The following is a 56,205-nucleotide window of genomic DNA, read 5'->3' as shown; positions in this document are numbered from 1 at the left end:
GACTGATAGTCGCGCAGGAAGCGGACGCTCGACAGCACCGCCTGTTTGATCCGCAGCCGCGGCGCGTCGATGCTGGCGACCGCGACGATCGCCGGCTGCGGCCCGGCGACACCGGCGGCCGAGGCGGCGCGCGGCGGTTGTTCGAGCCGCCATGTCGCGGGACGGGCGAGCGGCTCGAACCACAATCCGACGCCGCTGTTGCCCGCCGGGAAAGCGACGAGGATGCGTGGGTCGCTGCCGTTGCGGAGCAGCAGATGCGCCGCGACCGGACCATCGCGCAGGAACGCGTTGAGGTTCTGCCCCTCGGTGACCTGATAGGCGAGTTCGGGCGCGGACCGTTGCTGCGCCCCCGCCCATGTCGCGCCGCCGATCGCCGCGCCGGCGAGCAGCGCCAATATCAGGGTCTTCATCTCACCACTCCTCGATGGGGCCGACGCCATCGTTCGAACCGATCGTTGGCCAGGCCCGCTTTCGTGATCCCGCATGGACTATCGTCTATGAGCGCAAACGGGGTCGATCTCCTTTGACGCCCACTTCGTCACACCCGACCCGTTCGAGACCGTGGGCAGACATCTTGTGTACCCCAGCGAAGGCCGGGACCCAGTTGGGAAGGCCTTTGTAATTCACTACAAACCTTCGCCCAACTGGGCCCCGGCCTCCGCCGGGGTACATGCTTGGTGGGTCAGGGACCGGGTCTCGCAAAGGTCTTCAACCCGTCCGGGGTGACGGATCTTCTGGAGAAGCCGGTCGCACCTTATCATCCCGGCGATAGGCGTCCGCCCGGTCAGAAGCGGAACGTCACCGATCCGCCATAGGTCGGGCCGACGATGCCGCGGGCGTAGAAATAGCCGTCGGTGATCGCCTGCGTCTGCCCCTGGCGCGGATTGCCCTCGGTCAGGCCGACGACGTTGAAGATGTTCTCCGCATTCACCGCCACCTGCAGCTTCTCGGTGACGTTGAGCGTCACCCCGGCGCTGGTCACGCCATAACTCGGCAGCGCGACGCCGTTGCCGGCATCGGCGAAGATCTTGCCGATATATTTATAGCGGCCGAAGATCTCCCCGAGACCGTTGGGCAATTGGATCGCCGGGGTGACGGTCCACAGCGACGCGGGCGTCCGTTCGGGACGATTGCCGGCATAGCCCGGGTCGGTGACACCATCGAGCTGGAGGTTGACCAGTTTCGGGTCCTGGAACACGCCCTGGAAATCGACCGAGAACCAGCGGATCGGCCGCACCAGCACGTCGACCTCGACCCCCTTGGTGCGCAGATCGGCGTTGATGTTCTGCTGCACCGCCGGATTGGCAGGATTGGCGAAATTGTAATTCTGGTCGTCGAAATTGGTGCGGAACACCGTCACCGATCCGGTGAACAGACGGCCGTATTGATACCGCAGCCCCGCTTCGTAGAGCTTGATCGTCGTGATCGGATCGATGTTGTTGGTCTGGAAGCCGTCGGCATAGCGGGCGTAGATCGAGAAGTTCGGCGTGAAGAGATAGTTGGCGCCGACCGTCCAGGCGATCTTCGACTGGCTGAGCTTGCCGTCGGTGCCCGTCCGGCTGACGTTGGTCGGGGCATATTGGCCGTTGAAGGTCGGCCCGACGGTGCGGATCACGCCGCCCTGGCTGGCCGGCACCGCCTGGTTGGTCGCCGCCGATACACCGTCGAACGCGGTCGCGGTGTCGCGTTCCCAGCGGATGCCGCCGTCGATGCGCAGATGATCGCCGAGCGCGATCTCGTCATTCGCATAGAGCGAGACGGTCTCGTCCTTGCGCTCGCGGATGCCGTTGCCCCAATCGCCGTAGGAGACGAGGCCGCTGTCGGTCAGCGTACCGATCACCGCATTGGCGCCGTTCAGCGCGACGATGTCGTAGATGTCGCTGTTGTTCTTGACGTCGTTGACGACGCTGGCGGTCGCCGACTGATCCTGGCTGCGTTTGACGTTGTAATACATGCCGCCGACGGTCAGCGAGTTCTTGATCGCGCCGAATTGCGTTTCCCAGCGCGCGCCGATGTTGCTGCCGAAATCCTTGCCGTGGACGGCATCGTGGTTGAGCGTCGTGCGCTGGAGGAAGCCGTTGCCGTTGAGCGCGTTGAGCGCCGCGGTCTGGTCCGAGCCGAGCACCACGCCGGTGCGCAGGTTGCGGATGCCGAAACGGGTGGTGGCGGGGAAAGCGGCGAAGCCGGCACGCAGCACGTCGATGATCGGCGAGCGTGCCGGATCGGGGGTCAGATAGTCGACCGCGCTGGCGAGGCCCGCGTTGCCCGTCCCCGACCCCGGGAACAGGCCGTTAAAATCGTATTTGTAATCGATGTAGCGCGAGCGCGCGAACAGGCTGATCGTCTCCGACACCGGCACGTCGATATCGAGCCGCGCCTGGTTGTAGAGCGAGCGGATGCCGTCGCGATAGCGGAACGGCCGGTAGCCGCTGGGATGCGCGAAGGTCGATACCGGCACGTTGATCGAGGTGAAGGCGTCGCCGCCGATATTGTCCTTCTGGATGTTGAAGCCGGGAATGCTGGCGGGGTCGCCATTGTCGTAGCGATACGGCGCCGACGCGTAATAAGCGGTCTCGATGTCGCCGCGGCGGCCGGACAGGCGAATCGATCCGCCACCGGGCAGCCGGTATTCGAGTGCGCCCTTGATCCGATAGCCGGCATAGTCGAACGGGTTGCGGCGCACGCCGGGGCTGCTTTGCACATAGCCGCCGAAGTTGAACGCCAGATTGTCGGCGAGCGGCGCCGAATAATAGAAATCCGCGCGCTTGAGCCCGTAGTTGAAGCCGGTGAGACGGACCGCGCCCTCGAATTCCTTGAAATTCGGGCGCTTGGAAATGAAATTGATCGTCGCGCCGGCGCCGTTGACGGTCAGCACGCCCGACGAACCGCCCTTGACCGCCTCTAGCCGATCGATCGTCAGATCCTGCTGGAAGAAGAAGTCGGCACCGCCGCCGCCATAGAGGATCGGCATGCCGTCTTCCTCGAGCTGGACGAAGCGCTGGCCGCCGCCCTGCAGGCCGCGGACGGAATAATTGTTCGACGATTCGCCCGCGGTCGCCTCGACGAAAATGCCCGGGACTAGTTCGAGCATATCCGCGGTCGAGCGCGGCGCGCGCCGGTCGATCGCCTCACGCGTCGCATAGGTGATGTCGGCGGACGAGGTGATCAGCGGGCGGTCGCGGGTGGTCTGGCCGGTGACGACGATATCCTGGAGATCGTCGTTCGCTTCGGCCGGGGCCGTCGTGGCGGCAGGCGTACCGGCCTGCGTGTCCGTCTGGGTGGCGCCCTGCGTGGTGGGCTGATCGCCCGGCACCGTCTGTGCCGCGGCGGCGAAAGGCAAGGTCGCGGCACCTGCGAGCAGCAGGGCGCGAATACCAACATGGTCGGTGCGCATCATGTCTCCCCTAAATACGTCTGCCGTTCTTTGACGGTTGAGCGAGTTGTTATACCTTTCGGGCACTTAGCAACAGCAGTCGGAGCGAAATCGGACCAGAATGGGTGGAGCCTGTGGCGGCGGAGACACAGCCGGATCTCGAGGGTGCGGTGCGCCGAAGCTTGCGCCGGTGCGGAAATTCGCTATAGGCCCCCGCTTCGCGATGCGTCCGGTTGTCGGTGGCGTCCAGCGGCCGGCGTTTCGTCGGTTGCCCGGGCGGCCCGTCGGGCTCATCGGTTTTCCGTAAGCCGATTTCTAGAACAAGGTGCCGAAATGGCCGTCCCTAAGCGAAAGACCTCTCCCTCCAAGCGCGGCATGCGTCGCAGCCACGATTCGCTCAGCATCGAATCGTTCCAGGAGTGCCCGAACTGTGGCGAGCTCAAGCGTCCGCACAATCTGTGCACCGCTTGCGGCCACTATAACGGCCGCGAGATCGTCTCGGTCGAGGGCTGAGCCCCTCCCCTCCCATCCGGATAAGCGCTGAACATGCCCGACACTTCCTGGATCGCCGTCGATGCGATGGGCGGCGACGAGGGGCTGGCGGTCATGCTCGCCGGCGTGGCTGCCGCCCGCCGGCGGTATGAAGGCATGCGCTTCTTCCTGGTGGGCGACGAGGCCAAGGTTGCGGAAGAGCTGAAGAGCCATCCCAACCTCAGCCAGCATAGCGAGATCGTCCACGCCCCCGAGACCGTCGGTTCGAGCGACAAGCCGAGCCAGGCGATCCGCCGCGCCAAGACGACCTCGATGGGTATCGCCATCGATCTGGTGAAACAGGGTCGTGCCGGCGCCGCCGTCTCGTCGGGCAATACCGGCGCGCTGATGGCGATGGCCAAGCTCGCGTTGCGCACCCTGCCCGGCATCGACCGGCCGGCGCTCGCCGCGCCCTTGCCGACGCTCGGCGACAATGACGTCGTGATGCTCGATCTCGGTGCCAATACCGAGGTGGATGCGCGCAACCTCGTCCAGTTCGCCGTCATGGGTGCCGCCTACGCGCGGACGATCATGGATCTCGACAGCCCCCGTGTCGCGCTGCTCAACATCGGCAGCGAGGACCAGAAGGGCACCGACGAGATCCGCGATGCCGCCGCGGTGCTGAAAGGGCAGACGCATCTGCCGCTGACCTTCACCGGCTTCGTCGAGGGCAACCAGCTCGCCCGCGGCAATCACGACGTGATCGTCTGCGACGGCTTCGCCGGCAATATCGCGCTCAAGACCGCCGAGGGCACCGCGCGCTTCGTCGCCGACCTGCTCAAGCGCGCGTTCAGCTCGTCGGTCCGCTCGAAGGTCGGCTTCCTGATCTCGCGTCCGGCAACCGAGCTGCTGCGCGATCACCTCGATCCCAACAATCACAATGGCGCGGTCTTCCTCGGCCTCAACGGCATCGTCGTGAAGAGCCACGGCAGCGCCAACGAGCGCGGCGTCGCCACCGCGATCGGCAATGCCGCCAAGATGGTCCGCGCCGACCTGACCCGCCGCATCGCCGACGATCTCGGCAATTTCGAGAAGAAAGCCGCATGATCCGTTCGGTCGTCCTCGGCACCGGCTCGGCGCTGCCCGAGCGGCGCGTGTCCAACGCCGATCTGGAACAGCAGCTCGACACCAGCGACGCCTGGATCGTCGAGCGCACCGGCATCCGCTTCCGCCACATTGCCGGTCCGCACGAGACGACCGCGACGCTCGCCGCCGACGCCTGCCGCGCCGCGCTCAATTCGGCCGGCGCCGCCGCCGCCGACATCGACCTGATCGTCCTCGCCACCGCCACCCCCGACCAGACCTTTCCGGCGACCGCCACTAAGGTGCAGGCGATGCTCGGCATCGACGATTGCGTCGCCTTCGACGTCGCCGCGGTCTGTTCGGGCTTCCTCTATGCGGTGCAGGTCGCCGATTCGATGCTGCGCACCGGTGTGCATCGCCGCGCTCTGGTGATCGGCGCCGAGACGTTCAGCCGCATCCTCGACTGGGAGGATCGCACCACCGCGGTGCTGTTCGGCGACGGCGCCGGCGCGATCGTGCTCGAAGGGCAGGAGAGCGATGCGGAAAGCGGCCGCGGCATCCTCGCCACCAAGCTCCACGCCGACGGCCGCCACAACGATCTGCTCTACGTCGACGGCGGCCCGTCGACCACCGGCACCGTCGGCAAGCTGCGGATGAAGGGGCGCGAGGTGTTCCGCCACGCCGTCGTCAATCTCGCCGCGGTGCTGGAAGAGACATTGGTCATCGCCGGGCTGACCTCGGCGGATGTCGACTGGGTGGTGCCGCATCAGGCCAATGCCCGCATCCTCGACGCGACCAGTCGCAAGCTCGGCCTGTCGCCCGACAAGATCGTCGTCACCGTCGATCGCCACGCCAACACCTCGGCGGCCTCGGTGCCGCTCGCGCTCGACGTCGCGGTGCGCGACGGCCGGGTCCGCCAGGGCGAGATCGTCGTGCTCGAGGCGATGGGCGGCGGCTTCACCTGGGGCGCCGCGGTCGTCCGCTTCTGACAGCAATTCGTTCGTTTTTCCGGCCTTGCCGGGAACCTGACAACAAAGTCACTTTCGGACACGTCTGCTATCGTGTAACATTATACGCGGGCATCCTAGCAGATGGAGTGGGGCGAGCGTGTTGATGACTACTGTTGGAACACTGACGAGGGCGGACCTTTCGGAAGCCCTGCACCGTCAGATTGGATTGTCGCGGACCGAGTCGGCGAAGATCGTGGAACAGATTCTGACCGAAATGTGCGAGGCGCTCGCGCGGGGTGAGAACGTCAAGATTTCGGGCTTTGGCACCTTCGTCCTGCGCGACAAGGGCGAGCGGATCGGTCGCAATCCGAAGACCGGCGTCGAAGTGCCGATCGCGCCGCGACGGGTGCTGACCTTCCGCGCCAGCCAGATGATGCGCGAACGCATCGTCACCTCCAGCTGAGCCGCAAGGTCTCCGGCACGCCCAAGGCGAGCGGAGCGTTCAGGACGACCGGGGAAGTGTCGGAGGCGACAGGCCTCCCGCAGCATGTCCTGCGCTATTGGGAAACGCGTTTCCCGCAGCTGCGCCCAGTCACGCGTGCCGGAAACCGTCGCTATTACCGACCCGCAGACGTCGCCTTGGTGCGGCGTATCGATGCGTTGCTCAACGCGCAGGGCTATACCGTCCGCGGCGTCCAGCAGGTGCTGGCCCAATCCGCCCCGCCGGAAACTGGCCCCGGCGATAGGGCGCCCGACATATTTGCCGCGTTGCGCGCGATCCGCGACGATCTCGGCCGTGCGCTGACACAGGACGACGATACCACCTGACCGGTCGGATGAAGCGGAGTGCGAGGCGGCCGTAGCTGCCCCCTGCCCTATGTCTGGTGAAACCCTCTCCGTCAGTGCAGCGCAATCGCGGGTGACTGCGGTGATGAGGTCCTATCGATTTTCCACCTCATGTTCGTCACCCCAAAATATGTTCGAAACCTCTGCGAAGGTCCGCATCACCAGTGGATCAGCGCAGTGCTCCTGCGTTGGCAGGAGCATTCGAGGGCTTTCGCAGATGTCTCGGCTTGTTCCAAGGTGACGGCAGAGGTTTGGAAGACGGCAGGCGCGTCCAGATGAGCGTCTGACTGGCTCGGACGAGTTTCCAAATTCCTTCCGTCACCCCGGCCTTGCGCCGGGGTCCCGCTTCTCTGGTCGGTTCGAAGGAGCGGGATGCCGGATCAGGTCCGGCATGACGGGGGATGGGCCGTAGCAACACCCCGATCGATCATATGCAATAGCAGGAGAACCCAAGCCCCGCATGTCGATCCCGCCTAGCGCTCGCGCGTCGCGGCGAAGCGGACCTTGCTGTAGCGGTCGGCGATGTAATTGACCTCCCAGGCGCTCTTGGCGAGGAAGACCGGATTGCCGTCGCGATCCTTGGCCATCGCCGACCGGTTGAGATCCATGAAGTCCTTCAGATCGGCCGGGTTCTCCGCCGAGACCCAGCGCGCCGTCTCGAACGGCGCCGGCTCCAGCCCCGCCGCGACCTTATATTCCGCATCGAGTCGGCTGAGCAGCACCTCGAGCTGCAGCTGCCCGACGACGCCGATGATCCAGTTCGAGCCGATCTCGGGATAGAAGACCTGCGTCACGCCCTCCTCGGCCATATCGTCGAGCGCCTTGCGGAGTTGCTTGGTCTTGGTCGGGTCCTTGAGCTGGACGCGGCGCAGGATCTCGGGCGCGAAATTGGGCAGGCCGGTGAAGCGCACGTCGGCACGCTCCGACAGCGTATCGCCGACGCGCAGCGTGCCATGGTTGGGGATGCCGATGATGTCGCCGGGGAAGGCCTCGTCGGCAAGCTCGCGATTCTGCGCGAAGAACAGGATCGGCGAATGCACCGCGATCGGCTTGCCGTGGCCCGTCGGCGTCAGCTTCATGCCGCGCTTGAACGTCCCCGAACACAATCGCATGAACGCGATGCGGTCGCGGTGATTGGGGTCCATGTTCGCCTGCACCTTGAAGACGAAGCCGGTCACCTCGTCATTGTCGGGCGAGACGGGGGCGGGCTCGGCCGGCTGCGCGCGCGGCGGCGGCGCATGTTCGGCGAGCGCGCCGATCAGCTCGGCGACACCGAAATCCTTGAGCGCCGAGCCGAAATAGACCGGGGTCAGGTCGCCGTTGCGATAGGCCTCGGCGTCGAATTCGGGATAGCCCGCCTGCGCCAGCTCGATCTCCTCCGCCCAGCGCTCGGACAGCGTCGGGTCGGCCTCGGTCTTGCCGAGGAAGGCGCGGCTGTCGCCTTCGGGGCGGCTGATCGTGTTGGTGACGAGGTCGAGCACGCCCTCGAACTCGCCGCCCATGCCGACCGGCCAGCTCATCGGCGCGACGTCCAGTGCGAGCATGTCGGCGATCTCGTCGAGCAGTTCGAAGATCGGGCGCCCTTCGCGATCGACCTTGTTGACGAAGGTGATGATCGGCACCGAGCGCAGGCGGCAGACCTCAAACAATTTGCGCGTCTGCGGCTCGATGCCCTTGGCGGCGTCGATCACCATCACCGCCGAATCGACCGCGGTCAGTGTGCGATAGGTGTCCTCGCTGAAATCCTCGTGGCCCGGCGTGTCGAGCAGGTTGAAGGTGATGCCCTCTCGCTCGAACGTCATCACCGACGAGGTAACCGAAATGCCGCGCTGCTGTTCGATCTTCATCCAGTCCGAGCGCGCGCGGCGATTCTGGCCGCGTGCCTTGACCTCGCCGGCGAGATGGATCGCACCGCCGAAATAGAGCAGCTTTTCGGTCAGCGTGGTCTTGCCCGCGTCGGGGTGGGAGATGATCGCGAAGGTGCGGCGGGGGGAGGTCACTGGCAGTATCCGGCTGGCGGGCGACCCGGGCGCGGGTCGCGGAAGGTGGAGGTGACGGAGCGTCGGGGTCGGCAGCGCCCCACCCGGTTCGGCACGCTTGCGGGCGGCCGACTGCGGAAGAGGCGTGTCGTCGCGGCGCTTTGCCAGATGTAGGGCGTGGAGGACAGAGGGGTTGGGGATGCCCCCCTCCCCTCCGTCATCCCCGCGAAGGCGGGGATCCAGACGCGCAGGGTCCGGATAGAGTCGCGACGTCCGCGCGTATGGATCCCCGCCTGCGCGGGGATGACACATGTCGGGAAGATCCCGTCACCCCTTCAGCGTCACGCTCATTTCAATCCGCTTCTCGCCGCCGGCCGGCACTTCGAACACGCCGGGCTTGTCACGATACTCACCCGTATAGCCCTCGGGATCGGCGATACCGTGCCACGGCTCGACGCAGACATAGGCAGCGCCGGGCTTGGTCCAGACGCCGAGCATCGGCGTGTCGGGGAAAGCGACGCGCAATTGCGGCCCGTTTGCCGCGCCATAGGTCACGCCCTGCGAGCGGATATGGTCCCACACCAGCGCGTCCTCGGTGAACAGATCGTCGCGCAGCGCCAGTTCGCGGCCGGCGAGCGGCGACGGGCGGCGCGTTTCGGCGATCGTGCCGTCGGCGGCGATGGTGCGCAATGCGTCGGGCTCGTCGGCGTCGAACTGGATGCGGTGCGCGGCGCGATCCTCGCCATAAGGCAGCGGCCACGCGAAGGCGGGATGGAAGCCGAAGCTCGCCGGCAGCGGCGCGTCCGCCGGATTGGCGATCCGCGCCTCGATCGACAGGGTCGCGCCCTCGATCCGGTAGGTCAGTTCGAGACGGAAGGCGAACGGATAGGCCGCGCGCGTCTCGGCACTGTCGGTCAGCGCGAAGGTGACGCGATCCTCCGCCGCCTCGATCACCTCGAACAGCGAGCGTCGGGCGAAGCCGTGCTTCTTCATCGGATAAGCGGTGCCGTCGACGCGGATCGTCTCCTCGAACGGCATGCCGATGACCGGGAAGAGGATCGGCGCATGCCCGGTCCAGAAGGCCGGATCGGCATCGGTCATCAACTCGCGCCCGCCGGCGTCGCGCAGATGCGTCAGCTCGGCGCCGAGCGGGTTGATCTGCGCGGTCAGCGCGATCGAGCGGATGGTGACGAGGTCGGTCATGCGCGGCCTTGTGCGTCAGCCGCGGCGCGATCGCAACCGCCCGTCCGTCAGGGCGCCATCGGGTCGAGCGGCGCCGCATCCGCCGCGGTCGGCGGCACCCAGCCTTCGGCGGCGGAGGCGTCGGTGACCAGCACCGGCGTGCCCTTGCTGGTCACGCCGAACAGGTTCCTGGCGAAAGCGGTCGGCACGCGGATGCAGCCGTGCGAGGCGGGGAAGCCGGGATTCATCCCGGCGTGGATCGCGACGCCGTCCCAGGTCAGCCGCTGCATGAACGGCATCGGTGCGCTGTCGTAGATGTTGCTCTTGTGCACCTCCGACTTCTGCAGGATCGGGAAGGTGCCGAGCGGCGTGTCCTTGCCGTCCTTGCCGGTCGAAACGGTCGACGCGCCGATCAGGATCTCGCCGCGATAGACATAGGCCTTCTGGTCGGGGATCGAGATGACGATGCTGACCGGGCCGAGCGTGGCATCGTCGTTCCACAGGAATTTGTTGGGAGCGAGCGTGGTCACCTCGGGCGCGAGCGCATCGGTGGCGGCGGCGGCGAAGGCCGGAGCCGGTGCGATGGCGAGGGTAACGGCGGCGCCCGCCATGATGAGCCAATGCTTCATTTTGTCGTCGTCCTTTCGCTTCCCCCTTCTGCCGGCTCAACGCGCGACTCCGCGGATCGTGCCGAACCCGATTCGGGACCAATCGAGGGCCGCTCGCGGCCAACCGTGCAACCAGAACGCCGATCGGGGGGTGCGGTGGGCGAAAATTAAGTCCGTTGCTGCTATATGACTGTTAGCGGGATTGACCGGGGCTTTTGAAATTTTGATGCATACTGAGCATGATAGCGCACGCGACCGACGGGCTCTGCTGAAGAACGGGCTCGTGCTCGCGGCGACGCTGGCACTGCCCGGCACGCTGTCGGCGACGCCGCGTCGCCTCACCCAGCGCGATCTGCGGCCGATGACCGAACCGCCCGTTCCCGCTCCGCGGGCGATGGTGGCGGCGCGACCGATCACCTCGTCGCGCGTCGTCCGCCCCGACCTGATGCGCCAGGCGCTCGCCGCACTGAGCCAGCACGGTCGCCGCATCCCGCAGCGCGACCGGATCGCGATCGCCGACATGGCGGCGCCGTCGTCGGAAGCGCGCTTCCATCTCGTCGATCTCGTCTCGGGGCGCAGCCAGTCGTTCCTCGTCGCGCACGGCAGCGGCTCGGACCCGGCGCATACCGGTTTCCTCAAGCGTTTCTCGAACGAGCCCAATTCCAACGCCTCGTCGGAAGGCGCGTTCGTCACCGCGGATTATTACGTCGGCAAGCACGGCCGCTCGCAGCGGCTGATGGGGCTGGACGCGACCAACGACAATGCGCTGGCGCGCGCGATCGTGGTCCATTCGGCCTGGTATGCCAACCGCGACATGCTGCGCACGCACGGCATGCTCGGCCGCAGCCAGGGCTGTTTCGCGGTCGGCGAAAGCGACCTCGCGCAGGTGTTCGAGCAGCTTGGGCCGGGGCGAATGATCTACTCGACCAAGGTGTGAGGGCGTTTACCGCACGGTACTGCGCCGCGCTGAGGTTCGGAACGAAACCGCATAAGACCCGTCACCCCGGACTCGTTCTGGGGTCCACCGTTCCGCAGGCTCACGCTCGCGCCTCCAGCAAGTCTCCCCGCCGCAGAGTGGACCCCGGAACTAGTCCGGGGTGACGAAGGAGTACGAGATATCCTTTATTCCTCCCCCGCCAGGGGGAGGTGGCAGGGCGAAGGCCTGACGGAGGGGGAGGATACGGCGGACTTGGCCGTATGCGGCAACGCCCCCTCCACCATTCGCTTCGCGAATGGTCCCCCTCCCCCGCTAAAGCGAGGGAGGAATGATTACCCCCGCAGCACCGCGCCCTGCTTCGCCGCGGCGGCGACGACCTTGTCCGCCACCGCCTTCAGCGCCTCGTCGGTAAAGCTCTTGTCGGTCGGTTGCAGCGTCACCTCGACCGCGACCGACTTCTTGCCTTCTTCCACACCCGCGCCGGTGAACACGTCGAACACACGTGCCGCCACGATCGCCGCCTTGTCGGCGCTGCGCACCGCGCGGACCAGCGCGTCGGCGCTCACCTCGGCCGGCACGAGGAAGGCGAAATCGCGGCGGACCGATTGCAGCGCCGGCGGCGCGAAGGCCGGACGCATGAAACCTGATGCGCGCTTCGAAGGCAGCGCGTCGAGATACAGCTCCACCGCCGCCACCGCGCCGTCGAGGTCGAACGCCTTGAGCAAACTGGGATGCAGCATGCCGAAGCGCGCCAGCACCGTCTTCGGCCCGAGCCGCAGCGTGCCGCTCTGTCCCGGATGCCAAGCGTCGCCCGCCTCGCCCATCACCTGCAGATTGTCGACCGGCGCGCCCGCCGCAGCGAGCAGCGCCAGCGCCTCCGCCTTCGCGTCATAGGCGTCGAAGCCCGCCGCCTTGCCCTCGCGCCAGCCGCGCTCGCGACGGTTGCCGGCGAGGACGAGGCCTAGCGTCGCATGTTCGGCCTCGGCGAGATAGCGGCGGCCGATCTCGAACAGCCGCACCGCGGTGATGCCGCGTTTGAGATTGCGCTCGGTCGCCGACAGCAGGCCGGGGAGCAGCGACGGCCGCATCACCTTTAAGTCCTCGCTGATCGGATTGGCGAGCGTCCACGCGCCGCCGCCGAACGGGGCCGCCTGCGCCTCCGACAGGAAGCTCCACGTCACCGCCTCGTCGAGACCGCGCGCGGCGGCGGCGCGACGGACGCGGCGTTCGAGCTTCTGCTCGGGGGTGGCGGTCGGCTTGGCCACGCCGGGGACGCGCGGCAGCGGCACGGGCGCGACCTTGTCGATCCCCTCGATACGGATCACCTCCTCGACGAGGTCGGCGGCACCGTCGATATCGCGGCGCCACGTCGGCACGGTGACCTGCCAGTCGTCGGCGACGGCGAAGCCGAGCGATGCGAGGATCGCACGCTGGCGATCGGCAGGCACGGCGAGGCCGCCCAAGGTCTCCGCTTTCGCGGGGTCATAGGCATAGACGCGCGGGGTCAGCGGCGGTTCGCCGGCGCGGGTGACGGGCGAGGGCGTGCCGCCGCACAGGTCGAGCACCAGCCGCGTCGCGATGGCGAGGCCGTCGTCGAGGAACGCCGGGTCGACGCCGCGCTCGAAGCGCTGGCGCGCGTCGCTGGTCAGCAGCAGCTTCTGGCCGGTGCGCGCGATATGGTCGGGATCGAAATAGGCGCATTCGATCAGCACGTCGCTCGTTTCGGCGGAGACGCCCGAATGCTCGCCGCCCATGATGCCGGCGATATCGTGGACTTGGGCTGCGTCGGCGATGACGGTCATCGTCGCATCGAGCGTATAGGTCTTGCCGTTGAGCGCGACGAGCTGCTCGCCGTCCCGCGCCTTGCGCGCAACGAGCCCGCCGGAGAGCTTGGCGCGGTCGTAGACGTGGAGCGGCCGGCCAAGGTCGATCGACACGTAATTGGTGATGTCGACCAAGGCGCTGATCGGCTTCTGCCCGATCGCGGTGAGGCGCCGGCGCAGCCAGTCGGGCGATTCGCCGTTGGTCACGCCGCTGACATTTTGCGCATAGAAAGCAGGGCAGCCGTCGCGATCGTCGGTGCGCACGTCGGGGGCCTCGCCCTCGCCCGCCACCGCGCTCACCCCATCCGTTCGGGCTGAGCCGGTCGAAGCCCCTGCGCGCGCGGCCTGCGCTTCGACAGGCTCACGGCGAACGGGGGAAGACGGGACGGCGAGCGGCTTGAGCGTCCCCAGCCCCGCCGCGGCGAGATCGCGCGCGATGCCGCGCACGCCCATGCAGTCCTGGCGGTTGGGGGTGACGCTGATGTCGATCACCGCGTCGTTGAGCCCGGCGTAATCGGGGAAAGGCGTGCCGACCGGCGCATCGGCGGGCAGCTCGATGATGCCGTCGTGATCCTCGCCGAGTTCCAGCTCGCGGGTCGAGCACATCATGCCGTTCGATTCGACGCCGCGGATCGCCGCGACCTTGAGCGTCACGTCGAGCCCGGGGACATAGGCGCCCGGCGCGCCGAACACGCCCACCAGCCCGGCACGCGCATTGGGCGCGCCGCACACGACCTGCAACGGACCGTCGCCGGCATCGACCGACAGCACCTGCAATTTGTCCGCCTGCGGATGGCGTTCGGCGCTGAGCACTTTCGCCACGCGGAACGCCTTCAGCGCATCGCCGGGATTGTGGACGCCCTCCACCTCCAGCCCGATGCGGGTCAGCGTGTCGACGATCGTGTCGAGCGCGGCGTCGGTGTCGAGATGCTCGCGGAGCCAGGACAAAGTGAATTTCATATCGATTCCAGACCTTCGTCATCCCGGCGACCGCCGGGACCCATGGATGCGGGCGGTTCGTACCGACCCCCTGCATCCGCCATCATGCGCATCCGATCGGGGACGGCGTCACGCGCCTGCGCCGACACCGCCCGACAGCGTCGGCACGTCGAGCGCCGAGAAGCCGTAATGTTTCAGCCAGCGGATATCGCCGTCGAAGAACGGCCGCAGGTCGTCCATGCCGTATTTGAGCATCGCCAGCCGGTCGATGCCGCAGCCGAAGGCGAAGCCCTGCCATTCCTCGGGATCGAGCCCGCACGACGCGATCACCTTGGGGTGGACCATGCCGGAGCCGAGCACCTCCATCCAGCCGCCGCCAGAACCGCCGATGACGCGCTTGCCCTTCTCGATCGTATAGCCGACGTCGACCTCCGCCGAGGGTTCGGTGAAGGGGAAATAGCTCGGGCGCAGGCGCAGGACGATATCGTCGCGCTCGAAGAACGCCTTGAGGAAGGTCTCCAGCGTCCATTTGAGATGGCCGAGCGTGATCCCCTTGTCGATCACCAGCCCCTCGACCTGATGGAACATCGGCGTGTGCGTCGCGTCGCTGTCCGAGCGATAGGTGCGGCCGGGCGCAATGATGCGGATCGGCGGCTGCTGTTGCAGCATCGTGCGGATCTGCACCGGCGAGGTATGCGTGCGCAGCAGCATCCGCTTCTCGCCCGCGTCGCCGTCGGGGAAGTAGAAGGTGTCGTGCATCGCGCGTGCCGGATGCGTCTCGGGAATGTTGAGCGCGGTGAAATTGTGCCAGTCGTCCTCGATCTCCGGCCCGGTGGCGACCGCGAAGCCGAGGTCGGCAAAGATTTCGGCAAGTTCGTCCATCACCTGGCTGACCGGATGGACGGTGCCGGCGAGCGGCGGCTCGGCGGGCAGCGTCATGTCGAGCGTCTCGCCGGCAAGCCGCGCGTCGAGCGCGGCGCGGTCGAGGCTCGCCTTGCGGGTGGCGATCGCCTCGGCGACGGCCTCGCGCAGGCCATTGATCCGCGGTCCTTCCGTCTGCCGCTGCTCGGGGCTCATCTTGCCGAGCGTCTTGAGCAGTTGCGAGACGCTGCCCTGCTTGCCGAGCGCCTCGACGCGGAGCGCTTCGAGCGCGTCGGCGCTCGCCGCGGCGGGAATCGCGGTCAGCAGATGGTTGCGCAGGGTATCGAGGTCTTCGGTCACGTATCGCTCTCTTTCACAGGCGGCAGGCCGAGGCCGAGCGCCAGATCATCCCAGTCGGGATTATGCTCTTCGATGAGCCGCAGCTTCCAGTCGCGGTTCCATCGCTTGAGCTGCTTCTCGCGATGGATAGCAGCTTCCATCGTGTCCGCCACATCGTACCAGACCAGACGATGCACGCCGTAGCGGGAGGTGAACCCCGGGATCAATCCTTCACGATGCTGGATCAGCCGTCCGATCAGGTTCGAGGTGACGCCGACGTAGAGCGTGCCGTGTAGGCGACTGGCGAGGATGTAGACGCAGGGCTGCCATTCCATCCGCTTTTCTCCTTCCCGCAAGAAGGGAGCCTTCTGTTCCCCGCCCCATCATTGTCATCCCCGCGGAGGCGGGGATCCAGACGCGCAGGTGTTGCGCCTCCAGCATCGACGTCAGCGTTTATGGATCCCCGGCTACGCGGGGATGACAATTGGGAGAGCGAATGGCCCGAAAACGAAAAAGGGCGCCGGTGGTGTCCCACCGGCGCCCCGATTCTCGCAAAGCAACAGGCGCTTACGCGGCCTGCGGCAGCGCGGCCTTCGCCTGGGCGATGATCGCGCTGAATGCGGCGCTCTCGTGCATCGCGATGTCGGCCAGGACCTTGCGGTCGAGCTGGACGCCGGCGAGCTTGAGGCCGTGCATGAACTGCGAATAGGTCAGACCCTCGGCGCGGACGCCGGCGTTGATGCGCTGGATCCACAGGCCGCGGAAGGTCCGCTTTTTGACCTTGCGGTCGCGATAGGCGTACTGCCCGGCCTTTTCGACGGCCTGACGGGCGATACGGATGGTGTTCTTGCGGCGGCCGTAATAGCCCTTGGCCTGCTCAAGAATCCTCTTGTGCTTGGCGCGGGTGGTTACACCACGTTTGACGCGTGCCATGTCCTGATGTCCTTACTTGAGGCCGTACGGCGCCCAGGCCTTCACCGTCGCGGTGTCGGCCTTCGACAGCACCTTGGTGCCGCGGTTCTGGCGGATGTACTTGCTGTTGTGGCTGATCAGGCGGTGGCGCTTGCCGGCGACGCCGTGCTTCAGCAGGCCGCTGGCGGTCAGCTTGAAGCGCTTCTTGACGCCACTCTTGGTCTTGAGCTTGGGCATTTTGGTCCTTTCGCTGTGAGCATGGCATGAACCGCCGCGGCAGCCCTTGATGGCCGGGCAGTCCTGTAGCGCCTCGCTCGGGAAGCGGGGCCCCTAGCCGACCCCGCGAGGAAACGCAACCGATGCGGAACCGGAACGAGCGCTGGCGCGATTCAGGCGGCGATGGATATGCCGCCCCCCGCTCCGGAACCGGCTGCCGCGCCGCCGCCCCCTCCCGCTGCGGTCGCTCCGCGGCGCCGCCGCGTCTGGCGGATCGTCCGCAACGTGGCGCTGGCGCTGGTCGGGCTGATCGTCGCGATCTGGCTGGTGCTCTATATCACCAAGGGCCGTTTCCTGCGCCATCCGTTCGAGCGATTCGTCGGCGGCCAGACGCACCGGCCGGTGCGCGTCGCGGGCGATTTCCAGCTCTATTTCGCGCCGTTCCGCATCAAGTTCGTCGCCGAGCAGATGACGATCGCCAATCCGGACTGGGCGACGCGGCCCTATCTGTTCCAGGCGGCGCGCATCGACACGCGGATCGCGCCGCTGTCGCTGTTGTGGGGCAAGCGGCATTTCTACTGGCTCGACCTCACCGACGGCGCGGTCGATCTCGAATGGAACCGCGCGCATACCGCCAACACCTGGACGTTCAGCGACAAGAAGGGCGGCAAGCCGCTCGACTTCCCGCGCATCGACACCGCGACGGTGCGCGGCACGAGCGTGCGCTATCGCGACCCGCGCATGCAGTTGCTCGCCGACCTCAAGGTCGACGATATCCGCTCGACCGATGCGCGGATCGGCCGCGCGGTCGGCGTCGAGGGCGACGGACTGGTGCGCGGCACGCCGTTCCGCGTCACTGCGCGGCTGCTCGCTCCCGACGCGACAGTCAACCGCGGTCGCAACGAGCTCGTGATGCGGGCGTGGGCGGCGCACAACGTGCTGGACGTCTCGGGTACCTTGCCGTCGATCGCGGCGATCGAAGGCGTGCCGTTGCAGACACGCGCGCGCGGCCGCAACCTGTCCGAACTGCTCGGCATCATCGGCGTCGCCATTCCCAATACGCGCACCTACCGGCTCAAGGCACAACTGGTGCAGCAGGGGCAGGTCTATAATTTCACCCGCATGAGCGGCGTGGTCGGGGCAAGCGACGTCGCCGGCACGCTCAAGATCACCAACGGCGAGCGGCTGCATCTCGATTCGCAGCTATCGACCAAGACGCTCGACATCATCGATGCCGCGCCGTTCATCGGCTACAATCCCGATATCGTCGCGACCAAGGGCGCGCTCGCCGCCGCGCGCGCCACCGGTGCCGCGCCGCAGCGCATCCTGCCTGAGGCGGCGCTGCCGATCGCGACGATGCAGCGCTTCGACGCCGATCTGAAATGGACGATCGCGCGGGTGCGCTCGCGCAACCTGCCGATCAGCGACATCGACATGACGCTCGATCTCGAGCGCGGCCGGCTGGCGCTGTCGCCGCTGACGATGGCGATGGCGCGCGGCAACGTCGCCGCCGACGTGGTGTTCGACACGCGCCAGCGGCCGGCGCGCGACACCTATGACATCCGCCTGTCGCCGACGCCGATGGGCAAATTGCTCGCCGGCTATGGCGTCGCCGAGGCGGGGACGACGGGGACGATCAAGGGACGCATCCAGCTCGAGGGGCGCGGCGATTCGATCCACGATTCGCTCGGCACCGCGCGAGGGCGGATCGCCTTCGTCATGCCGCAGGGCCAATTGTGGACACGCAACGTCCAGCTCGCCGAGCTCGATCTCGGCACGTTCGTGCAGAAGATGTTCGAGGACAAGCTGAAGAAGCCGGTCGAGGTGAATTGCGGGCTGATCGGCTTCACCGTGCGCAACGGCGTCGCCGCGGCGGACCCGATCCTGATCGACACGACAAAGAACGTCATCGTCGGCCGCGGCGGGTTCAGCTTCAGGACCGAGGCGGTCGATCTCGCCTTCCGTGCGGACGGCAAGAAGTTCAGCCTGTTCTCGGGCCAGTCGCCGGTCGGCGTCGGCGGCTATTTCGCGGCACCGAAGCTCAATGTCATCAGCGACCAGTTGCTCGGGCGCGCGGGCGCGGGGCTGGGGCTCGCGCTGGTCGCGACGCCGCTGGCGGGGGTGCTGGCGTTCGTCGACGTCGGCGATGCCAAGTCGGCGGCGTGCGGGCCGGTGCTGTCTGGCGCGACGGCGCAGGCGCAGCGGACTACGAAGGGGCAACCGCGCGACGACGTCGGCCACGGCACGACGGCGAAGGACGAGGACGGCAAGAAGACGAACGGCGAGAAGAAGAGCCAGCGAAAGAAGTTTCTGGGGATTTTCTGACCCCATTGTCATCCCCGCGTAGGCGGGGATCCAGACGCGCGGGTCCCCCTTTAAGCCGCTACGTCAGCGTGTATGGATCCCCGCCTGCGCGGGGATGACGGAGTGGGGTATGGGATTCCCTCAATGACCGTGGTCATGCCCCGCGGTCGTGCGGATCGCCTCGAGCACGTCGTCGGTGCGCGCCGGATCGCCGATCGCGAGGACGTGGCCGGCGCTCGCCGAGGTCAGCGGGTCGCCGTTCCAGTCGCACATGCGCCCGCCCGCGCCCTCGACCACCGGCACCAGCGCGGCGAAATCGTACAATTGCAGCCCCGATTCGACGACGATGTCGAGCTGCCCGCTCGCCAGCAGCCCGTAATTGTAGCAGTCGCCGCCATAGACCGGCCCCTGCCGCGTATGGCCGCCCGAGGCGGCGGCGACGAGCGCCATGTAATGCGGAACGTCGTCCTCGGCGAACAGATGCGGGCTGGTGGTGGCGAGCACCGCGCCTTCGAGCTGCGGACAGGTCCGCGTGCGCGTCGGCCGGCCGTTGAACGTCGTCGGGCGGCCGGCGACGCCGAGCCAGCGTTCGCGCTGCACCGGCTGGTCGATGATGCCGAGCAGCGGCCAGCCGTCCTCGACCAACGCGATCAGCGTGCCGAAGATCGCGCGACCGACGGTGAAGCTGCGCGTGCCGTCGATGGGGTCGAGCACCCATTGCCGCCCCGTCACGCCGGTCTTCTCGCCATATTCCTCGCCGATCACGCCGTCGCCCGCCGCCTCGGCATCGAGCAATTTGCGCATCGCCGCCTCCGCCTCGCGGTCGGCACGGGTGACGGGGGAATGATCGTCCTTGAATTCGACGCCATGCTCGGCGCGGAAGTAGGGACGGATCGCGTCGCCAGCGGCGTCGGCGAGGCGGCTGGCGAGCTGGATATCGGCGGCGGTGATCGGCATGGGCCAGCCCTATCGCGCCGCCCCGCGCCACGCTAGAGTGCACGAAAGTCGAGAGGATATCCCATGCGCCTGTTCCCCGCCGCCATTGCCGCCGTCGCCCTGATCGCCACCCCCGCGCTCGCCGGGCTGCCGGTCGGTGCCAAGGCGCCGACCTTCTCCACCCGCGGGGCGGTCGCCGGGCAGGTGGTCGGGGTCGACCTGGCACAGCAGCTCAAGAAGGGGCCGGTGGTGCTGTATTTCTTCCCGGCGGCGTTCACCGGCGGCTGCAATGCCGAGGCGCATGCCTTCGCCGAGGCGATTCCCGACTTCCAGAAGGCAGGCGCGACGGTGATCGGCATGTCGGCGGACGACGTACCGACGCTCCAGCGCTTCTCTGCGGAGAAATGCGCGGGCAAGTTCGCGGTCGCCAGCGCCGGGCCGAACGTCATCAAGGGCTATGACGTCGCGCTCAACGGCGGCGGGCGCGCGCTGACCAAGCGGACCAGCTACGTCATCGCATCCGACGGCCGCGTCGCGTTCGTCCACGACGACATGAACCCGGCGCAGCACGTGGCGCTGACGCTCGCCGCGGTGCGCAAGCTTCACCATTCCTGATCTTTTCGAAACCCTACGCTAAGTAATAGTATTTATAAGTGCTTGCGAACGAAGGGTGGGGCATGCGCGGGATTGCAGCGAGGAAGGACGGAAAGGTCGATCTGTTCGGGCAGATCGGCCACTTCCTGGCGGATCACGGCCTGTCGCCGGAACCGACGCATTACAGCTTCGCCTATGACGTCATCGCCGATCCGCATGGCGCCATCGCCCAGGCGGTGCGCCGGCTGACCGACGGCGGCATCCGGCTCAGCCGCACCGATATCGAAGCGCTGGGCGGGACGGTGAGCACCGGCGGCGCCGCCGTCGAGTCGCAGGCCGACAGGCGGCAGGGCGAACCCGATGCACGTGACGACGATGCCGCCGTTTTGGTGGCGAAGACGCAGGCGCAGGTCGACGGTTTCGCGACGATGATGCGCGAGATGCAGGACGAGACGCGCGGCTTCGGTCGCGATCTTGCGCAGAGCGCGGCGGCGATCCGCCACAATACGCCGGCCATCCCCGCCGCCGCGGGGCTGGACGAGATCGCCCGGATCACCGGCGCGATGCTGACGCGCATCCGCGAGGCGGAGATGCGGCTGGCCAAGGCGACCGACGAGGCCGAGGCATTGCGCGCCAAGCTGGCGGAGGCGAACGACACCGCGCGGCGCGATCCGCTGACCGGCCTGCCCAACCGCCGCGCGTTCGACGAGGCGTTCGCGGTACGGCGCGAGCATGACGGCCCCTTCTGCCTCGCGGTGTGCGACATCGACCGGTTCAAGCGGATCAACGACGTCCACGGCCATCCGATCGGCGACCGCGTACTCAGCGCGGTGGCGCGGACGCTCGCCGATGCGTGCGGCGATCATCTCGTCGTCAGGCACGGCGGCGAGGAATTTGCGGTTCTGCTGCACGGCGTCGCGCTGGCGGATGCGGCGGCGCGGCTCGACGACGTGCGCGACGCGATCTCGGTGAAGCGCTTCCGCCTGCGCGAGAGCGACCGTCCGCTGGGGCAGGTGACGGTGTCGATCGGCGTGACCGCGGTCCATGCCGGTGAGACGCTCACCGATGCCTTCGATCGCGCCGACCGCCTGCTCTACACGGCCAAGGCCGAAGGCCGCGACCGGGTCTGCGCCGCCTGATCTTGGCGTAAACTGCAGATGCGGCTGGCGGGATTTCCCAAGCGCATCGCACCTCACTACAGTATTCGGCAGAAATCAGCCGTTTTTCGGTTCTGGCACGATGGCTGCAAAGTCCCTGGCATCGGCGGCGAACGGTTCGCCCCGATCAGCAAAGGGACCAACACCATGTTTCTCCGCCTCGAACTCGCCCAGCGCACCGCTTTCTCGGTCGTCGCTGCCCTCGCCTTCGCCGCCGTCGCAATCAGCGCCGCGGTGCCGGTCACGCCGATCGCATGATGATTCAGGCGGGCGCGGCGGCCCCGACCGGGCCGACCGCCGCCGCCTCGCCGCGACCATAGGTTGCGGTCAACACCCCGGCGGCGAGCACATGCCCCGCCATCGCCTCGATAATCGCGGTGCGACCCGGCGTCTCGCCCGGCGCCCCGACATCCGGGCCGAGCGCGAACAGCTGGAAGACGTAGCGATGCGCACCGTGGCCGGTCGGCGGATCGGGCGGCAACCAGCCCTCGCGCAGGTAGGAATTGCGCCCGACATCGCGGTCGGGCGATCCGGCACCATCGCCGACGATCGCGCCCTCTTCGAGGCGCCCAGCATCCGCGGCGATCCCCCATATCACCGCATGGACGAGCGGCTGCGGCGCCGGCGCATCGGCATCCTCGACCAGCAGCGCGAACAGCGCGGTGCCCGCCGGCGCGGCGCCCCAGGTCAGCGGCGGCGATACGCCCTCGCCATCCGCGGTGAACCGGTCGGGCAATCGCGCGCCATCGGCGAACGCCGGGCTGGTGAGATCGAGTGCGGGAAACGCCGTGCCGAGTTCGGGCCGGGCGATCGCCAGCTTGTCGGCGCCGGCGCGGACGCCGCTCAGCGCCTGGCCGAGCCAGGCAGGAACATGTTCGAGCATCGCTTACTCCTGGGGGCAATCGCCGGGACGGGATTTCGGCGGACTGCCGGCGGCATACCAGCGGCTGGTCGCGCCCATCGTCTCGCCATCGTGGTAACAGGCCTCGCCGCGCGTCCCGTCGGGGGCGACGAGGAAGGTCCAGTCCTTGCCGTCGCAATTGTGCGCTTCGCAGCCATGCGCGGCGATGCGCCCGTCCTTGGTCTGGAAGATCGGCACGCTGACCGCGTCGTGCGAGGTGAAGCGATGGCGCAACGTGTCGTCGCCGATCGCATCGATCAGCGCGCGCGACACCTCGGTCCGGTCGTAGAAGCCGACCCCGGCGACCGTATCGCCCGGATATTTGCCGACATAGGCGGTGATCGGATTGCTGTGCTCCTGCCCCGGCAGTGGCTTGGGCGGCTGCGTCGCCGGCGGCACGAAGCGTGCCGCGGCATTGTCCGCACCGTTGGACTTTTGGCCACTGCCGCAGGCGGCGAGCAGCAGGAGCGGAGCAAGGCAGAGAGCGCGCATTGTCGTGGAACGCGGCAAGCGCCCCGGCGGTTGCCTGCGATATGACGCAAGCTCTCGACCGTTTCCTCTCCGCCCAGGCGCTCGTCCACGATCAGGCGCTCGCCGAATTGCGCCGCGGCCGCAAGACCAGCCACTGGATGTGGTTCATCTTACCGCAGATCGCCGGCCTCGGGCGCAGCGAGACCGCGCGTTTCTACGCGATCCGCGACGCGGCGGAGGCGCGCGCCTATCTTGCGCATCCGCTGCTCGGCCCGCGGCTGATCGAGGCGACGCAGACGGTGACCACCGCACCCGGCACCGCCATCGCGATCTTCGGCGAGATCGACTCGCTCAAGCTGCGCTCGTCGCTGACGCTGTTCGCCGCGGTCGCGGACGATCCCGCGCCGTTCGAGGCGGCGCTGACACGCTTCTACGGCGGCGAGCGCGATCCGGCGACGCTGGACTTGCTGGCGCGGGACGGCGGTGCGTGAGGCGCGCGCGAGCACCACGCGCCGGTCAGAACAGCTTGCCGCCGTTCGGGACTGCGAGGCTCGGCCGATCAGCACCACCTTGCCGTCCGCATCGGGGAAGCCGAGCGTCAGCACCTCGGACATGAACGGGCCGATCTGGCGCGGCGGGAAATTGACCACCGCCGCGACCTGCCTGCCGACGAGCGCCTCGGGCGTGTAATGGTCGGTGATCTGCGCCGAGGATTTCTTCACCCCGATCGCGTCGCCGAAATCGATGCGCAGCTTGATCGCCGGCTTGCGCGCCTCCGGAAAGGGCTCGGCGGCGACGATCGTGCCGACGCGGATGTCAACCCGTTCGAAATCGGCGAAGGCGATCGGCTCAGAAGTCGACATTGTCGTAATGCGCCGGTGGTCCGATCATCTCCATCCGCTCCGACAGCAACGGCCGGAAGCTCGGCCTGCTCTTGAAGCCGCGATACCAGCGCGCGGTCTGGTCGTGGCCCTTCCAGTCGATGCCGCCGAGATAGTCGGCGACCGAGATCTGCGCCGCCGCGGCGAGATCGGCGAGGCTCAGGGTCGCGCCGCCCAGCCAGTTGCGGTGATCGAGCAGATAATCGGTGTAGTCGAGATGGCTGACCGCCGCCTTCATCGCCTCGCGCAGCCCCTTGGCATCGGGCGCGGCGCGGTGCGCGAGCCGCTTGACGACGCGCTCGTGGAGCAGCGGCCCGGTGACGTCGCGATAGAAATGCGTGTCGAACCAGCTGACCAGCCGGCGGATCTCGGCGCGATTGGCGGCGGTGCCGTTGATCGTCGCCGCCTTGTCGACCGTCTCCTCAAAATATTCGCAGATCGCCATCGAATCGATCAGCGGCGCACCGGGGCGGGACGCGTCGACCATCACCGGCGTTTCGCCGGCGGGGTTCATGTCCATGAACTCGTCGCGCCGGTCCCACGGCGATTCGCGCACCAGCTCATAGCCGATGCCCTTCTCGCCGAGCAGCAGGCGCACCTTGCGGCTGAACGGACAAAGCGGGAATTGGTAAAGCTGCCACATACGGCCCCTGTAGGGCATTCCTACACCGCAGGTGAAGCCGTTGCGTTTGGCCCATCGTTTCTATAAATCAGACGTCACGTTTTCTAGAAAGCGGTCCGATGGGCATCAACATCAAGCATGACGGCCACGAACGGGCGATCCGACAACTGGCGGCCAGTCGCGGGTTGTCGCTGACCGATGCGATCGGATTGGCCGTGGGCAATGAACTGGCCCGCGATCGCGAACAAGAGCGCAAGGAAGACTTCATGCGACGAGTCCATGAAGTGCAGGCCGCGTTCGAGGCAGCGCCGGTTCTCGATCCGCGTCCCTATCGCGAGATCCTATACGACGAGAATGGCCTTCCTCAATGATCGTCGCGGACACATCCGCTTTCGCTGCGATCATCCTCAACGAACCGGATGCGATGGTTTACGCCGAGGCATTGAGGGACAGCGCCACGATCATCGTATCTGCACCGACGATCCTGGAGCTACGGTCGGTCCTGTATCGCCGGTTCGGGGCCGACTATATGTTACGGGCAGATACATTGCTCGCGGCGCCTTCCATTCAGGTCGTGCCATGGACGGAAGCTCATCTTCCCATTGCGGTCGACGCACTGCAGCGCTTCGGCGGCCGGCCGGCCCGGCTGAATTTCGGCGACTGCATGGTCTATGCGATCGCCAAGGCGCTCGACGCGCCGTTGCTCTACAAAGGCGAGGATTTCGCGCGGACCGATATCCGGTCCGCGCTCTGATCCGTCACTCCGCCGCGACCAGCTCCACCGAATCGTCCAGCGGATAGGTCTGCCGCGACAGCATCTCCTTCGGCACGACCTGCCAGAAATCGCCGGCGATCCGCTCCCAGTCGGCGAGCAGACCCTTCGACCATTTGCTGTCCGTCGCATTGGCATGCCGCTCGACGAGGTCGCGCAGCACGCCCTCCCAATGCGCCGAGGCGAGCCGCTGCCAGACGATATTCTCCGGATTGGCGCGCTGCGCGAACTCGCCGTCGGGATCGTAGACGAAGGCCATGCCGCCAGTCATGCCCGCGCCGAAATTCTGCCCGACGCGGCCGAGCAGCACCGCGACGCCGCCGGTCATATATTCGCAGCCGTTGGCGCCGCAGCCCTCGACCACCACGGTCGCGCCCGAATTGCGCACCGCGAACCGCTCGCCCGCCTGCCCCGCGGCGAGCAACGTTCCCGAGGTCGCGCCATAGAGCACGGTGTTGCCGAGGATCGTATTGTCCTGACTCGCCAATGGCGAGGATACCGCGGGGCGGAGCACGATGATGCCGCCCGAAAGGCCCTTTCCGACATAATCGTTGGCGTCGCCGAACACTTCGAGCGTGATGCCCTTGCACATGAAGGCCCCGAGGCTCTGCCCGGCGCTCCCGCGCAGCCGGACGGTGACATGGCCGTCGGCGAGCTTGCTCATCCCGAAACGGCGGGTGACCTCGCTCGACAGCCGCGTGCCGACCGCGCGATGCGTGTTGCGCACCGAATAGGTGAGCTGCATCTTCTCGCCGCGGCTGAACACCGCCGCGGCATCCTTGATGATCTGCGCGTCGAGACTGTCCGGCACCTCGTTGCGGAAGGTCGACAGCGAGAAGCGGCGCTCTGCGTCGGTCGCATCGACCTTGGCGAGGATCGGGTTGAGGTCGAGGTCGTCAAGATGCTCGGCGCCGCGGCTGACCTGCCGCAGGAATTCGGTGCGGCCGATCACCTCGTCGAGGCTCCTGACGCCGAGCCGGGCGAGGATGTCGCGCACCTCCTCGGCGATGAAGGTCATCAGGTTGATGACCTTCTCGGGCGTGCCGACGAACTTGTCGCGCAACGCCTGATCCTGCGTGCAGACGCCGACCGGGCAGGTGTTGCTATGGCACTGGCGCACCATGATGCAGCCCATCGCGACGAGGCTGAGCGTGCCGATACCATATTCCTCGGCGCCGAGGATCGCGGCGATGACGATGTCGCGCCCGGTCTTGAGCCCGCCGTCGGTGCGCAGCCGCACCCGGCCGCGCAGGCCGTTGAGGGTCAGCACCTGGTTGACCTCGCTGAGGCCCATCTCCCACGGCGTGCCGGCATATTTGACGCTGGTCTGGGGCGAGGCACCGGTGCCGCCGACATGGCCGGCGATCAGGATGACGTCTGCATGCGCCTTGGCGACGCCGGCGGCGACGGTGCCGATCCCCGATGAGCTGACGAGCTTGACGCAGATCCGCGCGCGCGGATTGATCTGCTTGAGATCGTAGATGAGCTGCGCGAGATCCTCGATCGAATAGATGTCGTGGTGTGGCGGCGGCGAGATCAGCGTCACGCCCGGCGTCGCATGGCGTAGCTTGGCGATGAACTCGGTGACCTTGAACCCGGGCAGCTGGCCGCCCTCGCCGGGCTTGGCGCCCTGCGCGACCTTGATCTCGATCTCCTCGCAGGCGTTGAGATATTCGGCGGTGACGCCGAACCGGCCGCTCGCGATCTGCTTGATCGTCGAATTGGCGTTGTCGCCATTCTCATAGGGCTTGAAGCGCTTGGTATCCTCGCCGCCCTCGCCCGACACCGCCTTGGCGCCGATGCGGTTCATCGCGATCGCCAGCGTCTCGTGCGCCTCGGGGCTGAGCGCGCCCAGCGACATGCCCGGGGTGACGAAGCGCTTGCGGATCTCGGTGATCGCCTCGACCTGATCGACCGGCACGCCTTCGCTCGGGAAATTGAACTGGAGCAGGTCGCGCAGATAGACCGGCGGCAGATCGGCGACGCCGCGGCTGAACTGCAGATAGCTGGTATAGCTGTCGGTCGACACCGCGGTCTGCAACAGATGCATGAGCTGCGCCGAATAGGCGTGAGTCTCGCCGGTGTGGCGCTGGCGGTAGAAGCCGCCGATCGGCAACTTCGCCACGCCCTCGTCCCAGGCCAGTTCGTGGCGGACGAGTGCGCTGTGGTGCAGCGAATTATAGCCCTCGCCCGAAATCTTGGCGGGCATGCCGGGGAACAGGTCATTGACGAGGCTGCGCGAGAGGCCGACCGCCTCGAAATTATAGCCGCCGCGATAGGAGGAGATCACCGCGATCCCCATCTTGCTCATGATCTTGAGCAGCCCCTCCTCGATCGCATGGCGATGGCGCTTGAGGCATTCGTCCAAGGACAAGTCGCCGAACAGGCCGCGCGCCTGCCGGTCAACGATCGCCGCCTCGGCGAGATAGGCGTTCACCGTCGTCGCGCCGACGCCGATCAGCACCGCGTAATAATGCGTGTCGAGACATTCCGCCGAGCGGACGTTGATCGAGGCATAGGAGCGCAGGCCCCGGCGGACGAGATGCGTGTGCACCGCCGCCGCCGCCAGCACGCCGGCGATCGCGATCCGATCTTCGGAGACGTGCTCGTCGGTGAGAAACAGCTCGCTCTTGCCCTGCCGCACCGCCTGCTCCGCCTCGTTGCGGATGCGCTGGATCGCGGCGCGCAGCTTTTCGGGGCCGCCCTCGGCGTCGAAGGTGCAGTCGATCTCGGTCGCGGTGCGCGCGAAATGCGCCTTCAGCCGCGCCCAATGCTGGCCGGTGAGCACCGGCGAATCGAGCACCAGCACGCGGTCGCGCTGATCCTCGGTGTCGAGGATATTGGCGAGATTGCCGAACCGGGTGCGCAGCGACATGACGTAGCGCTCGCGCAGCGGATCGATCGGCGGGTTGGTGACCTGGCTGAAATTCTGGCGGAAGAACTGGCTGATGAGACGCGGCTTGTCGCTGATGACGGCGAGCGGGGTATCGTCGCCCATCGAGCCGATCGCCTCCTTCGCGGTCTCGACCATCGGCGACAGGATCAGCTCCATATCCTCCAGCGTCTGGCCGGCGGCGACCTGCCGCCGCGCGAGCGCGGGCCGATCGAAACGGACCATCGCCTCGGCGACCTCGGGAAGGTCGTCGAGCGTGTGGAATTCGCCGATCATCGCGGGATAATCGTGCTCCGCGGCGATCCGGTCCTTGACCTCGCGGTCGCCGAGCACCCGGCCTGCGTCGAGGTCGACCGCGATCATCTGGCCCGGCCCGAGCCGGCCCTTGGCGACGACGGTCGATTCGGGGACAACGACCATGCCGGTCTCCGAGCCGACGATCAGCAGCCCGTCCGAGGTCTGCGTATAGCGCAGCGGCCGCAGCGCGTTGCGGTCGACGCCCGCCACCGCCCAGCGGCCGTCGGTCATCGCCAGCGCGGCGGGGCCGTCCCACGGCTCCATCACCGAGGCGAGATAGTTATACATCGCGGCGTGATCGGGCGGCGTGTCTGCGCCGGTCGCCTCGGGGACGAGCATCAGCTTGGCGGTCGGCGCGTCGCGGCCCGAGCGGCAGATCGCCTCGAACACCGCGTCGAGCGCGGCGGTGTCGGATGCGCCCGCCGGGATCACCGGCTTGATGTCCTCGGAATTGTCGCCGAACGCGAGGCTCGCCATGCGGATCTCGTGGCTGAGCATCCAGTTCTTGTTGCCGCGGATCGTGTTGATCTCGCCATTGTGCGCGAGGCAGCGGAACGGCTGCGCCAGCCACCATTGCGGGAAGGTGTTGGTCGAATAGCGCTGATGGAAGATCGCGACGCGCGATTCGAAGCGCTGATCCTGCAGATCGGGATAGAAGACCGACAGGCTCTCGGCGAGGAACAGCCCCTTGTAGACGATCGACCGGCACGACAGCGAGCAGACGTAGAAGCCCTGGATCTGCGCGGCGATGACGCGCTTCTCGATGCGGCGGCGGACGAGATACAGGTTCTTCTCGAACTCGGCGGCGGAGACGTCGTCGGGCAACGGGCCGGCGATCATGATCTGCTCGATCTCGGGCCGCGTCGTCTGCGCCTTGAGGCCGATCACCGACACGTCGACCGGCACCTGCCGCCAGCCGTAAATCGTATAGCCCGCCTCAATGATCGCGCTCTCGACGATCGTGCGGCAATTCTCCTGCGCGCCGAGATCGGTGCGCGGCAGGAAGATCATGCCGACCGCGAGCCGGTTGGGCAGCACCTTGTGGCCGCTCGCGACGACCGCATCGTCGAAGAAGCGGTGCGGCAGGTCGATATGGATGCCGGCGCCGTCCCCGGTCTTGCCGTCGGCATCGACCGCGCCGCGGTGCCACACCGCCTTCAGCGCATCGACCGCCGACTGGACGACGCGCCGCGACGCACGCCCGTCGGTGGCGGCGACGAGGCCAACGCCGCAGGCATCGCCCTCGCTGTCGGGACGGTACATGCCGTGTTCGGCGAGATAGGCGCGCTGGTCAGTCATGGTATGAGACCCTGTTCGGCGAGCCTCGCTCGCAAAGTGACATAAGCCTGGATAAGGCCGGACGAAGCAGTCCAGGTGTCGTTTACCCGATCAACCTGCTCGGCTTCGTCGATGGGATATTCGTGAACCAACCGGTTGCGCAGTTCGGCCGCACCGATCCAATCGTCGGCGTCCTCGACAATACCCAGCTTTTCAAGCTGATTGGCCTGATCGCGCCGGGTCATCGCCCGGACATCTTCCAGCTCCCAAGTCAGGTACGCTCGAAAGAGGCGGCCCAACATATCCTGTAGCTGCTCGTACCGTTTCAGCAGCGCGATGCTGGCGATCCGTTCGATCAGCGGCAGTTGCGACGGATCGTCGCCAATGATCGGCAGCACCGGGGTCAGGATCGGCCGAAGGTCATCGAACCCGGCGATGATCCGGTCGCAACGCGCGGCTGCCGCCTTGATCAGATCCTCGGTCGTCATGGCAACGGCCTCGCCTGGGGCTGGACGAGGCGGGCGAAGGCCGATGGCGCGCGGCCCCGCTCGATCAGGACGACATCGACCTTCTGCTCGTCGATATGCCGGAACAGCAGGTCGCGAAAGGCACCGACCCTCCGCCACTCCGCCTCGACGCTGGGATCGGCTTCGATCAACAGGTCGATGTCGCCTCCCCGCAGATCGTCGCGCAGGCGGCTGCCAAACAGGCTGACGGACGCGGTATCGCCGAACGTCGTGCGCGCCGCCAGACGGATCGCGTCGATATCGCGCTGCTTTAGTCTCACGCCGCGACCTTTCCCGCCTTTGCCTTCGCCTTGAGCCATTTGTGCATCGTCGCCGCCACGTCGCGGCCGTCGCGGATCGCCCAGACCACCAGCGACGCCCCGCGCACGATGTCGCCCGCCGCGAACACGCCGTCGAGGCTGGTCATCAGCGTCTTGCCGTCGACCAGCACCGTCCCCCAGCGGCTGACACCGAGTTCAGGCGCGCCGAACAGCGCCGGCAGGTCCTCGGCGTCGAAGCCCAGCGCCTTGATGACCAGATCGGCCTTCAGCGTGAAGTCGCCGCTCGGATCGGCTTCCGGCGCGCGGCGACCGCTCGCATCGGGCGCGCCCAGACGCATCTTGCGCGCGCGCACCGTGCCGTCGCTGTCGAACGCCGCCGGGGCGGAGAGCCAGACGAATTCGGCGCCCTCCTCCTCGGCGTTGGTGACCTCGCGCTGGCTGCCCGGCATGTTCTTGCGATCGCGGCGATAGAGGCATTTCACCGACGCCGCGCCCTGGCGGATCGCGGTGCGGACGCAGTCCATCGCGGTATCGCCGCCACCGATCACGACGACGTGCTTGCCCGCCGCATCGAGCCCGCCCTCGTCGAACGCCGGCACCGCATCGCCGAAGCCCTTGCGGTTCGACGCGATCAGGAAATCGAGCGCCGCCACCACGCGGCCGTCGTCACCGCCCGCGACGTCGAGCGCGCGCGCCTTGTAGACGCCGGTCGCGATCAGCACCGCGTCATGCTCGCGGCGCAGATCGTCGAGGCTCGCCTGTTCGCCGACGCCGAAGCCTTCGTGAAAGACGATGCCGCCCGCCTTGAGCCGGTCGACCCGGCGCATGACGACAGGCTTCTCGAGCTTGAAGCCGGGGATGCCATAGGTCAGCAGCCCGCCGGCGCGATCGTGCCGGTCGTAGACATGGACTTCATAGCCATGGCCGCGCAGATATTCCGCCGCGGTCAGTCCGGCCGGACCGGCGCCGATCACCGCCACCGACTGCCCGCGCGCCGGCCCCGGCACCAGCGGCTCGACCCAACCCTCTTCCCAGGCGGTGTCGGTGATGAACTTCTCGACCGAGCCGATCGTCACCGCGCCATGGCCGGTGAATTCGATCACGCAATTGCCCTCGCACAAACGGTCCTGCGGGCAGATGCGGCCGCAGATCTCGGGCATGGTCGAGGTGCTGTTCGATAGCTCGTACGCCTCGCGCAGCCGCCCCTCGGCGGTCAGCCGGAGCCAGTCGGGGATGTGGTTGTGCAGCGGACAGTGCACCGAGCAATAAGGCACGCCGCATTGCGAGCAGCGCCCCGCCTGATCCTCCGCCGCCGGCGCTGCATAGCGCGCGGCGATCTCGGCGAAGTCCTCGGCACGCGCCTGGGGTGCCCGCTTCGCGGGATAGGCCTGCTGACGGCCGACGAACTTGAGCATGGAATCGTGCGCCATGGGGCCTCCTTCCCGCGTCGCTACGCAGGAAGAAGCGCTGTGTCACGCATAAATTGACCGATACGTCAGCACTAATGGCCTAATATAGCGCCGTAACGACCCCTTTGCAGGATGGACTGGCCCGGCAATCGCAAAATTGGTGTCGATGCGGACCTATCGCAGTTGAAGGGCGACCAGAGCCACCGCGCCGATGACGATCCGATACCAAGCGAACGGTGCAAAACCGTGACGGCTGACGATGCCGACGAACCAGCGGATCACCACCAAAGCGACGACGAACGAGACGACGAAGCCGATCGCGATGCTGAGCCACTCGCCCTGCCCCAGGGTCGCGCCCGATTTGAGCAGGTCGTAGCCCGAGGCCGCGAGCATGGTCGGGATGGCGAGGAAGAAGGAGAATTCCGCCGCCGCGCGCCGATCGACGCCGAGGCTGAGCGCGCCCATGATCGTCGCTCCCGACCGGCTGACGCCCGGGATCATCGCGAGACACTGGACGACGCCGACGCCGAGCGCGGTGCTCCACGGCATCGCCTCGACCGATTCGATCCGCGCCTGTTTCACCAGCCGCTCGATCACGAGGATCGCGATGCCGCCGACGATCAGCGCGACCGCGACCACTGTCGGGCTTTCGAGCAACGCCTTGACCGCCTTGTAGACGAGTACGCCGATCGCCGCGGCGGGCAGGAAGCCGAGCGCGATATTGCGCACGAACGCCCAGGATTTGGGCTGGCCGCCGACGAGGCCCACCGCCACGTCCCAGAAGCGCCGCCAGTATAGGACGATCACTGCGAGGATCGCGCCCAATTGGATCACGATGTCGAAGGTCGCGGTCGCCTGGTCCTGCACGCCGAGCAGGGTGCCGGCGAGGATCAGATGGCCGGTCGAGGAGACGGGCAGGAATTCGGTGACCCCCTCGACGATGCCGAGGAGGATGACGGTGAGCAGGTCCATGAAACGTCCTTAAGCGGCGAGGGTTTCGGCGCGACGACCGAACCGGCCGGTGCGGCGGAAGCGAACGAGCCATTCGGGCGCGACCGCCTGCAGCGGGGTCGGGTCGACGCCGAGCGCCTCCAGCCCCGACGCCCCCGGCGCGACGACGTTGTCGCGCTGGAGCATCAGCCACTGGTCCTTGGTGATCGGCGCGAACGGCAGGCTGGCGAGCAGCGCGCCGGCCGCATCGGGCAGTTCGACGATCGACGGGCTGCGGCCGATCGTCCTGGCGATCCAGCGGATGATCTCGCCCATCGTCATCACGTCGGGGCCGCCGAGCTCGAACGTCTGGCCGGCGAAGCGTGCCTCGGTCGCCGCCGCCATCGCATCGCCGACATCGGCCGCGAACACCGGCTGGAACTTCACCGGCGCGCGCAGCACCGGCACCACCGGGGCCTTGCCGATCATGCCGGCGAAGCGGTTGATGAACTGGTCCTCGCGACCGAAGACGATCGACGGGCGGATGATCGCGGCGTTCGGGAAGGCGGCACGGACCGCCTCCTCGCCGCGGCCCTTGCTGCTGCCATAGGCCGAGGGCGCCGACGAATCGGCGCCGATCGCCGACATATGGACCAGCGTCGCGACCCCGGCCGCCGCGGCGGCCTCGGCGACGTTGCGCGCACCGCCGACATGGACGCGCTCGAAATCGCCGGCGAGCAGCCCGACCATGTTGATCACCGCATCGGCGCCCTGCACCGCGCGGCTGACCGTTTCGGGCAATGTCACGTCGGCGGCGACGAACTGCGTCTGGCCAAGACCGCCCAAGGGTTTGAGAAACCACGCATGCCGCGGATCGCGCTCGGCGACGCGCACCCGCGCGCCGCCGCGGAGCAGCGCCTGCACCACATAGCGGCCGACGAATCCGCCGCCGCCGAAGATCGTAACCAGCTTGTCTTTCATCGCCCGGGCCTCATTTTTTCGTCGCTGTGCTGATGTTTCGCCCCTTGCCCGGCGAAACCCGTGTTGACAAGCGCGGCGACCGCCCCCTAAAGGCCGCCGCCTACCCCGTGCCCAGATGGCGGAATTGGTAGACGCACCAGCTTCAGGTGCTGGCGATCGCAAGGTCGTGGAGGTTCGAGTCCTCTTCTGGGCACCATTTTCCGACCCCGGCATCCGCCGCGGCCGGAAAGCGCAGCGCACCGGCACGAACGCCGGGTCGCGCAGCGCCCACCCCGCCCCTATCCCGCCCGCAGCCAGCGGCGCAGCAGCGTCGTCACCTCGCCGGGCCGCTCCATCGGCGAGAGATGACCGCAGCCGCGCAGCACGTGCAGACGCGCGCCGGGAATCGCCTCGGCGAGTGCACGCGCGTCGTCGGGCGTGCAGATCCGGTCGCGGTCGCCGACCGCGACCAGCGTCGGCACGTGGATCGCTCGAATCGCCTCGGCGATGTCGGGGCGGGCGAGCAGCGCCGCCTGCTGCCGCGCGAAGACCGCCGGGCCGAGCCGTTCCGCCATCGCCAGCGCCGGACCGCTGACGATCGCCGAGAGCTGCGGATCGGCATGCGGCGCGGTGGCGATCAGGCCCTGGTCGGCGACGGTGCGCGCGCGCGGCTCCATCGAGGCGCGGGTGCCGAACAAGGCGATGCGGGTGATCCGGTCGGGCGCCTGGCGCACCATCTCCAGCGCGACATAGCCGCCGAGGCTGACCCCGGCGACGGCGCCACGCGGCGGCATCGCGGCGAGCACCCGCGCCGCCATCGCGCCGATCGTCGCATCCTGCGACAGATCGCCGAAGTCGGGCTCGGCGATATCAGCAAGGTCCATGATCTGGCGCGCCCACAGGCGCCCGTCGCAGCCCATCGCGGGCAGCAGCATCAGGGGCAGGCGCGTTCGGTCCATGGGGTCTCCGAGGGTTGCGGGCGGCGGAAGGTGAGCAAGGCCGCGGCGAAGCGCAGCGCGATCAAGGCGGCGTCGCGGTTCACCCGGCGACGAACGGAAAGGCGAGTGCGATCATCCCGACCAGTGTCATCACCGCGCACACCATCGCGGCGGGCAGCAGCGTAAACCGCTGGTGGTCGGCGAGGTCGACGCCGGCGAGGCTAACGAGCAGATACGTCGACGGCACCAGCGGGCTGAGCAGATGCACCGGCTGGCCCATCAGCGAGGCGCGCGCGATCGCCATCGGCGAGACGCCGTAATGCGCGCCCGCCTCGGCGAGGATCGGCAGCATGCCGAAATAGAAGGCGTCGTTGGAGATGAAGAAGGTGAAGGGCAGGCTGAGCAACGCGGTGATCGGCGCCATATACGGCCCCATCACCGGCGGGATCATGCCGACGACTTCCTTGCTCATCGCCTCGACCATGCCGGTGCCGCCGAGGATACCGGTGAAGATGCCTGCCGCGAAGATCAGCGACACCACCGACAGCACGTTGCCGGCATGTGCGGCGATCCGCTCCTTCTGTTCGGCGACGCCGGGATAGTTGACGATCATCGCGATCGCGAAGGCGATCATCATCAGCACCGACAGCGGCAGCAGCCCCCAGACGAGCAGGGTGAGCAGCGTGACGACGAGCAGGCCGTTGAACCAGATCAGTTTCGGCCGGCGCGCCTCGGGATATTGCGACACCGCCATGCCGGTGAACTCCGCCTCCTCGCGTGCCTGCACCGCACCGATGCGGGCGCGCTCCTTGCGGCCGAACCACACGGCCAGCGCGAGCAGGCTGGCGAGGCCGGCGATCATCCCGGGGATCAGCGGCAGGAACAGCGTCGCCGGATCGAGCTTGAGCGCACTCGCCGCGCGCGCGGTCGGGCCGCCCCAGGGGGTGAGGTTCATGATGCCGCTGGTCGCCATCAACAGGCAGCACAGATACAGCCGGTTCATGTCGTAGCGCTTGTAGAGCGGCAGCAGCGCGGCGATCGTGATGATATAGGTGGTCGAGCCGTCGCCATCGAGGCTGACCAGCGCGCACAGCACGACGGTGCCGAGCAGGATGCGCGTCGGATCGCCGTGCACCAGCCGGATCAACCGGCCGACCAAAGGATCGAACAGGCCGGTATCGGTCATCGTCGAGAAGAACAGGATCGCGAACAGCAGCATCACGCCGGTTGGCGCGAGATTCTTGATGCCGTCGATCATCATGTCGCCGAGCCCGGCCGCCTGGCCGGCGATCACGCCGAAGATCGTCGGGATGACGATCAGCGCGACCAGCGGGGTCATCCGCTTGGTCATGATGAGCGTCATGAAGGTGGCCACCATCAGGAAGCCGAGCAGCGCCAGATCCATGGGCATGTTCCTTGGAAAGATCAGAAGGTGACGGCAACGCGGGCGCTGACGGTCTCGCCGGAATCGGCGCCGGTGACGGCGCCGCTGCGATTGTCGGTGTCCCAATGGATGGCGTTGACCTGTACGCGCGTGAAGCTGTTGAGATACCAGTTCACGCCGAGACTCCCCGCCCATCCCTCGCCGCCGGTGACGAGATCGGTATAGTCGAGACTCTCATAGCGGCCGGTCAGCTCGATCGCGCCGGGACCCCCGTCGAAAGTCGGCCGCTTGACCTTGGGCTGGCCGAAACTGCCGAGCCGCGGATTGTACGGCGGCAGGTCGCCGGTGATGAAGAAGCCGCCCGACAGGCTCCACGCCTTGCTGACGAAATCGGACCGGCCGCCGTCCAGCCGCGCATTGCGCCGCCCAGCCTCGCCCATCACCCACAAGGGCCCGCGATAGCCGCCCAGCTCGACGCCATAGCCGGTGGTGCCGGTGCCGCCGAGCAAGGTGCCGGTCGAGACGCGCAGGGCGCCGTTGAAGCGGCCGCCGATCACCGTGTTGCGGGTCAGCGTCGTCGCCGCGGACGACAGGCTCTCGTCGAAGCCCCAGATGCCGACGTGCATCACCGTGTCGTCGGTCTTGACCGGGTTCCAGTGCGCGCGGCCCAGCACGGTGCGGCCGTCGCTCACCGCCTGCGTGCCGTCGACGCGGTCGCCGGTGACGGTCAGCGAGGCGTGGCCGGTCTTCCAGAACAGGCGCGGCATGATGCCGATACCGTAGAAGCCGCGCTGCGGGATGATCGCGGTGGCGACCGTCGTGCGTTCGAGGAACGGCGTCGAATCCGATCCGGTCGAGCCCTCGAAGCTGCGATCGTTGAACAGATGGCCGGCGCGCACGTCGTAATCGATTCCCGGCGCGATCCGGTTGCGCCAGCCCATGAAGGCGGTGACGACGTCGACCTCGTTCTCCGAAAAATCGGCTTCCATCTGATAGAAGAAATGGGCGCCGACGCCGCCCTCCAGCCCGAGGCGCAGCGCGCGCATCCCGGTGGTGGTGAGGTTGCGCGTGTCCGATCTGGAACCGAATGTGCTGCTGACGTCGGCGAGGATGCGCCCGCGCGGCTTGAACGTGTAGACGCCGTCCGCCGAGTGGAAGACGGGCAGGCCGGCGCCCCATTCGGTGGTCACGCCCGACGGATTGTCGCGTGCCGCGGTCGCCTGTGCGACGTCGCGGTCGGCCGGGCCGGGCGGCACCAGCTGCGGCGCGAACGGCACCGTGCGGCGGACCTGTGGCGGCGCCGCCTGCGCGACCTGTGGCGGCGGCGTCTGCGCGGGGGCGGGCGCCGGGGCCGGCGCGGCGGCGAGCGCCTGCTGGCCCTCGATCCGATCGAGCCGGGCGCGCAGCGCGGCGATCTCGGCCGCCTGCGCGCGCACCAATTCGGCAAGCTCGGCCTGCGTCGGCGTCTGGGCGAGCGCGGGGGTGGCGGCGACGAGCGCCAGCAGGGCAGCTCCGGTACGCAGGATCATGGGGTGGAAGCTCCGGCAAGGGTCGCGCGCCAGTCGCGCAGGAAGCGCTGGCGGGTGATGCGGTCGAGGGGGACGAGGAGTTGCGGCCCGACGCGGATCGGGCGCGCCTGCGCCGCGGGCAGCCGCCGCGCCGGCACGTCGGCGCGCACCGGCCACAGGCTGCGCGCGGCGAGCAGGCTCTGGCCGCGCCGCGACAGCAGGAAATCGAGGAACAGCTTGGCGCTTGCCGGCGACCGGGCCTGACGCGCGATGAAGGCGATGCGCGAGGTGACGATCGTATAGTCGCTCGGCAGCACCACGCCGAGCCGCGGATCGCGCTTCGCCTGTTCCAGCGCGTAGGAGGCGATGACGTTATAGGCGATCGCCTGCCGTCCGGCGGCGACCGCGGCGAGCATCGGCTCGGTCCGCTCCGCCAGCACCGGCCTGGTCGCCGCGATCGCGGCGATCAGCGCGCGGCTGTCGCGGGTGATTGCGAGGTCCTCGGTCAGATAGAGATAGCCGACGTTGGAGCGCGCCGGATCGAAGGTGGTGACGCGGCCGGTGAACTGCGCGCGCCGCGTGCGCAGCAGCGCCTCGAGCGCGGCATGGCTGCGCGGCCGCTGCGCGTCGGGGATCAGCCGGCGGTTGTAGACGATGCCGATCGGCTCGGCGGTGACGCCATAGCCGATGTTCTTCCACACCGCCTGCGCCGGCAGCGCCGGCTTTTCCGGGCTGGCATAGCCCTGACCGAACCCGTCGTTGATGAGCTTGACCTGCAACGCCATCGCCGACGACCAGACGAAATCCGCCGACGGCCGCCGCGCGCGCGTTTCGCCGACCAGCCGGCGGTAGATCTCGATCGAGCCGAGGTCGACGTAGCGGACGCGGATCGTGGGATAGAGGCGGTGGAAGCCGGCGACGACGCCGACCAGCTCGCTGCGGTCGGCATTGCCGTAGACGGTCAGCCCGCCCTCCGCCTTTGCCGCGGCGATCAGCCCGTCATAGGAGCGCGGATAGCCCGCCGGCCGGGTCTGGGCGTGCGCCGTCGCCGCTGCCGCCAGCATCATCATCGTCCCGAATAGGATCGTCCGCATCCCGGCTCCTCTCGCTTTTCCGCTTCTGTGATCGGATAAGCTGCCATCGTGGGATATCCGGCGCACCTGTCAGCAACCTTTCACCGGGTGAAACCATGCGAATCCTGATGATCGAGGACGATGCGGCGCTCGCCCGGAGCATCGCCGCGCTGCTGCGCGCCGGCGGCCATGCGGTCGATCATTGCGCGAGCGGCGAGGAGGGGCTGACGTTGGTCTCGGGCGAACCCTATGCGCTGCTGATCCTCGACGTCGGCCTGCCCGACATCGACGGCTTCACCGTGCTTGAACGGCTGCGGCGGCGCGGCGAGAAGGTGCCGGTGCTGATGCTGACCGCGCGCGACGCGCTCGACGACCGGGTGCGCGGGCTCGACCTCGGCGCCGACGATTATCTGCGCAAGCCGTTCGAGCCGCAGGAGCTGGAGGCGCGCGTGCGGGCGCTCGGCCGGCGCCGCGGCGGCGATCCGACGCCGGTGGTGACGATCGGCGCGCTGACGCTCAACCGCTCGACCGGCCAGGCCGAGGTGAGCGGGCGTGCGCTCGACCTGCGCCGCCGCGAATGGGCGGTGCTCGACGCGCTCGCCACCCGCGCCGGGCAGGTGGTGCCGCGCGAACTGCTGCTCGCCGAGGTGTTCGGCTATGACGAGCCGGTCGGCCCCAACGCGATCGAGGTCAACGTCACCCGGCTGCGCAGCAAGCTCGCCCCCGACGGCCCGCAGATCCGCACGGTGCGCGGCGTGGGATATCTGCTCGATGCGGGGTGAGGCGGGATGACCCACCATTGCCGACGGACGGCGACCCGCCCCCTCCCCCGCGGCGCTACCTGATGCCCGCCCCCCGCGCCATCGCGCTGCGCACGCGATTGCTCGTCGCGATGCTCGGGCCGTTGCTCGGCGTCGCGGTGCTGCTTGGTGTTGCGGGCGCGGCGCTGATCGCCGACGTCGTGCGGCGGACCAACGACCGCGTGCTCGGCGGGGCGCTCGGGGCGATCGCCGAGACGGTGCAGGTCGAGCGCGGCGAGGTGACGCTCGATTTGCCGCCCGCCGCCTTCGGCATGCTGGAGAACAGCGAGCGCGACAACGTCTATTACCGCATCGCGGTCGGCGGCGAGCTGCTCACCGGCTATGCCGACCTTCCCGCCCCCGCCCCCGATGCGCTGGCGATCGACCAGCCGCGCTTCCGTTTCGCCGACTATCGCGACCAGCGCATCCGCATCGCCGAGGTGCGCCGCGCCTTGCCCGGTATCGAGCGGCCGGTCGTCGTCCAGGTCGCCGAGACGCTCGACGGCCGCCGCGCGCTCAGCCGCCGGCTGATGATCGCGCTGCTCGGCGGCGAACTCGCGCTGGTCGGCATTGCCATTCTGCTGCTGCGCCCGGCGCTCGGCTGGAGCCTGCGCCCGCTCGCCCGGCTGCGCGGCGCGGTCGAGGCGCGCGAGGGCCATGCCGCGCCCGACCTGTCGCCGATCGACGCCGGCCCGCTGCCGCTCGAACTGCGCCCGCTCGCCGAGGCGTTCGACCGGCTGCTCGCCCAGCTCGACACCGCGACCGCCGCGACGCGCCGCTTCACCGCCGACGCCTCGCACCAGATGCGCACGCCGCTGTCGGTGCTCAAGGTGCAGATCGAGCTTGCCCGCCGCGGCTCGCGCGAGGCGCTCGACGAGATCGCCACCGCCGCCGCGCGGCTCGAACGGCTGCTGATCCAGCTGCTCGCGCTCGCCCGCGCCGAGGAGGCGGGCGCCGCGCCGCCGCTCGAGCGCGTCGACCTGCGCGAGGTGGCGGTCCGCGTCATCAGCCGCCGCATCGGCCAGGCGATCGACGCCGGCGTCGAACTCCAGCTCGACGCCGCGGCGGCGCCCGCCTGGGTGCACGGACACCGCACTTTATTGGTCGAAATCCTCAGCAACCTTATCGACAATGGCATCCGCTACAACCGGCGCGGCGGCACCGTCACCGTCGCGATCCGCGACGCCGACGGCGGCGTCGATCTCTCCGTGCGCGACGACGGACCCGGCATCGCCGCCGCCGATCGCGACCGCGCGCTGGAGCGGTTCGTCCGCCTCGGCGACCGCCATGCGCCCGACGGCAGCGGCCTCGGCCTTGCCGTCGTACGCTCCGCCGCGGCGCGGATCGGCGCGACGCTGCGACTGGCCGACGCCGAACCCGGCCTCGCCGTCCTCCTCCACCTGCCCGACGCGCCGTCATCGTAGTAAATCGTCGGTTAACGAGAATTCGCCTCATTTCGGTTGGATTATTCTTCGTAGACTTGCTCCCCCCTGCTGACGACAGCTGCCGATATCCACCGGCTTTGCTTGGTATTTTCAGTTGCTTTGTTAGGCAACCAATTGCGATACTTGGAGTTGTTGATGAAACAGGTGGGAGAGCACGGTGAACGAGCCGCGCGTCAGTTCATGGTTTGATGCTTTCTCCGCGGAGAAGACGCGGCAGCTTGCCGTGGATCGCAGCCGGGCGGTGTCGTTGCGCGGCAGCACCGAACTCGCGCGGATCGTCGACGTCGTGCGCGATCATTATCACCGACCCTATGCGGCGATCTCGATCATCGACAAACGCTCGCAGATCCTGCTCGCCGAGCGCGGCCTTGGTATCGCCGAGACCGCGCGCAGCACCGCCTTCTGTGCGGTGACGATCCAGCAGGGCGGCCGCGTGCTCGTCGTGCCCGATGCGCGCGAGGACGCCCGCTTCGCCAAGTTCGACAGCGTCACCCGCGATCCCTTCGTCCGCTTCTACGCGGGCGTGCCGATCCACGACGAGGCGGGCATGGCGCTCGGCGCACTCTGCATCGCCGACAGCGCGCCGCTGACCGGGGATTTCGACCGGTCGCTGCTCGTCATGATGGCCCGCGAAGCCGAGCGCGCCATTGCCGCCATCGCCCCCGCTCCCACCCCCGCACCGACGCCCTGGCGGCTCCGCCTCGAGTCCGACGTCTGATCGGGCCGCGGGTCAGGCCGCCCTCGCCGGGCACGGCAAATCACCCGATCGGCATAACGATGGGCGCTACGCCGGGCGCCTCGCCCGCGGCATAAGGGCAGGATGTCGTCGCTTCCCCCTCCCGTGGTCGAGACCGGTGCTGGACCGGTCGAAGGGCGCCGCCATGGCGCGCTCACCGTCTTTCGCGGCATTCCCTATGCCGCGGCCCCCGTCGGCGCGCACCGCTTCGCGCCGCCCGCACCGGTGCCGCGCTGGTCCGGCGTGCGGCCGGCGGTCGAGCCCGGCGCCAACGCGCCGCAGCGAACCCGCAAGCTGCCCGGCCTCGATGCCGCGCCGCTGATCGGCGAGGGCTGGACGCCGGGCGACGAATATCTCGCGCTCGACGTCTGGTGCCCGGCGGGGGACGAGCGGGCGCGCCCGGTCATGGTGTTCATCCACGGCGGCGGCTTCGTCGTCGGCAGCAAGGACGCGGGCGTGCAGACCGGCGCGAGCTTCGCGCGCGACGGCATCGTCTATGTCGCGATCAACTATCGCATGGGGGTCGACGGCTTCCTGCCGATCCCGGGCGTGCCGACCAACCTCGGCCTGCGCGACATGATCGCCGCACTCGGCTGGGTGCGCGACGAGATCGCAGCGTTCGGCGGCGATCCCGCCAACGTCACCGTCTTCGGTGAGAGTGCGGGCGCGATGGCGATCGCCGATCTGATCGCCTCGCCGCTCGCCAGGGGGCTGTTCCAGCGCGCCATCGTGCAGAGCGGCCATGGCGGCATGACCCGCACCGTCCCGGTCGCGCAGCGGCTGGTGCGCAAGATGGCGGCGTTGCTCGGCGTCACCCCCGATCGCGCCGGGTTCGCGAACGTCGCACCCGGCGACCCGCTGCTCGATGCGGTGGAGACGGTGTCGCTGCCCACCACCCGGCTCGACCTGCGCGGCGACGACGGGCGCGAGCCGGTGTTCGGGATCAGCCGCTTCGTCCCCGTCCACGGCGACGACGTGCTGCCGCTCGCGCCGCTGGAGGCGCTCAAACAGGGCGCCGGTGCCGAGGTCGCGCTGCTGATCGGCAGCAACCGCGAGGAGATGAACCTCTATCTCGTCCCCAGCGGCGTCCGCGACACATTGAACAGCGCGGTCGGCAGGCTGCTCGCCTGGGTCGTGCTGCGCAAGTCGCAGCCGCGCGCCTGGGCCGTGCTCAAGGCCTATGGCATGGGGCGCGGCAAACCCGCCGGACAGGCGCTGACCGATGCGATGACCGACCTCGTCTTCCGCTGGCCGGCGCGCCGCTTCGCCGAGGAGCATCGCGGCCGCACCCATATGTACGAATTCGAATGGCGCTCGCCGCGCTACGGCGACGGGCTCGGCGCGTCGCACGGCATGGAATTGCCCTTCGTCTTCGACAGCCTCGCCACCTGCACCGGCGCGGAAGGATTGTGCGGCACCGCGCCGCCGCAGGACCTCGCCGACCGCATCCACGCGCTCTGGGTGCAATTCGCCCGCGACGGATCGCTGCCCTGGGCGCCGTTCGAGCGCGACGGCCGCACCGTCTACCAGCTCGCCGCCGGCGAACCGGTCGCCGAACCGGTGATGCCCGCTGCCGCCTTCCTGCCCTGATCGGATTGCGCCCATGTATCTCGATCGTCTGCGCCTCGACGGGCGCACCGCCTTCGTCACCGGCGCCGCGCAGGGCATCGGCTTCGCTTGCGCCGATGCACTCGGCGAGGCCGGCGCGCGCGTCATCCTCGCCGACCGCGATCCCGACGCGCTCGGCGCCGCGCTCGAGCGCCTGCGTGGCCAGAACCGCCCCGTCGACGGCGTCCTGCTCGACGTCACCGATCCCGCCGCGGTGACCCGCATCGCCGACAGCGCCGGCGTGGTCGACGTGCTCGTCAACAACGCCGGCATCGCGCGCAGCGACACCCCCGCCGAAGACGTCACCGACGAGCAATGGCGCAACGTCCTCGACGTCAACCTCAACGGCACCTTCTGGTGCGCGCGCGGCTTCGGCCGGCATATGCTGGCACGTGGCAGGGGCAGCATCGTCAACATCGGCTCGATGTCGGGGTTCATCGTCAACCGCCCGCAGCCGCAGAGCTATTACAACGCCAGCAAGGCCGCGGTGCATCAGCTCACCCGCAGCCTCGCCGCCGAATGGGCGCCGCGCGGCGTACGCGTCAACGCGGTCGCGCCGACCTATATCGCCACCCCGCTCAACGCCTTCGCCGACAAGGAGAGCGAAATGTACCGCCGTTGGATCGACGGCACGCCGCAGGCGCGGCTCGGCGAACCCGAGGAGGTCGCCGCGATCGTCCATTTCCTCGCCAGCGACGCCGCCAGCCTGATGACCGGCAGCATCGTCCTCGCCGACGGCGGCTACAGCTGCTGGTGATCGGCGAAGTCGCAGAGCCGATCGGCATATCCGATCGACCTTTCCGATAGGTAGCGAAAGGCGCACAACCTTTCTGACAGGTGGGCGAAGACTCACCGGCCGAAGAGAGGATTTTCGATGCGCCTTCGCACCCTGTTTGCCGTCACCACCGCGCCCGTCGCGCTGCTCGCCTTTGCCGCACCCGCCGCCGCGCAGGTCGCCGAGGCCCCCGACGTCACCGATACCGCCCCACCCGGCCGCGCCACCGGTGCCGCGCCGCAGACCGGCGATCAGGACATCGTCGTCACCGCCCGCAAGCGTGCCGAGTCGCTGCTCGACGTGCCGATCGCCGCCACCGCGATCAGCGGCAATACGCTGACCGAACGCGGCGTCAATTCGGTGCGCGAGGCGGCCTCGCTCACCCCCGGCCTCAACATCGCCAGCGACGGCGCCGGCCGCGCCTTCGTCTCGATCCGCGGCGTCGGCGTCACGCTGGTGCAATCGGTGCAGCCCGGCGTCGGCCTGTTCATCAACGGCATCTACCAGCCCAACACCTCCTACCTCAACAATCCGCTGCTCGACATCGACCGGATCGAGGTGCTGCGCGGCCCGCAGGGCACGCTGTACGGCAAGAACACCTTGGGCGGCGCGATCAACGTCATCACCCGCCAGCCGTCGAACGAGACCGAGGCGCGCGGCAATTTCAGCTTCGCCGGCCCCGACGACAGCATCCTCGCCTCCGCCTCGGTCAGCGGCCCGATCATCAAGGACGTGCTGCAGGTTCGCGTCGCCGCCGGCCACCGCCAGCAGGACGGCTTCCTGCGCAACAACCTGCTCGGCATCGACGCCAGCCCGTTCAAGACCGACTCGCTCAACACCACGATCCGCTTCGTCCCGACCGGCGACGTCGTGCTGACCGTCAACGGCTATTACGACTGGGTCGACGGCGCCAACACGCCTTATGCGCGCGTCACCGGCCCGACCGATTATTCGCGGATCGTCCAGTTCAACGCACCCAATCGCATCCAATATCGCTATCGCGGCGTCAACGCGCGGCTGGAGACGCCGATCGAGGCGATCAATTCCAAATTCACCCTCGTCGGCTCCTATGACGCGCGCAACGGCGTCTCCCCCAATAGCGACGCCGATTTCGGCCCCGCCGACATCGCGCGCAGCAACGGCACCGACAGCCTGCGCACCAAGACCGTCGAGACCCGCCTCGACACCGAACTCAGCGGCACGCTCAGCACCCTGCTCGGCCTGTTCTACAGCCGCGAGGAGGCGACCGCGTTCGACCGCACCCGCATCCTGCCCGCCAACCTCACCCGCCTGACCAACAACGCCACCAAGGCGGACACCTATGCCGCCTTCGGCACGATCTTCTGGAAGCCGACGACGGCCTGGGAGATCGCGCTCGGTCTGCGCTACGATCACGAGAAGCGTAGCGCCGATGGCGACATCGCGATCACCGTCGGCGCGGCGGCGCTGCCGACCACCCTCTCCAATGCGCAGCTCAAATCCGATCAGGTCGAGCCGCGCCTGTCGGTCACCCGCCACTGGACCAGCCAGTTGATGACCTATGCCTCGGTGGCGCGCGGCTATCGCGGCGGCGGCTTCAACGCACCGACCGCGCCGATCCGCACCTACAAGGGCGATTCGGCATGGACCTATGAGATCGGCTCGAAATACGTCTCGCCCAATCGCGCGTTCAGCCTGTCGGGCGACGTCTTCTACAACGATTATTCCAACTACATCGGTCTCAACTCGATCGCGCCGGCGGCGGGAGGCGGCCTCGTCACCGTCGATCTCAACAGCGGCGACGTCGAAAGCTACGGCGCCGAGCTGGAGGCGACGATCCGGCCGGTGTCCAACTGGACGATCAACGGCAGCGTCACCTACATCCACGCCCGACTGACCGATTCCTCGCCCTATACGCTGGTGACCGGCCGCACGCTGTCGTCCGACCGGCTGACCTTCCAGCCCGATTTCAGCGGCAACATCTACAGCGACTATACCATCCCCCTCGGCGGCGAGGACACGCTGACGCTGACCGGCGGCGTCGTCGCCAAGGGCAGCCGCCTCGCCGCGACGCTCAACCAGACGACGCCGACCTTCCTGCGCCCCTATGCGCTGGTCAACGCCGCGATCACCTATCGCACCGGCCCGCTGGAGGTGGCGGCCTTCGCCAACAACCTGCTCCAGAAGAACTATTTCGACGCCTATATCGAAAGGACGACGCTCGCCCTCGCCGGCCTGCCCGCCTCCGATCTCGGCATCATCGGCGATCGCCGCCGCATCGGCGTCCGCCTCGGCTTCAGGTTCTGACCCCATGCATATCGACACCGCCCTCCCCCGCGCCGCGCCCGACCCGGCGTTCCTCGACCGGCTGCGCGCGCGCTTCGGCGAGCGCCTCCATCTCACCGACGCGATGCTGCGCCAGCATGGCTCGAACGAGGCGCATTTCGACGTCGTCCTGCCCGACGCGGTCGTGTTCGCGCATTCGACCAAGGATGTCGTCGATCTCGTCAACCTCTGCGTGGCCGCCGACGTGCCGATCGTGCCGTTCGGCGCCGGCACCTCGATCGAGGGCAATGCGGTGCCGGTGCGCGGCGGCGTCAGCGTCAATCTCGGCGAGATGAACCAGATCGTCGCGGTCAATGCCGAGGATTTCGACTGTACGGTGCAGGCCGGCTGCCGCCGCGAGCAGCTCAACGAGCATCTCCGCGACACCGGCCTGTTCTTCCCGATCGATCCCGGCGCCAATGCCACGATCGGCGGCATGGCCTCGACCCGCGCCAGCGGCACCAATGCGGTGCGCTACGGCACGATGCGCGAGGCGGTGCTGAGCCTCAAGGTCGTCACCCCCGACGGCAAGGTCGTCACCACCGCGCGCCGCGCGCGCAAGTCGGCGGCGGGCTACGACCTTACCCGCCTCTACGTCGGCAGCGAGGGCACGCTCGGCATCATCACCGAGGTGACGCTGCGCCTGCATCCGATCCCCGAGACGATCTCGTCCGCGGTGTGCGGCTTCGACAGCCTCGAAGGCGCGATCACCACCGTCGTCCAGTCGATCCAGGCCGGCGTGCCGCTCGCCCGCGTTGAAATCCTCGACGACATGCAGATCCGCGCGGTCAACGCCTGGTCGAAGCTCGCCTTGCCCGAGGTGACGACCTTGTTCTTCGAATTCCACGGCTCGCCGGGCAGCGTCGCCGAGCAGGTCGAGATGGTCGGCATGCTCGCCGCGGAGAATGGCGGCGGCGACTTCGCCTGGTCCAATTTGCCCGAGGAGCGCGGCAGATTGTGGAAGGCGCGGCACGAGGCCTATTATGCCGCGGTGGCGCTGCGCCCCGGCGCGGTCGGCTGGGCGACCGACGTCTGCGTGCCGATCAGCCGCCTGCCCGAATGCATCACCGCCACCAAGGCGGACCTCGCAACGTGCAGCGTCCCCGCGACGATCCTCGGCCATGTCGGCGACGGCAATTTCCACGTCATCTTCGCGATGGATCCGCAGTCCAAAGCGGATCTCGCCGAGGTCGAGAGCGTCAACGCCCGCCTCGTCGCCCGCGCGCTGGCGATGGACGGAACGTGCACCGGCGAACACGGCATCGGCATCGGCAAGCAGCATTGGCTGGTCGAGGAACTCGGCGACGCCGTCGACGTGATGCGCACGCTGAAACGCGCGCTCGACCCGAAGGACCTGTTCAACCCGGGCAAGATCTTCAGTTTGTGACCGTTCCTAAAAGCCCCTCCCCTTCAGGGGAGGGGTTGGGGTGGGGCCTGTCCGTGAGCGTAGGCCTCGGTGACACACCCCCCACCCCCCACCCCTCCCCTGAAGGGGAGGGGCGTACTTCGTCGCCCCAGGAGCCAGCCATGCCCGCCACGCCCACCTTCTCCCGCTCGCTCCTCCCGCTGCTCGCTCTCGCCTTGGCGATGATGCTCGGCTTCGCGACGATGGGATCGTTCGGCACCGTGCAGGAGGGCGCCAAGGCCGAACTCCGCCTCAGCGACTATACCCTGAGTCTGATCCAGGGGCTCAGCGCCGCATTGCCGCTGGCGCTCTTCTCGATCCCGATCGGCATCTGGGTCGACCGCCACAATCGCGTCCGCATCATGATCGTGCTGGTCGCCACCTTCGTCCTCGGCACCGTCCTCACCGCGGTCGCGCAGAGCGTCGCCTTGCTGTTCGTCGCGCGCATGCTGACCGGCATCGGCACCACCGGCGCGCTCACCGCGGCGCTGTCGCTTTGCGCCGACCTCTGCCCGCCGACGCAGCGCGGTCGCGCGTTGCTCGTCGTCAACCTCGGCAAGTCGCTCGGGCAGGCGATGGCGTTCGGCCTCACCGGCGCCCTGTTCGGCCTGTTCCTCCATGGCGGCGCCCCCGACTGGTTCTGGCACGCCGCGCCGTGGCGCAGCGCGCATCTCGCGCTCGCTTTGCTCGGCGCCGTCTTCATGATCCCGCTGTTCCTGCTGCGCGAGCCCGCCCGCCACGAAGTCGCCGCGAGCACCCACGCCCCGTTCCGCGTCGTCGCCGGCGAACTATGGGCGCGCCGGGGCTTCCTGCTGCCCTTGTTCATGGGACAGGTCAGCGTCGTGATGGCCGACGCCGCCGCCGCGATCTGGGCGGCGCCCGTGCTGTCGCGCAGCTTCGGCCTCCGCCCCGATCAGGTCGCGGGCTGGATGGGAACGATGATCTTCGTCGCCGGCCTGCTCGGCGCGATCGTCGGCGGCGTCTCCGCCGACTGGGGGCAGAAGAGCGGTCGCCGCGGCGGCCTGCTGATCGGCGCGGTGATCGCCGCCGCGATCGGCATCCCCGCCGGGCTGTTCCCGATCGCACCGTCCGTCCCCGTGTTCGGGGCGGCGCTCGGGCTGCTGCTGCTGTGCGGTGCGGTGACCGGCGTCGTCACCTCGGTGGCGCTGACCGTGCTCATCCCCAACGAGCTGCGCGGCCTGTGCATCGGCGCGTTCATCGCCATCGCCGGGCTAATCGGCTTCGGCGTCGCCCCGACGCTGGTCGCGGCGGCAAGCAGCCTGTTCGGCGGCGAATCGCATCTCGATCAGGGGCTCGCCACCGTCGGCGCCGCGACCAGCACGCTGTCGCTGCTCGCCTTCTTCGTCGCGATGCGCCGCGCCCCCGCGACGGCGACCGCGGAACCTATCTGAAAGCTCTTGCATCAGCTATCCGATAGGTTCATCATCCCCCTCAACGATAGAATGAGAGGTTAGGATGAAAACGCGGGTCGAGGTATCGCCGGAAATGTTCGCCTTCATCGGCGAGGGATCGTTGCCGATGGCGGATTGGACGTTCGAGGCGGTGGCGTTCGGCTACCGGCTCGCCCCCGCGACCTTCGACTTCCACCCGGCCGCCGACGCCGACGCGCTCGAAGCGGCGGAGATCGTCTTCGTCGTCGCGACGAGCGCCTGCACCCGAATCTTCGGCGGCGCACCCGATCGCGCCGGCAGCTGGCATATCCCCAGCGACATGCGCGCGATCGCGCTCACCCTGCAACCCGGCCGGCTGGCGAGCGCCGCCGCCGCGACGCTGCGCATCGCCAAGTGCATCGAGCTGATCTGCGCGACCTTCGAGAAACTGGGCGAGGGCAGCCTGATCCCCGCCGACGGCAGCGGCGCCCTGTCCGCCGGCGAGGCGCAGCGCATCGCCGCGGCGCGCCGCCTGATCGACGAGCGCTGGCACGAGAAGCTCACGCTCGATTCGATCTCGCGCGCCTGCGGCCTCAACCGCGCCAAGCTCACCCGCGGGTTCCGCTCGATGTTCGCGATGAGCGTCGCCGACGCGATCACCGACCGCCGGCTGAGCGGCGCGCGCGAGCTGCTGCTCGCCACCGATTTGCCGGTCTCGTCGATCGGCTATCGCTGCGGCTATCTCAACAACGCCAGCTTTACCCGCGCCTTCTCGCGCCGCTACGGCCAGGCGCCGACGCAGCTGCGCAACCACCCGCTCGCCGCATGACCCCCGATCTTTCCGGTTCGCTGGTCGATCAGGCGGTCCGCCGCGTCCGCGACCATATCCGCGCCGCCGACCTCAAGGTCGGCGACACTTTGCCGGGCGAGGGCCAGTTCGCCAGCGACCTCGGCGTCAGCCGCGCGGTGATGCGCGAGGCGTTCGGCGCGCTCGCCGCGCTGCGCGTCATCGACGTCGGCAACGGCCGCAAGGCGCGCGTCGGCGCGATCGACGGCTCGGTCATGGCCGCCTCGATCGACCATGCCGTCGCCACCGCGCAGATCACCACCAGCGACGTCTGGGACGTCCGTCGCACGCTCGAATTGCGCACCGCCGCGCTCGCCGCCGAACATCGCAGCGACGCCGACGCCCGGCTGATCGTCGACCATGCTGCGCAGATGGCGACCAGCGCCGACGACGTCGACCGGCTGATCCGCCACGACATCGCCTTCCATCAGGCGATCGCCCGCGCCGGCGGCAATGCGCTGTTCCACCAGATCGTCCGCTCGTTCGAGCAATTGATGCGCGTCGCCGTCCCCACCGCCTGGCAGACGCGCGAGACGCCCGAGCAGCGCGACACGGTCTTCGCCGTCCACCGCAACCTCGCCGCCGCCATCGCCGATCGCGACGCCGCCGCCGCCGCGACGCTGATGGACGCGCATTTCGACCGCGCGATCAGCGACATCTTCGTCCGCTAGAACGCGACCCCGGCGGCGGCGAGCTGCGCCTCGATCGCATCCACCGTCGTGCCCTGCGCCAGCGGCATCGCGATCGCCCGCGTGTACGGCGTCCAGATCGCCGCCGCGAAGCCCTCGCGCCGCGCATCCAGCGCCGACCACGCTACGCAGAAGTCGTAGGCGAGCCCGACGAACACGCACCGCCGCACCCCGATATCGTTGAGATAGCCCGCCAGCCCGGTCCGCGTCGTCTTATCGTTTTCGAAGAAGGCCGAATAGGAATCGACGTGCCGATGCTGCCCCTTGCGCAGGATCAGCCCCGCCCGCGCCACCGCAGCGGCCACCGCCGGATGGAAATCGGCGCCCGGCGTGCCTTGGACGCAATGATCCGGCCACAGCACCTGCTCGCCATACGGCATCCGCACCGTCTCGAACGGCTGCCGGCCGGCATGGCTGCTCGCGAACGAACTGTGCCCGGCGGGATGCCAGTCCTGCGTCACCACGACATGCGCGAAGCGCGCGGCGAGGTCGGCGATCGGCGCCATCACCGCGTTGCCGTCCGCCACCGCGAGCCGCCCGCCGGGACAGAAGTCGATCTGTGGATCGACGATGACGAGCGCATCCGCGGGTGTGACGTCGCTGGGGTTCATGCCGCCTCTTACCGACCCAAGCGCGGGACCGCAAAGCGCGTGCGAATTCCTGCGTCGACACCGGCGTTCGCGCGTTGGAGGCGCTTGGCGGTCGCGGTGACCGCCGGGAGAGGTTCATGAGCACGACCCTGACCGCGAAGTTCGAGACGCGGCGCGAAGCGGAAATGACGGTGGAACGGCTGGTGCAGCAGTTCGAGATTCCGCGCACCGACGTGTTCATCGCCGCCGACGGCCCCGACAATACCGTCGGCACCGAGGACGCCGGCTCCGACACCGAGGCCGGCGCCCCCACGCCGGAGGCGCGCGACGACGGCGCCCACGCCGGCGCGGTCGTCGTGTCGGTCGACATCAACGACGCAACGCTCGCCGACGAGGTGAAGGAGGCCTTCGCCGAATTCAACGCGGCGGACGTCACCGCCGATTGACGCCCAGCGGCCGGACGCCTCGCGTCCGGCCGACGCGCGAGACTTGTCGCGGCGCCCGCATGACGTAAGGTCGGCGCGATACGCGCACCGGACCAACCGGTGCCGATGGTTTCGACAGGGGATTCTCCATGCGTCACGCTCTTGCCCTGCTGCTGGTGTCGGCGGCACCGCTCGTCCAGGCCGACGACGCCCCGCCCCAGGCCGCCCCGCCCAAAGCCGGCCCGCCCCGTTCCGCAGCGACCGCCACGCAGGACGCGGCGCTGCTGCAATTCCTCGATCGCGCCTTCGACGAACAGCTCGATCGCAATCCGGAGGCGCTGACCCAGCTCGGCCTCAAGACGCACGAGGACCGGCTCGACGATTACACCGATGCCGGCGCGCGCGCCGATCAGGCGCTGGCCGAACGCCAGTTGCAGGACATGCACGCGCGTTTCCGCCCCGACCAGCTCGGCGAGAGCGCGCGGGTCAGCTATCGCTTGTTCGAATATGAGGTGACGCGCGGGCGCGAATCGCTCCGCTTCCGCAAGCTGCGCTTCCCGGTCTCGACCACCGGCAGCCCGGCCGGCGACATTCCGGTGCTGCTGATCAACAACCACCGGATCGACACGCTCGCCGACGCCCGCGCCTATATCGCCCGACTGCGCGACACCGAGCGGGTGATGCGAGAGGTCGCCGCGACGATGCGCGAACAGGCGGCGGCGGGCATCGTCCCCAACAAGGTCAATTTCGCCCCCGCCCGGTCCGACGCGCGCGCCGTCGTCACCGGTGCGCCCTTCGACGCCGGCCCCGATTCGACGCTGCTCGCCGATTTCCGCAAGAAGGTGACCGCGCTCGACGTGCCGCCGGCGACCCGGACGCAGCTCGTCGCCGAGGCGTCCGCGGCGCTGACCGGTCCGTTCCGCCGTGGCTACGACGTGCTGTTCGCCGCGCTCGACGCGGTCGAGCCGCTGTCCAAGGGCAATTTCGGCGCGTGGAGCCTGCCCGACGGCGCGGCCTATTATGCCGACCGCCTCAAGACCGCGACCACCACCGATCTGACCGCCGAGCAGATCCACGCGCTCGGGCTGCGCCAGGTCGCGACGATCCGGCAGGAGATGGAGGGGATCAAGCGCGAGGTCGGCTTCACCGGCACGCTCGACCAGTTCTTCGACAAGATCCGCACCGATCCGCAGTTCAAATATCCCAACACCGCGGCGGGGCGGCAGGCGTATCTTGGCGATGCGCGCGCGGTGATCGCCGGGGCGATGGCGGCGGCACCCCGCTATTTCCGCGTCCTGCCCAAGGCGCCACTGGAGGTCCGCGCGGTCGAGCCATGGCGTGAGCGGACCGCATCGACCGCCTTCTACGATCCGCCCTCGGCGGACGGATCGCGACCGGGCATCTATTACGTCAATCTGATCGACATGACGCAGACGCAGAAGGTGCAGGTCGCCGGCATCGCCGCGCATGAGGGCGCGCCCGGCCACCATTTCCAGATCGCGCGCCAGCAGGAGCTGACCGGCATCCCCAAGTTCCGCAAATACGGCGGCTACGGTGCCTATGCGGAGGGCTGGGGCCTCTATGCCGAGCGGCTCGCCGACGAGATGGGGCTCTACAAGGATCCCTATGCCCGGTTCGGCATGCTGTCGCTGCAGATGTGGCGGGCGATCCGGCTGGTGCTCGACACCGGCATCCACGCGCAGCGCTGGGATCGCGACAAGGCGATCGCCTATTTCCGCGCCAACAGCTCGGTCTCCGACACCGACATCGCGCGCGAGGTCGATCGCTATTTCAACTGGCCCGGCCAGGCGACCAGCTACATGGTCGGCCAGCTGCGGATCAGCGAGGCGCGGACGCGGGCCCAGCGCGCGCTGGGAGCGAAGTTCGACATCCGCGACTTCCACGAGGCGGTGCTCGACCAGGGCGCGCTGCCGCTCGACCTGCTCGACGAACAGGTGACCCGCTACATCGCCGCCAAACGCTAGGCGGCGCGGCGCTCGGTCAGGAACAGCAGGAACACCGCCGTCGTCAGCACCGCGCCGACGGTGGCGGTCGCGGTCCAGCCGCCGCGGTCGTAGCTGATCGTCGCCAGTGTCGAGCCGAGCGCGCCGGCGAGGAAGACCATCGTCATATAGACTGAATTGATCCGCCCGCGCGCCTCGGGCGCGATCGCGAAGAGCACGCGCTGGCCGAGCACCTGGTTCATCTGCGTCGCCGCGTCGAGCACCACCGCCGCGACCGCGAGCAGGATCAGCGCATGCGCCGCCCCGGCCCAGCCGGCGAGCAGGAAGGCGAGGATCGCCGCCGCCAGCGCGCCCGCGGTGCCGGCGCGGACATGGCCGCGGTCGCCGAGCCGCCCCGCGATCGGCGCCGCCAGCGCGCCGCCCGCCCCGGCGAGCGCGAACAGCGCGATCCCCATCTGGCCGAGCCCGAAACGCTGCGCGAGCAGCAGCGGCACCGTCGTCCAGAACAGGTTGAACGCGGCGAACATCGTCGCCTGATAGGCGGTACGGCGGCGGATCGCGGGCGTGCGGACGAGCAGCGACAGGCCCGATCGCAGGAGCGCGCCATAGCCCAGATCGGGCTCGGGCCGCCGCTGCGGCACGGTGCGCGCGATGAGCAAGGCGAGCAGCGCCATGCCGATCGCCGACAGTCCGAAGATCGCGCGCCACCCCGCCACCGCGGCGAGCCCGTTGGCCAGTGGCCGGGCGAGCATGATGCCGGTGATCAGCCCGCCCATGATGTTGCCGACCACCTGGCCGCGGCGCCGTTCGGGGGCGAGATGCGCGGCGAGCGGCACCATGATCTGCGCGCCGACCGAGCAGAAGCCGGTGAGGAACGAGAAGATCAGGAAGCCCGTCGCCCCCGTCGCGGTCCAGATCCCGACCAGCCCGAGGCAGGCGCCGACCGTGAGCAGCAGGATCAGCCGCTTGTTCTCGACCCGGTCGGCGAGCGAGACGACGAAGAACAGCCCGGCACCATAGCCGAGCTGAGTCAGCGCGACGACGAGCCCGGCGACACCACCGTGCAGCCCCAGCGCCGGCGCGATCTCGCCGATGAGCGCCTGCGCGTAATAGAGGTTGGCGACCATCAGCCCGCAGGCGAGCGAGAAGATCGCGGTGAGCCCCGGGCTGATCCCGGCATGGTCGGTCTGGTCGGTCATCGCCGCCGCCTAACGCCTCCGGCGCCTCGCGTCGCGCGCCGATCGCCAGGCCCGCGCCCGATCGTGGAAAAGGCGGATCAGGCGCCGGCCACCCGATCGACGATCTCGCGGATCGCGTCGCGTTGCAGCGGCTGGCGGTCGATCGAATTGTGGATGCCGATCCCCTCGACCAGCGCATCCAGCGCGCGCGCGGTCAGCGGATCGAAGAAGCGTTCCAGCGCAGCGCGGCTGTCGTCCATCCATCGCTGCATCACCGCGGTCACCGGCGGGTGGCGCGCGGCGAAGGCATAGAGTTCGTAGCTGAGCAGCAACGTGCGCGGTTCCGCCCAGATCGATTCGGCGATGATGTCGACGATCGCCGCACGCGCGCCGTCGCGATCCTGCGCCTCCGCCAGCCGGGCCGCGAACGCCGCCGACGATTCCGCCGCCAGTTGCAGGAAGGCAGTGGTCAGCAGCGCCTCCAGCGACGCGAAATAATAGGTCACCGACCCCAGCGGCACCGCCGCCGCCGCGGCGATCCGCCGGTGCGTCGTCGCCGCGACGCCATGCTGCGCGATCACCTCCAGCGTCGCATCGACGATCCGCTGCCGGCGATCGGGATCGTTCCGCTTGGGTTCGCCGGATATCACGCATTCTTCCTTTGCCATTCATGTGTACATTTGTACATATACGCGCATTCTTCGCGGCTGACGCCGCCGTATCGCAAGAAAGGCCGCCGATCATGTCCCAACCGCCCTTATCCCGTCGTACCGTGCTCGGCGGTGCTGTGGCATTGGCGCTGCCCGCAACCGCCGGTGCGGCACTCGGTCAGGCGGCGGATGCGCCGGTGCTCGGCCGCCGCGACGGCCGCTGGCTCAATCCGCCCAAGCAATGGCACGCCGACGCCGCCGGCGACCTGAGCATCGTCACCGATCGCGCCACTGATTTCTGGCGCGAGACGCATTACGGCTTCACCCGTGACAGCGGTCATTTTCTCGGTTTCCCAACCCCCGCCGGCTTTACCGCGCAACTGCGCATCCGCGGCGACTATCGGCAGCTCTACGATCAGGCCGGCATCATGATCCGCGTCGACGAACGCCGCTGGGTCAAGGCGGGGATCGAATTGTCGGACGGCGCGGCGATGCTGAGCAGCGTGCTGACCGACGGCCGCTCGGACTGGGCGACCGGCCGCTACACCGGCGACGCGTCCGACTTCTGGATGCGGGCGACGGTGGCCAAGGGAGTGCTGCGGTTGCAGGTCTCCGCCGACGGCAAGACGTGGCCGCTGGTCCGCCTCGCCCCCTTTCCCGTCGCCTCCTCCTACCGGGTCGGACCGATGGCCTGCACGCCGGAGCGCAGCGGGCTCGGCGTGCGCTTCTCCGATCTGCGCATCACCGCGCCGCTCGGCAAAGACCTCCACGATCTGAGCTGAGG

At 68.5% G+C, this 56,205-nt stretch carries 52 protein-coding genes, 1 tRNA gene and 1 pseudogene (1 of these 54 only partly in view); 26 read left to right on the top strand and 28 right to left on the bottom strand.

What is annotated here, in order from left to right; genetic code table 11:
* On the bottom strand, positions 1-410 hold the 5' portion of the coding sequence (locus AC07UH_RS14265) for a hypothetical protein (RefSeq protein ID WP_495181576.1). It extends 1,648 nt beyond the left edge of the window; only the first 410 of its 2,058 coding nucleotides appear in the window; its start codon is at positions 408-410; the stop codon falls past the left edge of the window.
* A 374-nt stretch (positions 411-784) separates the two neighbouring features.
* Positions 785-3,394, bottom strand: a complete 2,610-nt coding sequence (locus AC07UH_RS14260) for a TonB-dependent receptor (protein WP_495189899.1) — start codon at positions 3,392-3,394, stop codon at positions 785-787.
* A 312-nt stretch (positions 3,395-3,706) separates the two neighbouring features.
* On the opposite strand from AC07UH_RS14260, the gene rpmF reads away from it, so the two are divergent.
* The 5 genes from rpmF (at position 3,707) to AC07UH_RS14235 (ending at position 6,705) form a co-directional block, all read left to right on the top strand.
* Complete coding sequence (gene rpmF / locus AC07UH_RS14255; protein WP_037532429.1) at positions 3,707-3,886, top strand: 50S ribosomal protein L32; 180 nt, start codon at positions 3,707-3,709, stop codon at positions 3,884-3,886.
* A gap of 33 nt (positions 3,887-3,919) precedes the next feature.
* Positions 3,920-4,951 (top strand): phosphate acyltransferase PlsX, encoded by a 1,032-nt coding sequence (gene plsX / locus AC07UH_RS14250; protein WP_038665979.1) that lies wholly within the window; start codon positions 3,920-3,922, stop codon positions 4,949-4,951.
* Entirely contained in the window at positions 4,948-5,916 is a 969-nt protein-coding gene (locus AC07UH_RS14245; RefSeq protein ID WP_495181578.1) for a beta-ketoacyl-ACP synthase III, read from the top strand. The genes plsX and AC07UH_RS14245 overlap by 4 nt, the downstream gene beginning before the upstream one ends.
* 124 nt (positions 5,917-6,040) lie before the next feature.
* Positions 6,041-6,340 carry an integration host factor subunit alpha gene (locus AC07UH_RS14240; protein ID WP_038665973.1) on the top strand — a complete coding sequence of 100 codons (300 nt, stop codon included), beginning with the start codon at positions 6,041-6,043 and terminating at the stop codon, positions 6,338-6,340.
* On the top strand, positions 6,337-6,705 hold the full coding sequence (locus AC07UH_RS14235) for a MerR family transcriptional regulator (RefSeq protein WP_495181666.1): 369 nt from the start codon (positions 6,337-6,339) through the stop codon (positions 6,703-6,705). The genes AC07UH_RS14240 and AC07UH_RS14235 overlap by 4 nt, the downstream gene beginning before the upstream one ends.
* 491 nt (positions 6,706-7,196) lie before the next feature.
* Here AC07UH_RS14235 and AC07UH_RS14230 read toward each other — a convergent pair whose 3' ends face one another.
* The 3 genes from AC07UH_RS14230 to AC07UH_RS14220 form a co-directional block, all read right to left on the bottom strand.
* On the bottom strand, positions 7,197-8,723 hold the full coding sequence (locus AC07UH_RS14230; protein WP_137899614.1) for a peptide chain release factor 3: 1,527 nt from the start codon (positions 8,721-8,723) through the stop codon (positions 7,197-7,199).
* A gap of 306 nt (positions 8,724-9,029) precedes the next feature.
* On the bottom strand, positions 9,030-9,905 hold the full coding sequence (locus tag AC07UH_RS14225) for an aldose 1-epimerase family protein (RefSeq protein WP_495181579.1): 876 nt from the start codon (positions 9,903-9,905) through the stop codon (positions 9,030-9,032).
* A 47-nt stretch (positions 9,906-9,952) separates the two neighbouring features.
* On the bottom strand, positions 9,953-10,513 hold the full coding sequence (locus tag AC07UH_RS14220; protein WP_495181580.1) for a L,D-transpeptidase family protein: 561 nt from the start codon (positions 10,511-10,513) through the stop codon (positions 9,953-9,955).
* Positions 10,514-10,718: 205 nt separating this feature from the next.
* On the opposite strand from AC07UH_RS14220, the gene AC07UH_RS14215 reads away from it, so the two are divergent.
* Positions 10,719-11,429 carry a murein L,D-transpeptidase catalytic domain family protein gene (locus tag AC07UH_RS14215; protein WP_038665961.1) on the top strand — a complete coding sequence of 237 codons (711 nt, stop codon included), beginning with the start codon at positions 10,719-10,721 and terminating at the stop codon, positions 11,427-11,429.
* Positions 11,430-11,761: 332 nt separating this feature from the next.
* Here the strand turns inward: AC07UH_RS14215 and pheT are convergent, their stop codons facing one another.
* From pheT to rpmI, 5 genes are all read right to left on the bottom strand, one after another.
* Entirely contained in the window at positions 11,762-14,212 is a 2,451-nt protein-coding gene (pheT, locus tag AC07UH_RS14210) for a phenylalanine--tRNA ligase subunit beta (RefSeq protein ID WP_495181581.1), read from the bottom strand.
* Positions 14,213-14,320: 108 nt separating this feature from the next.
* Positions 14,321-15,412: a phenylalanine--tRNA ligase subunit alpha gene (pheS, locus tag AC07UH_RS14205; protein ID WP_495181582.1), complete on the bottom strand. Its 1,092-nt coding sequence runs from the start codon at positions 15,410-15,412 to the stop codon at positions 14,321-14,323.
* Complete coding sequence (locus AC07UH_RS14200; RefSeq protein WP_495181583.1) at positions 15,409-15,726, bottom strand: GIY-YIG nuclease family protein; 318 nt, start codon at positions 15,724-15,726, stop codon at positions 15,409-15,411. The genes pheS and AC07UH_RS14200 overlap by 4 nt, the downstream gene beginning before the upstream one ends.
* A 232-nt stretch (positions 15,727-15,958) precedes the next feature.
* Positions 15,959-16,324: a 50S ribosomal protein L20 gene (rplT, locus tag AC07UH_RS14195; RefSeq protein ID WP_038665948.1), complete on the bottom strand. Its 366-nt coding sequence runs from the start codon at positions 16,322-16,324 to the stop codon at positions 15,959-15,961.
* A gap of 12 nt (positions 16,325-16,336) precedes the next feature.
* Entirely contained in the window at positions 16,337-16,540 is a 204-nt protein-coding gene (gene rpmI / locus AC07UH_RS14190; protein ID WP_017977259.1) for a 50S ribosomal protein L35, read from the bottom strand.
* A 162-nt stretch (positions 16,541-16,702) separates the two neighbouring features.
* Between rpmI and AC07UH_RS14185 the strand changes: the two genes are divergently transcribed.
* Positions 16,703-18,844, top strand: coding sequence for an AsmA family protein (locus AC07UH_RS14185; RefSeq protein WP_495193952.1), 2,142 nt, complete (start codon positions 16,703-16,705; stop codon positions 18,842-18,844).
* Positions 18,845-18,964: 120 nt separating this feature from the next.
* Here the strand turns inward: AC07UH_RS14185 and AC07UH_RS14180 are convergent, their stop codons facing one another.
* Complete coding sequence (locus AC07UH_RS14180) at positions 18,965-19,780, bottom strand: inositol monophosphatase family protein (RefSeq protein ID WP_495181585.1); 816 nt, start codon at positions 19,778-19,780, stop codon at positions 18,965-18,967.
* Between the two features lie 63 nt (positions 19,781-19,843).
* On the opposite strand from AC07UH_RS14180, the gene AC07UH_RS14175 reads away from it, so the two are divergent.
* Positions 19,844-20,374 (top strand): peroxiredoxin, encoded by a 531-nt coding sequence (locus tag AC07UH_RS14175; RefSeq protein WP_038665938.1) that lies wholly within the window; start codon positions 19,844-19,846, stop codon positions 20,372-20,374.
* Between the two features lie 62 nt (positions 20,375-20,436).
* Entirely contained in the window at positions 20,437-21,492 is a 1,056-nt protein-coding gene (locus AC07UH_RS14170; RefSeq protein ID WP_038665936.1) for a GGDEF domain-containing protein, read from the top strand.
* Positions 21,493-21,772: 280 nt separating this feature from the next.
* Here the strand turns inward: AC07UH_RS14170 and AC07UH_RS14165 are convergent, their stop codons facing one another.
* Both AC07UH_RS14165 and AC07UH_RS14160 read right to left on the bottom strand, forming a co-directional pair.
* Positions 21,773-22,393, bottom strand: a complete 621-nt coding sequence (locus AC07UH_RS14165) for a YbhB/YbcL family Raf kinase inhibitor-like protein (RefSeq protein ID WP_495181586.1) — start codon at positions 22,391-22,393, stop codon at positions 21,773-21,775.
* A gap of 3 nt (positions 22,394-22,396) precedes the next feature.
* On the bottom strand, positions 22,397-22,903 hold the full coding sequence (locus AC07UH_RS14160; protein ID WP_495181587.1) for a hypothetical protein: 507 nt from the start codon (positions 22,901-22,903) through the stop codon (positions 22,397-22,399).
* 41 nt (positions 22,904-22,944) lie between these two features.
* On the opposite strand from AC07UH_RS14160, the gene AC07UH_RS14155 reads away from it, so the two are divergent.
* Complete coding sequence (locus AC07UH_RS14155) at positions 22,945-23,373, top strand: DUF1810 domain-containing protein (protein ID WP_495181588.1); 429 nt, start codon at positions 22,945-22,947, stop codon at positions 23,371-23,373.
* 25 nt (positions 23,374-23,398) lie between these two features.
* Here AC07UH_RS14155 and AC07UH_RS14150 read toward each other — a convergent pair.
* Positions 23,399-23,745: pseudogene (locus AC07UH_RS14150) on the bottom strand (tRNA-binding protein).
* Positions 23,732-24,406, bottom strand: coding sequence for a glutathione S-transferase family protein (locus AC07UH_RS14145; RefSeq protein ID WP_038665920.1), 675 nt, complete (start codon positions 24,404-24,406; stop codon positions 23,732-23,734). The pseudogene AC07UH_RS14150 and the gene AC07UH_RS14145 overlap by 14 nt, the downstream one beginning before the upstream one ends.
* 98 nt (positions 24,407-24,504) lie before the next feature.
* Here AC07UH_RS14145 and AC07UH_RS14140 point away from each other — a divergent pair, with 98 nt between their 5' ends.
* Together AC07UH_RS14140 and AC07UH_RS14135 are read left to right on the top strand one after the other, a co-directional pair.
* A complete protein-coding gene (locus AC07UH_RS14140; protein ID WP_495181589.1) occupies positions 24,505-24,756 on the top strand; it encodes a type II toxin-antitoxin system VapB family antitoxin in 252 nt (83 codons plus the stop codon).
* Positions 24,753-25,139, top strand: a complete 387-nt coding sequence (locus AC07UH_RS14135) for a type II toxin-antitoxin system VapC family toxin (RefSeq protein ID WP_137899704.1) — start codon at positions 24,753-24,755, stop codon at positions 25,137-25,139. The genes AC07UH_RS14140 and AC07UH_RS14135 overlap by 4 nt, the downstream gene beginning before the upstream one ends.
* 4 nt (positions 25,140-25,143) lie before the next feature.
* Here the strand turns inward: AC07UH_RS14135 and gltB are convergent, their stop codons facing one another.
* From gltB to AC07UH_RS14105, 6 genes are all read right to left on the bottom strand, one after another.
* A complete protein-coding gene (gene gltB / locus AC07UH_RS14130) occupies positions 25,144-29,646 on the bottom strand; it encodes a glutamate synthase large subunit (protein WP_495181590.1) in 4,503 nt (1,500 codons plus the stop codon).
* Positions 29,643-30,113, bottom strand: a complete 471-nt coding sequence (locus tag AC07UH_RS14125) for a hypothetical protein (RefSeq protein ID WP_495181591.1) — start codon at positions 30,111-30,113, stop codon at positions 29,643-29,645. Before AC07UH_RS14125 ends, gltB begins: the two co-directional genes overlap by 4 nt.
* Entirely contained in the window at positions 30,110-30,451 is a 342-nt protein-coding gene (locus AC07UH_RS14120) for a nucleotidyltransferase domain-containing protein (protein WP_137899707.1), read from the bottom strand. Before AC07UH_RS14120 ends, AC07UH_RS14125 begins: the two co-directional genes overlap by 4 nt.
* Positions 30,409-31,842 carry an NAD(P)-dependent oxidoreductase gene (locus AC07UH_RS14115; protein ID WP_495181592.1) on the bottom strand — a complete coding sequence of 478 codons (1,434 nt, stop codon included), beginning with the start codon at positions 31,840-31,842 and terminating at the stop codon, positions 30,409-30,411. Before AC07UH_RS14115 ends, AC07UH_RS14120 begins: the two co-directional genes overlap by 43 nt.
* Before the next feature lie 153 nt (positions 31,843-31,995).
* On the bottom strand, positions 31,996-32,793 hold the full coding sequence (locus AC07UH_RS14110) for an undecaprenyl-diphosphate phosphatase (protein WP_495181593.1): 798 nt from the start codon (positions 32,791-32,793) through the stop codon (positions 31,996-31,998).
* Between the two features lie 9 nt (positions 32,794-32,802).
* The gene (locus tag AC07UH_RS14105) at positions 32,803-33,732 is read right to left on the bottom strand and encodes a complex I NDUFA9 subunit family protein (protein WP_495181594.1); all 930 of its coding nucleotides are present in this window, start codon (positions 33,730-33,732) and stop codon (positions 32,803-32,805) included.
* 109 nt (positions 33,733-33,841) lie between these two features.
* On the opposite strand from AC07UH_RS14105, the gene AC07UH_RS14100 reads away from it, so the two are divergent.
* Positions 33,842-33,928, top strand: a tRNA-Leu gene (locus AC07UH_RS14100).
* Positions 33,929-34,010: 82 nt separating this feature from the next.
* Here the strand turns inward: AC07UH_RS14100 and AC07UH_RS14095 are convergent.
* The 4 genes from AC07UH_RS14095 to AC07UH_RS14080 all read right to left on the bottom strand — a co-directional run bounded on the left by AC07UH_RS14095 (position 34,011) and on the right by AC07UH_RS14080 (position 38,635).
* Complete coding sequence (locus AC07UH_RS14095) at positions 34,011-34,670, bottom strand: alpha/beta fold hydrolase (RefSeq protein WP_495181595.1); 660 nt, start codon at positions 34,668-34,670, stop codon at positions 34,011-34,013.
* Positions 34,671-34,749: 79 nt separating this feature from the next.
* Entirely contained in the window at positions 34,750-36,054 is a 1,305-nt protein-coding gene (locus tag AC07UH_RS14090) for a CitMHS family transporter (protein ID WP_038665892.1), read from the bottom strand.
* Between the two features lie 20 nt (positions 36,055-36,074).
* Complete coding sequence (locus tag AC07UH_RS14085) at positions 36,075-37,562, bottom strand: OprO/OprP family phosphate-selective porin (RefSeq protein WP_495181596.1); 1,488 nt, start codon at positions 37,560-37,562, stop codon at positions 36,075-36,077.
* Positions 37,559-38,635, bottom strand: coding sequence for an ABC transporter substrate-binding protein (locus tag AC07UH_RS14080; protein ID WP_495181597.1), 1,077 nt, complete (start codon positions 38,633-38,635; stop codon positions 37,559-37,561). The genes AC07UH_RS14085 and AC07UH_RS14080 overlap by 4 nt, the downstream gene beginning before the upstream one ends.
* 107 nt (positions 38,636-38,742) lie before the next feature.
* Here AC07UH_RS14080 and AC07UH_RS14075 point away from each other — a divergent pair, with 107 nt between their 5' ends.
* The 10 genes from AC07UH_RS14075 (at position 38,743) to AC07UH_RS14030 (ending at position 50,596) form a co-directional block, all read left to right on the top strand.
* The gene (locus tag AC07UH_RS14075; protein WP_038667888.1) at positions 38,743-39,396 is read left to right on the top strand and encodes a response regulator transcription factor; all 654 of its coding nucleotides are present in this window, start codon (positions 38,743-38,745) and stop codon (positions 39,394-39,396) included.
* A 62-nt stretch (positions 39,397-39,458) separates the two neighbouring features.
* A complete protein-coding gene (locus tag AC07UH_RS14070) occupies positions 39,459-40,838 on the top strand; it encodes a sensor histidine kinase (protein ID WP_495181598.1) in 1,380 nt (459 codons plus the stop codon).
* A 178-nt stretch (positions 40,839-41,016) separates the two neighbouring features.
* Entirely contained in the window at positions 41,017-41,577 is a 561-nt protein-coding gene (locus AC07UH_RS14065) for a GAF domain-containing protein (RefSeq protein ID WP_495181599.1), read from the top strand.
* 102 nt (positions 41,578-41,679) lie between these two features.
* On the top strand, positions 41,680-43,185 hold the full coding sequence (locus AC07UH_RS14060; RefSeq protein WP_495181600.1) for a carboxylesterase/lipase family protein: 1,506 nt from the start codon (positions 41,680-41,682) through the stop codon (positions 43,183-43,185).
* Positions 43,186-43,198: 13 nt separating this feature from the next.
* Complete coding sequence (locus tag AC07UH_RS14055) at positions 43,199-43,960, top strand: SDR family NAD(P)-dependent oxidoreductase (protein WP_495181601.1); 762 nt, start codon at positions 43,199-43,201, stop codon at positions 43,958-43,960.
* 117 nt (positions 43,961-44,077) lie between these two features.
* On the top strand, positions 44,078-46,264 hold the full coding sequence (locus AC07UH_RS14050) for a TonB-dependent receptor (RefSeq protein WP_495181602.1): 2,187 nt from the start codon (positions 44,078-44,080) through the stop codon (positions 46,262-46,264).
* A 4-nt stretch (positions 46,265-46,268) separates the two neighbouring features.
* Positions 46,269-47,669: an FAD-binding oxidoreductase gene (locus AC07UH_RS14045; RefSeq protein ID WP_495181603.1), complete on the top strand. Its 1,401-nt coding sequence runs from the start codon at positions 46,269-46,271 to the stop codon at positions 47,667-47,669.
* Positions 47,670-47,809: 140 nt separating this feature from the next.
* Entirely contained in the window at positions 47,810-49,099 is a 1,290-nt protein-coding gene (locus AC07UH_RS14040) for an MFS transporter (RefSeq protein WP_495181604.1), read from the top strand.
* Between the two features lie 64 nt (positions 49,100-49,163).
* Complete coding sequence (locus AC07UH_RS14035; RefSeq protein ID WP_495181605.1) at positions 49,164-49,907, top strand: helix-turn-helix transcriptional regulator; 744 nt, start codon at positions 49,164-49,166, stop codon at positions 49,905-49,907.
* Complete coding sequence (locus tag AC07UH_RS14030) at positions 49,904-50,596, top strand: FadR/GntR family transcriptional regulator (RefSeq protein ID WP_495181606.1); 693 nt, start codon at positions 49,904-49,906, stop codon at positions 50,594-50,596. The genes AC07UH_RS14035 and AC07UH_RS14030 overlap by 4 nt, the downstream gene beginning before the upstream one ends.
* On the opposite strand, the gene AC07UH_RS14025 is transcribed toward AC07UH_RS14030, so the two are convergent.
* On the bottom strand, positions 50,593-51,225 hold the full coding sequence (locus tag AC07UH_RS14025) for a nicotinamidase (protein ID WP_495181607.1): 633 nt from the start codon (positions 51,223-51,225) through the stop codon (positions 50,593-50,595). The genes AC07UH_RS14030 and AC07UH_RS14025 overlap by 4 nt on opposite strands.
* A gap of 116 nt (positions 51,226-51,341) precedes the next feature.
* Here AC07UH_RS14025 and AC07UH_RS14020 point away from each other — a divergent pair, with 116 nt between their 5' ends.
* On the top strand, positions 51,342-51,650 hold the full coding sequence (locus tag AC07UH_RS14020) for a hypothetical protein (protein ID WP_038665866.1): 309 nt from the start codon (positions 51,342-51,344) through the stop codon (positions 51,648-51,650).
* 128 nt (positions 51,651-51,778) lie between these two features.
* A complete protein-coding gene (locus AC07UH_RS14015) occupies positions 51,779-53,614 on the top strand; it encodes a DUF885 domain-containing protein (protein ID WP_495181608.1) in 1,836 nt (611 codons plus the stop codon).
* Here AC07UH_RS14015 and AC07UH_RS14010 read toward each other — a convergent pair.
* Together AC07UH_RS14010 and AC07UH_RS14005 are read right to left on the bottom strand one after the other, a co-directional pair.
* Entirely contained in the window at positions 53,611-54,792 is a 1,182-nt protein-coding gene (locus AC07UH_RS14010; protein WP_495181609.1) for an MFS transporter, read from the bottom strand. The genes AC07UH_RS14015 and AC07UH_RS14010 overlap by 4 nt on opposite strands.
* Positions 54,793-54,869: 77 nt before the next feature.
* Entirely contained in the window at positions 54,870-55,421 is a 552-nt protein-coding gene (locus AC07UH_RS14005; protein ID WP_212742992.1) for a TetR/AcrR family transcriptional regulator, read from the bottom strand.
* A 92-nt stretch (positions 55,422-55,513) separates the two neighbouring features.
* Here AC07UH_RS14005 and AC07UH_RS14000 point away from each other — a divergent pair, with 92 nt between their 5' ends.
* Entirely contained in the window at positions 55,514-56,203 is a 690-nt protein-coding gene (locus AC07UH_RS14000) for a DUF1349 domain-containing protein (RefSeq protein ID WP_495181610.1), read from the top strand.
* Positions 56,204-56,205 lie beyond the last annotated feature (2 nt).

The organism is Sphingomonas sp. GW821-FHT04B01 (assembly GCF_059420425.1).
The sequence above is the reverse complement of the archived record's forward strand: the minus strand, read 5'-3'. Positions and strand labels throughout refer to the sequence as shown.

What these genes read in the sequence shown, in the direction of transcription:
- AC07UH_RS14260 (WP_495189899.1), bottom strand. Translation starts at nt 3,394, where the DNA reads ATGCGCACCGACCATGTTGGTATTCGCGCCCTGCTGCTCGCAGGTGCC.
- rpmF (WP_037532429.1), top strand. Translation starts at nt 3,707, where the DNA reads ATGGCCGTCCCTAAGCGAAAGACCTCTCCCTCCAAGCGCGGCATGCGT.
- plsX (WP_038665979.1), top strand. Translation starts at nt 3,920, where the DNA reads ATGCCCGACACTTCCTGGATCGCCGTCGATGCGATGGGCGGCGACGAG.
- AC07UH_RS14245 (WP_495181578.1), top strand. Translation starts at nt 4,948, where the DNA reads ATGATCCGTTCGGTCGTCCTCGGCACCGGCTCGGCGCTGCCCGAGCGG.
- AC07UH_RS14240 (WP_038665973.1), top strand. Translation starts at nt 6,041, where the DNA reads ATGACTACTGTTGGAACACTGACGAGGGCGGACCTTTCGGAAGCCCTG.
- AC07UH_RS14225 (WP_495181579.1), bottom strand. Translation starts at nt 9,905, where the DNA reads ATGACCGACCTCGTCACCATCCGCTCGATCGCGCTGACCGCGCAGATC.
- AC07UH_RS14220 (WP_495181580.1), bottom strand. Translation starts at nt 10,513, where the DNA reads ATGAAGCATTGGCTCATCATGGCGGGCGCCGCCGTTACCCTCGCCATC.
- AC07UH_RS14215 (WP_038665961.1), top strand. Translation starts at nt 10,719, where the DNA reads ATGCATACTGAGCATGATAGCGCACGCGACCGACGGGCTCTGCTGAAG.
- pheT (WP_495181581.1), bottom strand. Translation starts at nt 14,212, where the DNA reads ATGAAATTCACTTTGTCCTGGCTCCGCGAGCATCTCGACACCGACGCC.
- AC07UH_RS14200 (WP_495181583.1), bottom strand. Translation starts at nt 15,726, where the DNA reads ATGGAATGGCAGCCCTGCGTCTACATCCTCGCCAGTCGCCTACACGGC.
- rplT (WP_038665948.1), bottom strand. Translation starts at nt 16,324, where the DNA reads ATGGCACGCGTCAAACGTGGTGTAACCACCCGCGCCAAGCACAAGAGG.
- rpmI (WP_017977259.1), bottom strand. Translation starts at nt 16,540, where the DNA reads ATGCCCAAGCTCAAGACCAAGAGTGGCGTCAAGAAGCGCTTCAAGCTG.
- AC07UH_RS14185 (WP_495193952.1), top strand. Translation starts at nt 16,703, where the DNA reads ATGGATATGCCGCCCCCCGCTCCGGAACCGGCTGCCGCGCCGCCGCCC.
- AC07UH_RS14180 (WP_495181585.1), bottom strand. Translation starts at nt 19,780, where the DNA reads ATGCCGATCACCGCCGCCGATATCCAGCTCGCCAGCCGCCTCGCCGAC.
- AC07UH_RS14175 (WP_038665938.1), top strand. Translation starts at nt 19,844, where the DNA reads ATGCGCCTGTTCCCCGCCGCCATTGCCGCCGTCGCCCTGATCGCCACC.
- AC07UH_RS14170 (WP_038665936.1), top strand. Translation starts at nt 20,437, where the DNA reads ATGCGCGGGATTGCAGCGAGGAAGGACGGAAAGGTCGATCTGTTCGGG.
- AC07UH_RS14165 (WP_495181586.1), bottom strand. Translation starts at nt 22,393, where the DNA reads ATGCTCGAACATGTTCCTGCCTGGCTCGGCCAGGCGCTGAGCGGCGTC.
- AC07UH_RS14160 (WP_495181587.1), bottom strand. Translation starts at nt 22,903, where the DNA reads ATGCGCGCTCTCTGCCTTGCTCCGCTCCTGCTGCTCGCCGCCTGCGGC.
- AC07UH_RS14155 (WP_495181588.1), top strand. Translation starts at nt 22,945, where the DNA reads ATGACGCAAGCTCTCGACCGTTTCCTCTCCGCCCAGGCGCTCGTCCAC.
- AC07UH_RS14145 (WP_038665920.1), bottom strand. Translation starts at nt 24,406, where the DNA reads ATGTGGCAGCTTTACCAATTCCCGCTTTGTCCGTTCAGCCGCAAGGTG.
- AC07UH_RS14140 (WP_495181589.1), top strand. Translation starts at nt 24,505, where the DNA reads ATGGGCATCAACATCAAGCATGACGGCCACGAACGGGCGATCCGACAA.
- AC07UH_RS14135 (WP_137899704.1), top strand. Translation starts at nt 24,753, where the DNA reads ATGATCGTCGCGGACACATCCGCTTTCGCTGCGATCATCCTCAACGAA.
- gltB (WP_495181590.1), bottom strand. Translation starts at nt 29,646, where the DNA reads ATGACTGACCAGCGCGCCTATCTCGCCGAACACGGCATGTACCGTCCC.
- AC07UH_RS14125 (WP_495181591.1), bottom strand. Translation starts at nt 30,113, where the DNA reads ATGACGACCGAGGATCTGATCAAGGCGGCAGCCGCGCGTTGCGACCGG.
- AC07UH_RS14120 (WP_137899707.1), bottom strand. Translation starts at nt 30,451, where the DNA reads ATGGCTCAAGGCGAAGGCAAAGGCGGGAAAGGTCGCGGCGTGAGACTA.
- AC07UH_RS14115 (WP_495181592.1), bottom strand. Translation starts at nt 31,842, where the DNA reads ATGGCGCACGATTCCATGCTCAAGTTCGTCGGCCGTCAGCAGGCCTAT.
- AC07UH_RS14110 (WP_495181593.1), bottom strand. Translation starts at nt 32,793, where the DNA reads ATGGACCTGCTCACCGTCATCCTCCTCGGCATCGTCGAGGGGGTCACC.
- AC07UH_RS14105 (WP_495181594.1), bottom strand. Translation starts at nt 33,732, where the DNA reads ATGAAAGACAAGCTGGTTACGATCTTCGGCGGCGGCGGATTCGTCGGC.
- AC07UH_RS14095 (WP_495181595.1), bottom strand. Translation starts at nt 34,670, where the DNA reads ATGGACCGAACGCGCCTGCCCCTGATGCTGCTGCCCGCGATGGGCTGC.
- AC07UH_RS14090 (WP_038665892.1), bottom strand. Translation starts at nt 36,054, where the DNA reads ATGGATCTGGCGCTGCTCGGCTTCCTGATGGTGGCCACCTTCATGACG.
- AC07UH_RS14085 (WP_495181596.1), bottom strand. Translation starts at nt 37,562, where the DNA reads ATGATCCTGCGTACCGGAGCTGCCCTGCTGGCGCTCGTCGCCGCCACC.
- AC07UH_RS14080 (WP_495181597.1), bottom strand. Translation starts at nt 38,635, where the DNA reads ATGCGGACGATCCTATTCGGGACGATGATGATGCTGGCGGCAGCGGCG.
- AC07UH_RS14075 (WP_038667888.1), top strand. Translation starts at nt 38,743, where the DNA reads ATGATCGAGGACGATGCGGCGCTCGCCCGGAGCATCGCCGCGCTGCTG.
- AC07UH_RS14070 (WP_495181598.1), top strand. Translation starts at nt 39,459, where the DNA reads ATGCCCGCCCCCCGCGCCATCGCGCTGCGCACGCGATTGCTCGTCGCG.
- AC07UH_RS14060 (WP_495181600.1), top strand. Translation starts at nt 41,680, where the DNA reads ATGTCGTCGCTTCCCCCTCCCGTGGTCGAGACCGGTGCTGGACCGGTC.
- AC07UH_RS14055 (WP_495181601.1), top strand. Translation starts at nt 43,199, where the DNA reads ATGTATCTCGATCGTCTGCGCCTCGACGGGCGCACCGCCTTCGTCACC.
- AC07UH_RS14050 (WP_495181602.1), top strand. Translation starts at nt 44,078, where the DNA reads ATGCGCCTTCGCACCCTGTTTGCCGTCACCACCGCGCCCGTCGCGCTG.
- AC07UH_RS14045 (WP_495181603.1), top strand. Translation starts at nt 46,269, where the DNA reads ATGCATATCGACACCGCCCTCCCCCGCGCCGCGCCCGACCCGGCGTTC.
- AC07UH_RS14040 (WP_495181604.1), top strand. Translation starts at nt 47,810, where the DNA reads ATGCCCGCCACGCCCACCTTCTCCCGCTCGCTCCTCCCGCTGCTCGCT.
- AC07UH_RS14035 (WP_495181605.1), top strand. Translation starts at nt 49,164, where the DNA reads ATGAAAACGCGGGTCGAGGTATCGCCGGAAATGTTCGCCTTCATCGGC.
- AC07UH_RS14030 (WP_495181606.1), top strand. Translation starts at nt 49,904, where the DNA reads ATGACCCCCGATCTTTCCGGTTCGCTGGTCGATCAGGCGGTCCGCCGC.
- AC07UH_RS14025 (WP_495181607.1), bottom strand. Translation starts at nt 51,225, where the DNA reads ATGAACCCCAGCGACGTCACACCCGCGGATGCGCTCGTCATCGTCGAT.
- AC07UH_RS14020 (WP_038665866.1), top strand. Translation starts at nt 51,342, where the DNA reads ATGAGCACGACCCTGACCGCGAAGTTCGAGACGCGGCGCGAAGCGGAA.
- AC07UH_RS14015 (WP_495181608.1), top strand. Translation starts at nt 51,779, where the DNA reads ATGCGTCACGCTCTTGCCCTGCTGCTGGTGTCGGCGGCACCGCTCGTC.
- AC07UH_RS14010 (WP_495181609.1), bottom strand. Translation starts at nt 54,792, where the DNA reads ATGACCGACCAGACCGACCATGCCGGGATCAGCCCGGGGCTCACCGCG.
- AC07UH_RS14000 (WP_495181610.1), top strand. Translation starts at nt 55,514, where the DNA reads ATGTCCCAACCGCCCTTATCCCGTCGTACCGTGCTCGGCGGTGCTGTG.